We start from the raw sequence: 56,411 nt of genomic DNA on the forward strand, positions 1-56,411 counted from the left end.
CGCTTTCCAGGTCACCAACCCCGGCGCGGCGATCTTCTACCTGGACACGAAGACCGCCCAGGAGGCCCTGGTCGGCGAGCCGAACGTCTACACGAACGTCAATGTGACGGCCGCGCCCGGGGTGAGCGACGCGCAGCTGAAGAAGAACGTGACGGCCGCGATCGGCGCCGACTACAAGGTGCAGACCGCCAAGGAGACCGCCGACGCCAACCGCGACAGCGTCGGGGGCTTCCTGGACGTGATGAAGTACGCGATGCTCGGCTTCGCCGGGATCGCCTTCCTCGTCGGCATCTTCCTGATCATCAACACCTTCTCCATGCTGGTCGCGCAGCGCACCCGTGAGATCGGCCTGATGCGGGCCATCGGCTCCAGCCGCAAGCAGGTCAACCGGTCCGTGCTCGTGGAGGCCCTGCTGCTGGGCGTGGTCGGCTCGCTCCTAGGCGTCGGCGCGGGCGTCGGCATCGCGGTCGGCCTGATGAAGCTCATGGGCATGACGGGCATGAACCTGTCCACGGACGACCTGACGGTCGCCTGGACGACCCCGGTGGTCGGCATGGTCCTCGGCATCGTCGTCACGGTGCTGGCGGCCTACCTCCCGGCCCGCCGCGCCGGCAAGGTCTCCCCGATGGCCGCGCTGCGCGACGCCGGCGCCCCCGCCGACGCCAAGGCGGGCGCCGTACGGGCCGTCATCGGCCTGGTCCTCACCGGTGCCGGCGGCTTCGGCCTCTACCTCGCCTCCGTCGCCGACAAGGCCGCCGAGGGCTCCCTCTGGCTGGGCCTGGGCGTGGTGCTGAGCCTGATCGGCTTCGTGGTGATCGGCCCGCTGCTGGCCGGCGCGGTGGTCCGGGTGCTGGGCGCGGTCGTGCTGCGGGCCTTCGGCCCGGTCGGACGGATGGCGGAGCGCAACGCGCTGCGCAACCCGCGCCGCACCGGCGCCACGGGCGCGGCCCTGATGATCGGCCTCGCGCTGGTCGCCTGTCTGTCGGTGGTCGGCTCCTCCATGGTCGCCTCCGCCACGGAGGAGCTCGACAAGAGCGTCGGCACGGACTTCATCATCCAGAGCGACGGCGGTCAGCTGATGACCCCGCAGGCGGTGCAGGCCATCAAGTCGACGCCGGGCCTGGATCGGGTCACCGAGTACAAGTGGACCGAGGCCGACTTCACCACGCCCGACGGCAAGACGCTCGACAAGACGGCGATCACGGCGGCCGACCCGACCTACGCGACCGACCTGCGCGTCGAGACCGTCGCCGGCGACCTCACCGACGCCTACCGTCCCGACTCGATGTCCGTCCACGAGAAGTTCGCCAAGGACCACAGGATCACCCTCGGTTCCAAGATCTCCGTGGCCTTCAAGAACGGCTCCACGGCCCGGCTGACGGTCCGCGCGATCACCAGCAGTGACGTCGTCATCGACCAGGGCGCGATGTACACCTCCATCGCCACCCTCAAGAAGTACGTCCCGGCCGACAAGCTGCCGCTCGACGACCTGGTCTTCGCCACGGCGAAGGACGGGCAGCAGGACACCGCGTACACGTCCCTCAAGGCGGCGCTGCACGACTACCCGCAGTACACCGTCCGCGACCAGACCGACTACAAGCAGGAGCTGAAGGACCAGATCGGGCAGCTGCTGAACCTGATCTACGGTCTGCTCGCCCTCGCGATCATCGTCGCCGTCCTGGGCGTGGTGAACACCCTCGCCCTGTCGGTGGTGGAGCGCACGAGGGAGATCGGCCTGATGCGGGCGATCGGTCTCTCCCGCCGCCAGCTGCGCCGCATGATCCGCATGGAGTCGGTCGTCATCGCCCTCTTCGGCGCCCTGCTCGGCCTCGGCCTGGGCATGGGCTGGGGAGCCACCGCCCAGCAGCTCCTCGCGCTCCAGGGCCTCGACGTCCTCGAGATCCCGTGGCCGACGATCATCGGCGTGTTCATCGGATCCGCCTTCGTGGGCCTGTTCGCCGCACTGATCCCGGCGTTCCGCGCGGGCCGCATGAACGTCCTGAACGCGATCGCGACGGACTAGCCCCTCCCGGACCAGCCCTCCCGAACCAGCCCGGCACCGAGAAGAACGGGGGTCTTCTCGGTGCCGGGCTCATGCGCGCTTCCAGCCCGTCCGGGGCTCGAGGACGAGGCCCGTGAGGACGAGGCCCGTGAGGACGAGGCCCCCTCAGGGTCGAAGGGGCGAAGCGGGGGCCTGCGGGCGGCAGCTCCCGGGGAGGGGACGAGGAGGGGCGTGCGGGGGCCGAGGAACCCGAGGAAGCCGGGCACCGCCCCCACCGACCGCCCCCACCGACCCCGTGGTTGTCCACAGCCCCCGACGAACGACCCCGCCCCGACGTACGCTGGACACCCCCGGCCCGTGACACGCGTCGGGCCCTTCGCGTTGCCCACCCCGGACCCCGGTACGCCCGCATCCCCGAAGAACGCCACGTACCCGGGCCCCTCGGACGGAAAGCCCCCCATGAGCCTGCACGGTCTGCTCGACGCCGTCGTCAAGGACACCGCCCTCGCGGAAGCGATCTCCGCGGCCGCCGACGGCAACCGCATGCACGTCGACCTCGTCGGCCCCCCGGCGGCCCGCCCCTTCGCCATCGCCGCCCTCGCCCGCGAGACCGGCCGCACGGTCCTCGCGGTGACGGCCACCGGCCGCGAGGCCGAGGACCTGGCCGCCGCCCTGCGCTCGCTGCTCCCGCCGGACGGCGTGGTGGAGTACCCCTCCTGGGAGACGCTCCCGCACGAGCGCCTCAGCCCGCGCAGCGACACCGTCGGCCGCCGTCTCGCCGTGCTGCGCCGCCTGGCCCACCCGCGCCCCGACGACCCCGAGACCGGCCCGGTCTCGGTCGTCGTGGCGCCGGTCCGCTCGGTGCTCCAGCCGCAGGTCAAGGGCCTCGGCGACCTGGAACCGGTGGCCCTGCGCACCGGCCGGACGGCCGACCTGAACGAGATCGTCGAAGCCCTCGCCGCGGCCGCCTACGCGCGCGTGGAGCTCGTCGAGAAGCGCGGCGAGTTCGCCGTACGGGGCGGCATCCTGGACGTGTTCCCGCCCACCGAGGAACACCCCCTGCGCGTCGAGTTCTGGGGCGACGACGTGGAGGAGATCCGCTACTTCAAGGTCGCCGACCAGCGCTCACTGGAGGTTGCCGAACACGGCCTGTGGGCCCCGCCGTGCCGTGAACTCCTGTTGACGGAAGACGTCCGTGCGCGTGCGCGTGCCCTCGCCGAGGAGCACCCCGAGCTCGGCGAACTGCTCGGCAGGATCGCCGAGGGCATCGCCGTCGAGGGCATGGAGTCCCTGGCCCCGGTGCTGGTCGACGACATGGAGCTGTTGATCGACGTCCTGCCCGAGGGGGCGCTGGCCGTCGTCTGCGACCCGGAGCGGGTACGCACGCGTGCCACCGACCTCGTGGCGACGTCCCAGGAGTTCCTCCAGGCGTCCTGGGCGGCCACCGCCGGTGGCGGCGAGGCGCCCATCGACGTCGGCGCGGCCTCCCTGTGGGCCATCGCGGACGTCCGTGACCACGCGCGCGAGCTGGACATGATGTGGTGGTCGGTGTCGCCGTTCGCGGCCGACGAGTCGTTCACGTCCGCCGCCGATGCGGCGGGGTCCGCCGACACGCTGAAACTCGGCATGCACGCCCCCGAGACCTACCGCGGCGACACCGCCAAGGCGCTGGCCGACACCAAGGGCTGGCTGGCCGACGGCTGGAGCGTCGCCTTCGTCACCGAGGCGCACGGCCCGGCGGCCCGCACCGTCGAGGTGCTCGGCGGCGAGGGCGTCGCGGCCCGTCTGGACGCCGACCTGACCGAGCTCGGCCCGTCCGTGGTGCACGTCTCCTGCGGCTCGATCGACTACGGCTTCGTCGACCCGGCACTGCGCCTCGCCGTCCTCACGGAGACCGACCTGACCGGCCAGAAGGCGGCCGGCAAGGACGGCGCCCGCATGCCCGCGCGCCGCAGGAAGACCATCGACCCGCTCACCCTGGAGGCGGGCGACTACATCGTCCACGAGCAGCACGGCGTGGGCCGCTACATCGAGATGGTGCAGCGCACGGTCCAGAGCGCCACGCGCGAGTACCTGGTCGTCGAGTACGCCCCCGCCAAGCGCGGCCAGCCCGGCGACCGCCTCTACATCCCGACCGACCAGCTGGAGCAGATCACCAAGTACGTCGGTGGCGAGGCCCCCACGCTGCACCGGCTCGGCGGCGCCGACTGGACGAAGACCAAGGCGCGCGCGAAGAAGGCCGTCAAGGAGATCGCCGCCGACCTCATCAAGCTGTACAGCGCGCGGATGGCGGCCCCCGGGCACGCCTTCGGCGCGGACACCCCCTGGCAGCGCGAGCTGGAGGACGCCTTCCCCTACGTGGAGACGCCCGACCAGCTCACCACCATCGCCGAAGTCAAGGACGACATGGAGAAGACGGTCCCGATGGACCGCCTGATCTGCGGCGACGTCGGCTACGGCAAGACGGAGATCGCCGTCCGGGCCGCCTTCAAGGCCGTCCAGGACGGCAAGCAGGTCGCCGTCCTCGTGCCCACCACCCTCCTCGTGCAGCAGCACTTCGGCACGTTCAGCGAGCGGTACGCGCAGTTCCCGGTGAACGTCAGGGCGCTGTCCCGCTTCCAGACGGACACGGAGGCGAAGGCCACCCTGGAGGGGCTGCGCGAGGGCGCGGTGGACATCGTCATCGGCACCCACCGCCTGTTCTCCTCCGAGACGAAGTTCAAGGACCTCGGCCTGGTCATCGTCGACGAGGAGCAGCGCTTCGGCGTCGAGCACAAGGAGCAGCTGAAGAAGCTGCGCGCGAACGTGGACGTCCTGACGATGTCGGCGACCCCGATCCCCAGGACCCTGGAGATGGCGGTGACGGGCATCCGCGAGATGTCCACGATCACCACGCCCCCGGAGGAGCGCCACCCGGTGCTCACCTTCGTCGGTCCCTACGAGCAGAAGCAGATCGGCGCCGCCATCCGCCGCGAACTGCTGCGCGAGGGCCAGGTCTTCTACATCCACAACCGGGTCGAGTCGATCGACCGCGCGGCGGCGAAGCTGCGCGAGATCGTGCCCGAGGCGCGCATCGCCACCGCCCACGGCCAGATGTCGGAGACGGCGCTGGAGCAGGTCGTCGTCGACTTCTGGGAGAAGAAGTTCGACGTACTCGTCTCGACGACGATCGTCGAGTCCGGCATCGACATCTCCAACGCGAACACGCTGATCGTGGAGCGCGGAGACACCTTCGGCCTGTCCCAGCTGCACCAGCTGCGCGGCCGCGTCGGACGAGGGCGCGAGCGGGGTTACTCGTACTTCCTCTACCCGCCCGAGAAGCCCCTCACGGAGACCGCCCACGAGCGTCTCGCCACGATCGCCCAGCACACCGAGATGGGCGCGGGCATGTACGTGGCGATGAAGGACCTGGAGATCCGGGGCGCCGGAAACCTGCTCGGCGGCGAACAGTCCGGCCACATCGCGGGCGTCGGCTTCGACCTGTACGTCCGGATGGTCGGCGAGGCCGTCGCGGACTACCGGCGTCAGCTGGAGTCCGGCGGGGTCGAGGAGGAGCCGCCGCTCGAGGTCAAGGTCGAGCTGCCCGTCGACGCGCACGTCCCGCACGACTACGCGCCGGGTGAGCGGCTGCGCCTCCAGGCCTACCGGTCCATCGCCTCCGTCAACTCGGAGGAGGACGTCAAGGCGGTCCGCGAGGAACTCGTCGACCGCTACGGCAAGTTGCCGGAGCCGGTCGAGAACCTGCTGCTGGTGGCGGGGCTGCGGATGCTGGCACGCGCGTGTGGCGTCGGCGAGATCGTGCTCCAGGGCGCCAACATCCGTTTCGCGCCGGTGGAGTTGCGCGAGTCCCAGGAGCTGCGCCTCCAGCGGCTCTACCCCGGGACCGTCATCAAGCCGGCCGCGCACCAGATCCTGGTGCCCCGCCCGAAGACCGCGAAGGTCGGCGGCAAGCCGCTGGTCGGACGCGAACTGCTGGGCTGGGTGGGCGAGCTGCTGGCGACGGTGCTGGGGTCGTAGGTCGCGGTCGTCCTCGGGCCACCGGTCGGATCCGTCCGCCGGTGGCCCGCCGTCTGCCCGCGGGCTGCCCCCGGGCTTCGGGCTCAGGCCGGGGGGAACAGCGTCATCGGCAGCGCGCGGAACACCTCCTCAGGGTCCTCGTCGCCCAGGAGTCCGTCGAGGTTGTGGCCGAGCAGGAGGGTGGCGAAACCGTGGGCCAGGGACCAGACGGCGATACGGGCCGACCGGGCGTTCGTGCCGTCCCCGCCGGGTGCGGGCGCGGGTGCGGGTGCGGGTGCGGTGGCGATGGCGTCGGTGAGGGCGGCGGCGGACAGCGCGCGGGCCGTGGTCAGCTCCAGGTCGTCGGCGCGCAGCAGCTCGGGCGAGAACATCACCTGGAAGTGCGCCGGGTGCTCGCGCGCGAAGCGGACGTAGCGCGCGCCCGCCTCCCGTAGATCCGTCGTCCCCGCCAGCGCGGCGGCCAGCAGCCCGTGTCCCTCCGCCGCGATCGCCGTCAGCAGACCCGTGCGGTCCCGGAAGTGATGGGCCGGCGCCGCGTGCGAGACGCCGGCGCGGCGGGCCAGGTCGCGCAGGCTCAGCCCGGTGGGACCGTCGGTGGCGATGACGTCGAGGGCGGCGGTCAGGATGGCCCGCCGCAGGTCGCCGTGGTGGTAGGGGCGGTCGTTCATGGGCAGCAGCGTACGCGGTATCTAGTCATTGACAAGTTCGCGAGATTCGGGCAATCTTGTCATTGTCAAGTTATGGCCGATGTCCGTACGCGACGAGGGGGAGACGTCATGTCCGAGAATCGCGAGAACCAGGTGGCCGAACAGGCCGGGCGAGGCGAGCGGATCGAGCGGGGCGATCGGCTTGAGCCGGGCGAACAGGTCGCGCCGGGCCAGGCCCGCAGGCTCTGGCATCTGCTGGAGCCGCTGCACGCGGTGCTGTACTACGCGCCGGAGGTCTTCGAGGAGGCCGGCACGCTCGGCTACCCGACCGAGGACCGCTGGGGGAGCTACTTCCCGTTCCGTGCCGCCCCATTGGGCCCGGTGAGCGCCGAGGCGGTGGCCTCCGCCTTCTACAGTTTCCGGCCCGGCATGGTCGCCCGGCACGTCGAGGGCGCGTGGAAGGTCGCCGCCCCCGAAGCCGCTCTGGCGGCGAGACTGAGAGGCATCGACCGGCTGTACCGCAAGCTGTTCGGTGACCTGGTGGACAGTCCCGAGCTGGCCGAGGCCGCCGCCCTCGCCCGCCGCGCCGCCGAGGCGGCCGACACCGCGGGGCGCCCGCTCGCCGCGGCCAACGCCGCGCTGGAGTGGCCGAGCGAGCCCCACCTCCAGCTCTGGCAGGCGGCGACCGTCCTGCGTGAGCACCGCGGGGACGGTCACCTCGCCGCCCTGCTCCTCGCCGGTCTCGACCCGACCGAGGCGCTGGTGTCCTTCGCCGCGACAGGCGCCGCGTCCGTCGAGCGCTTCGAAAGCCGCGGCTGGACCCACGAGGAGTGGACGGCGGCGAGCGAACGGCTGACGGCCAGAGGTCTGCTGGAGACGGACGGCACGGCGACGGAGGCGGGCCGAGACCTGCGCCGCCGCGTCGAGCAGGACACCGACCGGCTGGCCCTCGGCCCCTGGCAGCACCTCGGCCCGCAGTCCACGGAACGCCTGGCCGCGCTCCTCGGCGACTACTGGGTCGCGGTGCTGGGATCCGGCCTGCTGCCCTCGGAGTCGACGCTCGGCATCGGGAGAGTGTGAGCGTCGCCGTCGTCGCGGGCGGCAGGGCGAAGCCGTCCGCAGCGGTGTAGCCCCGCGCGGACGGCCTCCTGTGCCGGGTGATGTCGGTGGCTCGGCCCCCAAGAGTCTTCGGGCCGGGCTACGGCCGAAACTGCGGCCGGGGTCCGGGTCGATTCCGCGGGCTGGGGCTAGGGCTGGTCGGGCCGTTCCTCGTCCATGCCGAGCCGCTCGTGCAGCTTCTGCTGCCCGGAGTCGACCTGGGACTCGTACTTGTTGCCCGTCTTCTCGTTCGCCTTCTGCTCCGCGGTGTCGGACATGTTCCTGGCCTTGTCCTGTGCCGCCTTGTTGCTCTTGAACCTGTCGAGGATGCCCATCCAGAGCTCCTTCCGGAGGTGACTCTCCATCGACGATATTCCCGACAAGTACGAGATGCCCACTTGGGTCGGTTGTGGTCTGGACCTCCCGACTGCCCCCGAGCGCCCCCTCGCTACCGTGTGTGCCAGTCCCCGTCAGGGGAAAGCGCCCCTGTGCGGGGTGGCGTCGGGCAGGCAGGGGAGGGGCGCGTGAAGCGTCTGAGGGGCGGGGCGGCGGTTGCCGCCGTGCTGATGTGTGCCGTTTCGGTGGCCGGATGCAAGGAGCAGGTGACCGGCTCGGACTCCGGTTCCGGCGCTGGTTCGGGTTCCGGTGATGCGGGAGCGACGGCGGGCGGTGGAGCGGGGAGCGGCGGAGCGGCTCTCGCGGCGGCCGAGTCGCTGACGGTGAAGGGGCGGGCGCCCAAGACGGGCTACGACCGGGAGAAGTTCGGCTCCGCCTGGGCGGACACCGACTCGAACTCCTGCGACACCCGCGACGACATACTCAAGCGCGATCTGGAAGAGGTGAAGTTCACCGGCGGCGCCTGCAAGGTGTCCTACGGCGTGCTGGAGTCGGACCCGTACTCCGGGAAGGACGTGACGTACCGGCGTGGCAGCAGCAAGGTCGACATCGACCATGTGGTCGCCCTGTCCGACGCCTGGCAGAAGGGCGCCAAGTACTGGGACGCCGGCAAGCGGATAGCTCTCGCCAACGATCCGCTCAACCTCCTGGCCGTCGACGCGAGCACCAACCGTTCCAAGGGGGACGGCGACACGGCGACCTGGCTGCCGCCCAACAAGGGCTACCGGTGCACCTACGTCGCGGCTCAGGTCGCCGTGAAGAAGAAGTACGAGCTGTGGGTCACCGCGGCGGAGAAGTCCGCGATGGAGAAGGTCCTGGAGACCTGCCCCGCCCAGAAACTCCCCACCGGGGGCAACCCCACGAAGGCACCGGAGCGTTTCCACGCGGGGTGAGCGGACCGGCAGAACGGCGGCGACCCCAGGGCGACCTCAGCGCCGCCCCAGGGAAGGGCGGTCCCACGGCGGCTCCCGGAATCGCCGGAGCCGCCGGAGCCGCTGAAATCCGGTGCCGGCTGTTCGTGTCCTCGCCTACCGTGACCGCATGGAACTGAAGGTGTCCAGCCTCGCCGATCGTCCCGACATGCTCGGCCCGGTCCAGGACATGCCCGATACCTGGCCGGAGTTCGCGGCCCAGGATCTGGTGGGCAACGCGTACTACGGCCGGATCCCCGTCGAGTTCCCGGAGTACGTGCTGTTCGCGCAGGACGAGCGGGGGCAGGTCGTCGCCCATGCCTACAGCGTGCCGTTCGCCCTGCACGCCGACGGTCGGGGCGCATTGCCCGCCCGGGGCTGGGACCAGGTGCTCGTCTGGGCCTTCGCCGATCGGCGCAGTGGGGCACGGCCCGACACGGTGAGCGCGATCTCGATCGTCGTCGCCCCGCACGCGCAGGGCCTCGGCCTGTCCGGGCGGATGCTCGCGGCGATGCGGGACCGTGCCCGGGCGAAGGGCTTCACCGAGGTCGTGGCCCCGGTCCGGCCGAACGCCAAGCATCTCGAGCCGCGCGCCCCGATCGAGGAGTACGCGCACCGGGTGCGGGAGGACGGGCTGCCGTACGACCCGTGGCTGCGGGTGCACGTCCGGGCGGGTGCGAGCATCGAGCGGGTCGCGCCGGCGTCGATGACGGTGGCGGGTTCGACGGCGGACTGGCGGCGCTGGACCGGGCTGCCCTTCGACACGCGGGGCGACATCGAGGTGCCCGGCGCGCTGGTTCCCGTGCGGTGCGAGCCGGAGCGGGACTACGCGGTGTACGTCGAGCCCAACGTGTGGATGCGGCACCGTCTTTGAGAGGGGCGCGGGGCGTCGGCGGTGGCGGCGCCCACGGCGTTCCCCCGTGCCGCGTTCCCCGTGCCGCGCCTGAAGTTCTTCGCTCGCAGGCCCTACCGGCCGTACGGGTACCCCTGCTGATACGGCTGGCCCTGAGGGGCCATGGCCGCCCCGTACGCAGGCTGGGCGGTCGGGATCTTCTTGTCGAACACCGCGCTCAGCAGCAGCACCGTCGCCGTCAGCAGGGTCACCAGGATGGCGATGCCGAAGAAGGCGTCCCCGTCGCCGTCGGGCGTGATCACCGCCCACGGCAGGATCACGCACTCGTACAGCGCGAACGAGGCGAAGGCCACCCAGTCCGAGGAGAGGCCGCGGCGGGTCGCCACGTACAGGAAGGGCACCCAGACCAGGAAGCCCAGCGAGCCCCAGACCAGGGCCACCCAGGCGAGCCGCTGGAACCAGCCGCCCGTCAGCCGTCTCTCCGCGCCCGCCGTCGTCGACGTCGTCGGCATTGTCATGTCGCCCCCCAAGTCACCTGGGGCAAGGGTAGGACACGGACAGGCCACCACAGGGCGTCGCTTCTTTACTGTGACATGAGTGAATCTTGTGGCTATGGGGACCCTGTGTTTCCCGATCGGTGAGATGCCGCGGGTTACCGTGCGTTCCGTTCAGGTGCTGGACGTCGAGCCGAGGCCGTATCGTCGCACCGAATCAGGGGACTTCAGCCAGAAACGACCGTACGCAGCGACAGCGCCGTACGCGAAGACGAACGATGGGGTGGGGATGGCCGAGCACCGGCAGTCCAGAAAGCGCAGATACATCACGTGGGGCGTGGCCGGCGCGGCCGTCCTCGCGGGGGCGGGGATAGCGGCGCAGACCTCGATGGCGGCCACCACCTGGCCCGCCCAGAAGACGTACACCGGCCGCGCCTTCGACGCCTGCACCGCGCCCTCGCTCGCAGCGATGAAGGCATGGAAGACCGACGGCTACTACGGGGGCGCCGCGGTCTACGTCGGCGGCAAGAACCGCGGCTGCGCGCAGCCCAACCTGACCGCCTCCTGGGTGAAGTCGGTCAACACGGCCGGCTGGAAGCTGATCCCGATCTACGTGGGCGCCCAGCCGTCCTGCCAGACCGGCTCCAGCCCCGAGAAGCTCACCGCCGCCACGGCCGCCTCCCTCGGCGCGACCGACGGCGCGGACGCGGTCGCCAAGGCCTCGGCGCTCGGCATGAAGGCCGGCAGCCCGATCTACCTCGACATGGAGCCCTACGACATCACCGACAAGGCGTGCAACGACGCCGTGTTGACGTATGTGCGCTCCTTCACCAAGACGCTGCGCGCCAAGGTCTACCGGGCCGGCTACTACGGCTTCAGCAGTTCCAGCGCCAAGGCCGTCGCCACCGCGACGAACAAGACGGACCTGCCGGGCAACCTCTGGTACGCGCTGTGGGACAAGAAGGACACCACGACCACCGACTGGCCGTGGGGCGCCACCCAGTACACCAACCACAGCCGCGGTCACCAGTACCTGGTGAACAGCAAGGAGACCCGCGGCGGCTACACGATCACCGTGGACCGCGACACGTGGGACGCCCCGGTCGCCATCGTCGGCTGAACCGGAACGGCCTCGCGAGGACCGCCCCGCGCGCGTGGGACTGAGCCCTCGCACCGAAGAGCGGGCGACGAGCGGGCGCGGCGGTGCCCGAAGTCCTGGTGAATCGTTGGTCGAATGGGTTGGCCCCAGCCGCCCCACTGCCTACCATCGATCACCGCAAGACTTTGTGCACCGTCGCACAATCTCCTCGGGAGGTTTCCTTGCACCGCCGTCGTCGCACCGCGCTCCTGCTGTCCGCCGCGATCGTGGCGGCCCCGCTCCTCGCCGCCTGTGGGAACGACGCGCATCCTGGCGCGGCGGCCGTCGTGGGCGACCAGCGGATCACCGTCGCCCAGCTGGAGAGCCGGGTGAACGAGGTGCGCACGGCCCAGCGGGCCGCGGTCACCGACGACGCCCAGTACGCGCAGGCCGTCGCGCAGACCGGTTCCCTCGCCCGCGACACCCTGCACGGCATGGTCCTCGACAAGGTGCTGCACCGCGCCGCGGACGACGCGGGCGTCAGCGTCAGCCGCCGGGAGGTCCAGGAGATGCGGGCCGGTCTGGAGCAGCAGGCGGGCGGGGCGAAGGGCCTGGAGGCGGCGTGGCTCCAGCAGTACGGCATTCCGCCGCAGCGCCTCGACGAGAACCTCCGCCTCCAGCTGGAGGCCCAGAAACTCGCCACCGAGCTCGGCACGAACACCAGCCAGCCCGCCTTCTGGAACGCGTTGTCCAAGGCGTCCAAGGCGCTCGACGTGGACCTCAACCCGCGCTACGGGAACTGGGACGCGCAGAAGGTCGCCCGCGTCGACGCGAAGACGCCCTGGGTACGGGAGATCTCGGCGGCGGGGACGCAGCAGACGACGTGACCGTGTGATCGTACGACCGGTCGGTCCTGCCTGTGGATAACTCGCGGGGGCGCTGACGGGTGTGGGTTACGTTCGGGGTGTGAACGCCAACAGCTCCGCCGCCGCCCCCACCGAGGTCGACGCCCCCGGTCGCGTCGTCCTGCTCACCACCAGCCACCGGGTCGCCCCCGGCCTGCTGTCCTGGCCCGCCTGGCAGGTACTGCGCACGGCGGACCGGGTGCTGTGCGCGGACGGCGCGCATCCGCAGCTGCCCTATCTGCGGGATGCGGGCGTCACCGTCGAGGAGACCTCCCCGACGGCAGAGGAGCTGCTCGCCGCCTGCGCCGGCGGCCGCACGGTCGTGGTCGTGGCCACCGGCGAGGGCGAACCGGCCCTCACCGACGGCCTGGCCCGCCTGGCCGGCTCCGGCCGGGTGTCGATGCCCGAGCTGGAACTGCTCCCCGCCTCCTACGACCTCCCCGGCGCCCGGCTTCTCGACCTCGTCCAGGTCATGGACCGGATCCGCGTCGAGTGCCCGTGGTCCTCCCGGCAGACCCACAAGGGCCTGGCGAAGTACGCGGTCGAGGAGTCGTACGAACTGGTCGAGGCGATCGAGGACGGCGACCACGACGAACTCCGCGAGGAGCTGGGCGACGTGCTGCTCCAGGTCGTCTTCCACGCCCGCATCGCCGAGGAGGACGAGGAGTCCCCGTTCTCCGTCGACGATGTCGCGGGCACGATCGTCGCCAAGCTCATCCACCGCCACCCCCATGTCTTCGGCGACGCCACGGCCACCACCCCGGAGGAAGTGAAGGAGCACTGGCTGCGCACGAAGGCGACGGAGAAGCGGCGGGAGTCGGTGACGGACGGCGTCCCCCTGCATCAGCCCGGACTGGCCCTCGCGGCGAAGCTCGTGTCCCGGGCCCGCACGGCACGCCTCGAGGTACCGCTGCCGGCGGCCGAGGGCATCGGCTACGAACTGCTCGCCCTGGCGGCACGAGCCGAATCGGAGGGCGTCGACCCGGAGGCGGCACTGCGCGCCGCGGCCAGGGCGTACCGGGACGCGATCCGCGGTGTCGAGGGGGTCGATGGTTAATACGGTGAGTTCCTGATCCGCCGAGCCACGAGGACGAAGCCGCCGAGGTATGCCGGCCCGCGCCGCCGCAGCCGACGGCGACGAGGGGGCCGCAAGGCCGCCGACAGGGGGCACCCCGGCGCGGGCAAGGCCCTCGCGGAGCGCGGCGAGGACACCGCTACGGTCAAGGGGTGACCGAGCAGCCCGAGCCAGACAGCACCGCTCCCGAACTCTTCACCTGGGAGTTCGCGACCGACCCGTACCCCGCCTACGCCTGGCTGCGCGAGAACGCGCCCGTGCACCGCACCGTGTTGCCCAGCGGTGTCGAGGCCTGGCTGGTCACCCGGTACGCCGACGCGAAACAGGCCCTCGCCGACCAGCGGCTCTCCAAGAACCCGGCGCATCATGACGAACCGGCGCATGCCAAGGGCAAGACCGGCATCCCCGGTGAGCGCAAGGCCGAGCTGATGACGCATCTGCTCAACATCGACCCGCCGGACCACACCCGGCTGCGACGGCTCGTCAGCAAGGCCTTCACGCCCCGCCGGGTCGCCGAGTTCGCGCCCCGCGTCCAGGAGCTGACGGATCAGCTCATCGACCGGTTCGCCGCCGAGGGCACGGCCGACCTCATCCACGACTTCGCCTTTCCTCTCCCCATCTACGCGATCTGCGACCTCCTGGGCGTGCCCCGCGAGGACCAGGACGACTTCCGCGACTGGGCGGGGATGATGATCCGGCACGGCGGGGGTCCGAGGGGCGGGGTCGCGCGGTCGGTGAAGAAGATGCGCGGCTACCTGCTGGAGCTCATCCACCGCAAGCGCGCGGAGCTCCCCGCGGACCCGGCTCCCGGCGAGGACCTCATCTCCGGTCTGATCCGCGCCTCGGACCACGGCGAGCACCTCACCGAGAACGAGGCCGCCGCCATGGCCTTCATCCTGCTGTTCGCCGGCTTCGAGACGACCGTCAATCTCATCGGCAACGGCACCTACGCCCTCCTCACCCACCCTGAGCAGCGCGGACGCCTCCAGCGGTCGCTCACCGAGGAGGACGGCGACCGCGGCCTGCTGGAAACCGGCGTCGAGGAACTCCTGCGCTACGACGGCCCCGTGGAACTCGCCACCTGGCGGTTCGCGACCGAGCCGCTGAGCGTCGGCGGGCAGGACATCGCGCCGGGCGACCCCGTCCTCGTGGTGCTGGCGGCCGCCGACCGTGACCCGGCGCGCTTCTCGGACCCCGACACCCTCGACCTGTCCCGCCGTGACAATCAGCACCTCGGCTACGGACATGGCATCCACTACTGCCTGGGCGCCCCGCTGGCCCGGCTGGAGGGCCAGACCGCGCTCGCCACCCTCCTGACCCGGCTGCCCGACCTTCGACTGGCCGCGGATCCGGCCGAGTTGAGGTGGCGCGGCGGGCTCATCATGCGCGGACTGCGGACGTTGCCGGTCGAGTTCACTCCGGTGCATTCCGGCTCATAAGCGGTCCATGTCTGACCGGACGTCAGCCGGAGTGTGACCGTTCGGCGGAGCAAAGGTGACCAACACTCAAGTCTGTGATCTTCACGTGATCTGCGCGGCATTAACTTGTGACAAGTGATCGTCTGCCGATACGTTCACTCGTCAGCGCGGAGCATCGGTCTCACCCGCCGCGCCGGTCAGTGCTGTCCAGAGAAAGGCCCCTCGCATGCTCTCCGGGAACGGTCGTCACCGTCGCCCCCGCCAGGCCCCGGCCCTCCTTGTCGCGGCCGGAGTGACGGGCTCCGCCATCGCCATTCCGCTGCTCGCCGCCTCCGGCGCGAGCGCGGCCGACGGCACGGTGTGGGACAAGGTGGCGCAGTGCGAGACCGGCGGCTCATGGAGCGCCGACGAGGGCGGCGGGGAGTACGGCGGCCTGAGCCTCACCCAGAAGGACTGGGAGGCGTACGGCGGCCTCGACTACGCGACGAGCCCCGACCTGGCCAGCCGCAGCCAGCAGATCGCCGTGGCGCAGAAGGTGCTCGCGGCCGACGGGATCGGCGCGTGGGGCACCTGTGGGCTGACCTCCGGGCTCACCCAGGAGAACGGCGCGCTGAACGTGGACACCGGCGTGGCGGACGACTCGTCCGACTCGTCCGACTCCTCTGGATCTTCCGGATTGTCCGACCTGTCCCGGGGCTTGTCCGGATCCTCGGGTTCCTCGACGAGCGGCGACTCCTCGACCGGATCGTCCGACTCATCCGGCTCGTCCGCTGATTCTTCCGGTTCGCCCTCGGCGTCCGCTTCCTCCCCTTCGTCCTCTTCCTCCGCTGCCACGGATGGCTCCGGCTCGACCGGCGGTTCCGGCGGCCGGGGTGAGGGATCGGCGGGCGACGGCTCGCCCACGGCGACCCCAGAAGCGGATGACTCAGACAATTCCGGCCAGGATGAGGGCTCTTGGAGCCTCGTCGACACCGGCTCCCTCGGCTCCGGCCGCCACCGTGGCACCACCGCCGACGAGGCGACGGCCAAGAGCGCGACCGACGCCGGCGTGGACGGCACCACCACCGCCTCCGCCGGCCGGCACGCCGCGGCCACCTATGTCGTCCAGGAGGGCGACTCCCTTGCGTCCATCGCCGACTCCCTTGGCCTCGACGGCGGATGGCGCGCCCTCTATGCCGAGAACAGGGGCCTCATCGGCGCCGACCCGAGCGACATCGCCGCCGGTCAGACCCTCGACACAGGGGTGGAATAGGGCGCAAAGCCCAAGAAAAACAGCGGGAGTTCACGTCACACTTCACACCGAATGTCCCTTTTGGTGAAAGTGTGGGATGAGTCTCAGAAGCCCTGATCGTCTTTGAAATTCAGCCGATCGCGTGTCTACGGTCGAGGCCACTCGGCAACCCGAGCCCCGGCCGTCGCAACGCCGAATCCTGCCAGCGACGAACCGGGAACAGTCGTCGCGCAAGCGCCGTAGGCAGGAGCGGGGGACCCAAGGTAAGTGCCGCGCCGGTCGGTTGACCGGAACGGCTCGGGGTGAAGCCACACCTCCCACGGAGCAGCGCTCCGGCGGGCGAGGACGTGGCCGGGCAACTCACACGGCCCGAACCCGACAGCTCACCTCGCAGGCGTCGGTGAGGGGATCCACCATGCTGTTTTCCGCCAAGGGCAAGCACCGCCGCCCGTCCAAGGCGACCCGCGTCGCCGCGCTCGCCGGCGTCACCGGTGTCGCCATCGCCGCCCCGCTCATGGCGGCCGGCAGTGCCTCCGCCGCCACCGCCTCCGAGTGGGACGCGGTCGCCCAGTGCGAGGCCGGCGGCAACTGGTCCATCAACACCGGCAACGGCTACTACGGCGGCCTCCAGTTCTCGGCGTCCACCTGGGCCGCGTACGGCGGCACCGCCTACGCCTCCACCGCCGACCAGGCCTCCAAGTCCCAGCAGATAGCCATCGGCGAGAAGGTCCTCGCGGGCCAGGGCAAGGGTGCCTGGCCGGTCTGCGGCACCGGCCTGTCCGGCGCCGCCTACAACGGCAGCAGCGCCGGCTCCTCGAGCTCCGGCTCGTCCAGCTCCTCCGGTTCCTCCAGCTCGTCGAACAGCGGCAGCACCAGCAGCCGCTCCACCGAGGAGCAGAGCGCCTCCCGCTCGACCGACCGCCCTGCCGCCTCCAAGACGGTCACCACCCCGACCGGCAAGAAGGTCAAGAAGGGTGACGGCGAGTACAAGGTCGTCAAGGGCGACACCCTCAGCTCCATCGCCGAGAAGCACAAGGTCAAGGGCGGCTGGGCGAAGCTGTTCGAGCTGAACAAGGACATCGTCGTCGACGCGGACCTCATCTACCCGGGCCAGCAGCTGCACCTGAAGTGACACCTGGCCCCAAGAGAAGCCACAGCGCCCTCACATCCGAGGTCGGCACACTGAAGACCTCGTGAGGGTCACCCCCCGTCCCCACGGGCTCCCCGCTCCGGTGCGTGTTCCCCCGTACGCACCGGAGCGGGGTTTCTCTTTGCCCGTTCGTCACTTCCTGTCGACCTTTCTCGGCCACCCCCTTTGTTCCGGGCGGAAACAATAGGTACGGTCTGTCTGTCCACGGGACGGTCGGTCGGCTGCCGACGGCCCCGGGGCGGTTAGGCTCTAGTCGCAAGGCCCAGCCAGGGCTCATCAAGGCCCCTGGGCCCCGCACAACCAGCGTCACATCCCAAGAAGGAGATGCTCGTGCCGTCCATCGACGTCGTCGTAGCCCGGGAAATCCTGGACTCCCGAGGCAACCCCACGGTCGAGGTCGAGGTCGGCCTCGACGACGGCAGCACGGGTCGTGCCGCCGTTCCGTCCGGCGCCTCCACCGGTGCCTTCGAGGCCATCGAGCTCCGCGACGGTGACCCGAACCGCTACCACGGCAAGGGTGTCGAGAAGGCCGTCCTCGCCGTCATCGAGCAGATCGGCCCGGAGCTCGTCGGCTACGACGCCACCGAGCAGCGCCTGATCGACCAGGCCATGTTCGACCTGGACGCCACCGACAACAAGGGCTCGCTCGGCGCCAACGCCATCCTCGGCGTCTCGCTCGCCGTCGCGCACGCCGCCTCCGAGGCCAGCGACCTGCCGCTGTTCCGCTACCTGGGCGGCCCCAACGCGCACCTGCTGCCGGTGCCGATGATGAACATCCTGAACGGCGGCTCGCACGCCGACTCCAACGTGGACATCCAGGAGTTCATGATCGCCCCGATCGGCGCGGAGTCCTTCTCCGAGGCCCTGCGCTGGGGCGCCGAGGTCTACCACACTCTCAAGAAGGTGCTGAAGACCAAGGGTCTGTCCACCGGCCTCGGCGACGAGGGCGGCTTCGCCCCGAACCTGGAGTCCAACCGCGCCGCCCTCGACCTCATCATCGAGGCCATCAAGCAGGCCGGCTACATCCCCGGCGAGCAGATCGCGCTCGCGCTCGACGTCGCCGCGTCCGAGTTCTACAAGGACGGCAAGTACGAGTTCGAGGGCAAGTCCCGCTCGGCCGCCGAGATGACCGAGTACTACGAGGAGCTCGTCTCCGCGTACCCGCTCGTCTCCATCGAGGACCCGCTGTACGAGGACGACTGGGCCGGCTGGAAGGTCATCACCGACAAACTGGGCGACAAGGTCCAGATCGTCGGCGACGACCTCTTCGTCACCAACCCCGAGCGTCTGGCCCGCGGCATCGAGGAGGGCTCCGCCAACGCCCTGCTCGTCAAGGTCAACCAGATCGGTTCGCTGACCGAGACCCTGGACGCCGTCGAGATGGCCCAGCGCAACGGCTTCAAGTGCATGATGTCCCACCGCTCCGGCGAGACCGAGGACGTCACCATCGCCGACCTCGCGGTCGCGGTGAACTGCGGTCAGATCAAGACCGGCGCCCCGGCCCGCTCGGACCGCGTCGCCAAGTACAACCAGCTGCTGCGCATCGAGGAGATCCTCGACGACGCCGCGGTGTACGCCGGCCGCAGCGCCTTCCCGCGCTTCAAGGGCTGAGCACAGGCCGACGCCGCTGACCCGAACCGGGTCAAGGCTCCGCCAGTCGTACGTACGTCCCCGTACCCGGTCCCGTACCGTGTGCGGGGACGTACGCACGTGTGAGACGGGAGGCGGGAAGCAGTGGCCGTGAAGGACCGGGACCGTTTCTCCACCGCGACCAGGATCAAGCTGCTCGGCGAGCAGACCGCGGCCCGGGTCTACCGCTCCCAGACCAAGCGCCAGGCCCGCCGCTCCCGGCTCACCGGCCGCGCCGCGCTCCTCGCGCTCGTCCTGTGCACGCTGATCGTGGCCCTGGCCTATCCGATGCGTCAGTACGTCTCCCAGCGTGCCGAGATCGCCGATCTGGAACGGGAGAAGCAGCAGGCAGCAGAACGCGTCGAGCAGTTGCGCGACCTCAAGGCGCGCTGGCAGGACGACGCCTACGCCGAGCAGCAGATCCGGCAGCGGCTGCACTACGTGCTGCCGGGGGAGACCGGGTTCGTCGTGATCGATCCGGACGCGGCCAAGCAGTCCCGCGCCGACCTCGGGGCGACCGACCGCCCCTGGTACTCGAACGTCTGGGACGGCGTCGACAAGTCCGACGCCTCCGACCAGTGAACTGACCGATAGAAAGACAGGCATGGAAACGCCCCCGCCGACCACCCCGCGCACCGAGCCCACCGACGCGGACGTCGAGGCCTTCAAGCAGCAGCTCGGACGGCCGCCGCGCGGTCTGCGCGCGATCGCGCACCGCTGCCCGTGCGGCGAGCCGGACGTCGTGGAGACGGCCCCCCGCCTGCCCGACGGCACCCCCTTCCCGACGCTGTACTACCTGACGTGCCCGAAGGCCAACTCGGCCATCGGCACGCTCGAGGCGAACGGCGTGATGAAGGAGATGACGGAGCGGCTGCGGACCGACCCGGAACTGGCCGCCGCCTACCGTGCCGCGCACGAGGACTACATCCGGCGCCGGGACGAGATCGAGGAACTGAAGAACTTCCCCAGCGCGGGCGGCATGCCGGACCGTGTGAAGTGCCTGCACGTGCTCGTCGCGCACTCCCTGGCCGCCGGCCCGGGCGTGAACCCGCTCGGCGACGAGGCCCTGGAGATGCTTCCGCAGTGGTGGCGCAAGGGCACGTGCGTGACGCGGTCCCAGCCGCCGTCCGGCGAAGGGTGGCAGGTGGAGACGTCGCAGGACGGCTCGGGACACTTCGCCTTCAAGCCGGTCGGGGGGGATGCCCGGTGACCCGCGTCGCCGCCGTCGACTGCGGTACGAACTCGATCCGCCTGCTCGTCGCCGACGCCGACCCGGAGACCGGTGAGCTGGTCGACCTGGACCGCCGGATGACGATCGTCCGCCTCGGGCAGGGCGTCGACCGCACCGGACGGCTCGCCCCCGAGGCGCTGGAGCGGACCTTCGCGGCCTGCCGGGAGTACGCGGCCGCCATCAAGGAGTACGGCGCGCAGCGGCTGCGCTTCGTCGCCACCTCCGCCTCCCGGGACGCGGAGAACCGGGACGAGTTCGTGCGCGGGGTGCTGGACATCCTCGGCGTCGAGCCCGAGGTCATCACCGGCGACCAGGAGGCCGAGTTCTCCTTCAACGGCGCCACGAAGGAACTGAAGGGGCGTGCCGACCTGGCCAAGCCCTTCCTGGTGGTGGACATCGGCGGCGGCTCGACCGAGTTCGTGGTCGGCGACGACCGGGTCCGCGCCGCGCGCTCCGTCGACGTGGGCTGCGTACGGATGACGGAGCGCCACCTGGTCGTGGACGGGAAGGTCACCGACCCGCCCACCGCCGGGCAGATCGCGGCGATGCGCGCCGACATCGAGGCCGCTCTCGACCTCGCCGAGCGGACGGTCCCGCTGCGCGAGGCGCACACCCTGGTCGGCCTGGCCGGCTCGGTGACGACGGTCGCGGCGATCGCCCTGGGCCTGGACGCGTACGACTCCACGAAGATCCACCACGCGCGGATCGGCGTCGACCGGGTCAGGAGCATCAGCGGCGACCTCCTCGAGGCCACCCACGCACAGCGCGCCGCGTATCCGGCGATGCACCCGGGCCGGGTGGACGTGATCGCGGCCGGCGCGCTCGTCCTGCTGGCGATCATGGAGCGGATCGGCGCGCAGGAGGTCGTCGTGAGCGAGCACGACATCCTCGACGGCATCGCCTGGTCGATCGCGTGACCCCGACCGACCCGCTACTTGCACTCTGCTGAGCAGGCAGGATGCCCGTATGAGCAGTCCCGAGGGGCCCTTCGTGGCCCCTCGGACGCGTTCCGGAGGCACCCCCTCGGGAAAGTTCGTGAAGTTCTTCACAAGGAATTCGGCCCTGTCGGAGGACAGAGGCGTCCCGGTTGACCCTTCCGGGGGCCCAACATCCCTGTGAACGTGTTCAAAAGAGGCGCGCACGGACGTATCGCGGAGGTCGGGGGAAGGGGCCCCGGACGGCCCTCACGGAGCCCTTCCGAACCCGGAGAGGCAGCTCACGCGGCATTGACAACGCCATGCCCTACACGCTGGTTCCCGCTCCGCGCCATGACGTGGATCACGCGAGCGGCGGAGGATAGCACACACCCCCGGGAAGCTTGTGAAGGGGCGCACGAGCGACCCCCCTCGAGCGGGTGGATACTCGATGGCATGAGCACCACGGAGCGTCCCAGGATCCTCGTAGTAGGCGGTGGGTACGTAGGCCTGTACGCAGCTCGGCGCATCATGAAGAAGATGCGCTACGGCGAGGCGACCGTCACGGTCGTCGACCCCCGGTCGTACATGACCTACCAGCCCTTCCTCCCCGAAACCGCCGCCGGCAACATCTCCCCGCGCCACGTCGTCGTCCCGCTGCGACGCGTGCTGCCCAAGGCGGAGGTCCTCACCGGCCGGGTCACCACCATCGACCAGGACCGCAAGGTCGCCACGATCGCCCCACTGGTCGGCGAGGCGTACGAGCTGCCCTTCGACTACCTGGTGATCGCGCTCGGCGCGGTCTCCCGCACCTTCCCGATCCCCGGCCTCGCCGAACAGGGCATCGGTATGAAGGGTGTCGAGGAGGCCATCGGCCTGCGCAACCACGTCCTCGAGCAGCTCGACAAGGCCGACTCCACGACCGACGAGGAGATCCGCCGCAAGGCGCTCACCTTCGTCTTCATCGGCGGCGGTTTCGCCGGTGCGGAGACCATCGGTGAGGTCGAGGACCTGGCCCGGGACGCGGCCAAGTACTACAAGACGGTGTCCCGCGAGGACATGCGCTTCATCCTCGTCGACGCCGCCGACAAGATCCTTCCCGAGGTCGGCCCCAAGCTGGGCCAGTACGGCAAGGAGCACCTCGAGGGCCGCGGTGTGGAGATCTACCTCTCCACCTCCATGGACTCCTGCGTCGACGGCCACGTGGTGCTGAAGAACGGCCTCGAGGTCGACTCGAACACCATCGTGTGGACGGCGGGCGTCAAGCCCAACCCGGTGCTGGCCCGCTACGGCCTGCCGCTGGGCCCCCGCGGTCACGTCGACACGGCCCCCACCCTCCAGGTCCAGGGCACCGACTACATCTGGGCCGCCGGCGACAACGCCCAGGTCCCGGACGTCGCCGCCCGCAAGGCCGGCGTCGAGAACGCCTGGTGCCCGCCGAACGCGCAGCACGCGCTGCGGCAGGCCAAGGTCCTCGGCGACAACGTGATCTCCGGTATGCGGGGCTTCCCGCAGAAGGAGTACTCGCACTCCAACAAGGGTGCCGTGGCGGGCCTCGGCCTCCACAAGGGCGTCGCGATGATCGTCATGGGCAAGGTGAAGATCAAGCTCAAGGGCCGTCTCGCCTGGTACATGCACCGCGGCTACCACGGCCTGGCGATGCCGACGTGGAACCGTAAGATCCGCGTCTTCGCCGACTGGACGCTCGGCATGTTCCTCAAGCGCGAGGTCGTGGCGCTGGGCGCGCTGGAGTCCCCGCGCGAGGAGTTCTACGAGGCCGCGAAGCCGGCGCCGGTCGCCGCGAAGCCGGCCGCCGAGAAGACCGAGAACGAGAAGGCCAAGGCCTCCTGACCTCCGGTCACCGAAACACCCCCGAAGGGGCCGTCCGCCATCCGTGGTGCGGACGGCCCCTTCGCCGTCCGCCCGGCCTGCCCGGCCTGCTTCGCCCGGCCCGGCCTGCCCGGCCTGCTCCGCCCGGCCTGGCCTCCTCGCCCGGCTCGCCTGCCTAACCCGGCCGCCCCGCCTGACCCGCCCGGCTCGCCCCGTCCGCCCCCGCCCGAGGCGGGCGGCTCCGGCGATGGTCGATACGCATGCTGTGTACATGTATTTTGCCGAGTCGTGACGGCCGTGCGGGACTGGACCGCGCGCTCTTCCGTGTTTACGTGGTGTCAGGACATTGCGGGATCACCCGTCACGGAGGTGTGCATCATGGCTGACGCCGCGCCGCGGCTCCATGCCCTCGTCGAACAGTTGCTGGGAGCCCCCTTGCCGGTGCGCGTCCGCGCCTGGGACGGTTCGCAGGCGGGTCCGCCCGATGCGCCCACCCTGGTCGTACGCAATCGCCGAGCCCTGCGCCGGCTCCTCTTCAAGCCCGGCGAACTCGGCCTCGCCCGCGCCTGGGTGGCCGGCGACCTGGAGATCGAGGGGGACCTGTACACCGCTCTCGATCTGCTCTCCGGCCTGATCTGGGAGCGCGGCGAGGACGCCCGTACGCTCGCGCAGGCACTGCGCGACCCCGCGTTCCGTTCGGCGGTGCGCGGCCTGCTGAAACTCGCCGGACCGCCGTTGCCGCCCGCCCCGCCGCGTGAAGAGGTCCGCCGGACCGGCCACCTCCACACCCGCGGCTCCGACCGACGCGCCATCAGCCACCACTACGACGTCGGCAACGACTTCTACGCGCTCGTCCTCGGCCCGTCCATGGTCTACTCGTGCGCCTACTGGGAGTCCGGGGACGGCACCCTCGAACTCGCCCAGCGTGACAAGCTCGAACTCGTCTGCCGCAAGCTGGAGTTGAGACCCGGGTCGCGGCTGCTGGACGTCGGCTGCGGCTGGGGCTCCCTCGCCGTCCACGCGGCCCGCGAGCACGGTGCGACCGTCGTCGGGATCACCCTCTCCCAGGAGCAGGCGGCGTTCGCCCGCAAGCGCGTCGCCGACGCCGGGCTGACCGACAGGGTCGAGATCCGCGTCCAGGACTACCGGGACGTCACCGACGGCCCGTTCGACGCGGTCTCCTCCATCGGCATGGCGGAACACGTCGGCTCCGAGAAGTACCTGGAGTACGCGCACGTCCTGTTCGCGCTGCTGCGGCCCGGCGGCCGGCTGCTCAACCACCAGATCGCCCGCCGTCCGCACCGCGACGAGTCGGCGTACGGCGTGGACTCGTTCATCGACGCCTATGTCTTCCCGGACGGTGAACTCGCCCCCGTCGGCACCACGGTCACCCAGCTCGAACGCGCGGGCTTCGAGGTCCGTGACGTCGAGTCGATCCGTGAGCACTACGCCCTCACCCTGCGCCGCTGGGTCGCCCGCCTGGAGGCCGACTGGGAGCGGGCCGTCCACCTCACCAGCCCCGGTCGCGCCCGGGTCTGGCGGCTCTACATGGCCGCCTCCGCCGTCGCCTTCGAACGCAACCAGATCGGCGTCAACCAGGTCCTGGCCGTCCGGACCCCCGGCTCGGGCGACTCCGGGATGCCGCTGCGCGCCCGCACCTGGAACTGACGGCCGCGCGACGCGCGAGGGGCCCCGCCGCATCGCGCGACGGGGCCCGACCGGGCTTGTTCTGCTCGGACCTGCCCTGCTCGCTACTCGGACTTGATCGCGGCCAGCATGTTCAGGCGCGACGCCCGCCGGGCCGGCCACAGCGCGGCCAGGATGCCCACCCCGGCGGCCAGCAGCAGGAAGACGGCCATCCGGGCCCACGGCACGACCAGTTCGTACGTCGGCATGCGGGTGCCGAGCAGCTCGCCGGCCGCCCAGCCGAAGAACACGCCCAGGCCGATGCCGAGCACGCCGCCGAAGAGCGCGATCACCAGGGACTCCAGCCGGACCATCCGCTTGACCGAGCGCCGGTCCAGGCCGATGGCCCGCAGCATGCCGATCTCCTGGGACCGCTCGAAGACCGACATCGCCAGGGTGTTGATGACACCGAGCACCGCGACGATCACGGCCATCGCGAGCAGCCCGTAGAGCATGTTCAGCATCAGCGTGAACATCTTCGCGACCTCGTCGGAGAGGTCCTGCTTGCTCTGGACCTTGATGGCCGGGTTGGAGCCGAGGGCCTTCTCCAGCCGGTCCTTCGTGGCGTCCGAGGCGCCGCCGGACGTCTTGACCATGACCCGCATGTCGGTCGGGTCCGCCAGATGCGGGGTGAGGGCGGCGTTGTCCAGCAGGATGCCCTCGATCAGCTCGTTGCCCTCGTAGACCCCGGAGACCGTCAGCTGCTGCTTCTTGCCGTCCTCGTAGTTCACCGTGAAGGACGAACCGGCCTTCCAGCCATGGGACTCGGCGGTGGTGTCGTCGACGACGACCTGGCCGCCGTCCACCTCGAAGGAGCCGTCGTCGACCTCGAGGTCGGTCAGCGCGCCGATGGTGGAGCCGGTGACGCCGGTGAGGTACTCGGTCGTGCCGTCGATCCGGCCGGGGGCGTTGCGCATCGGGCTGGTGGCGGTCACGCCGTCGGTGGCCCGCAGCTTCTCGTCGATGCCGGCGGAGAGCTCGTTGCCGTTCGCCATCGACACGACGTAGTCGGCCCTGATCGCGGAGGACGCCATCTTGTCGATGGACTTCTGGAGGCTGCCCGCCATCACCGTCATGCCGGTGATCAGGGTCAGGCCGATCATCAGCGCGGAGGCCGTGGCCGCCGTACGGCGCGGGTTGCGCACCGAGTTCTGCCGGGCCAGCTTGCCGGACACCCCGAAGATCCGCAGGACGGGCGCGGCGGCCGCGATCAGCGGGCGGGACAGCAGCGGGGTCAGGATGAAGACGCCGATGATCAGCAGGACCGCGCCGATGCCCATGGGGGCCTGGCCGTCGGAACCGCTCATCGACGTCGCGGCCAGGACCACGGCGACGCCCGCCGCCGAGAACAGCGCGCCCAGCGTGTTGCGCAGCACCAGCGACTTGGTGCTCGCGGGGGCGTGCACGCTGCTCATCGCGGCGACCGGCGGGATCTTCGCGGCCCGACGGCCGGGCAGCCAGGCCGCCAGCATGGTGATGACGACGCCGACGACGAGGGCGGCGGCGACCGTGCCGCCCGAGACGACGAGCGGTCCGTCGGGGACGGTCGCCCCCAGCGTCCCCAGCAGCGAGCGCAGCCCGGCCCCGATGCCGATGCCCGCGACCAGACCGGTCACCCCGGCGACCGCGCCGACGACGAACGCCTCGATCAGCACCGACCGCGTGACCTGCCGGCGGGAGGCGCCGACGGCCCGCATCAGGGCGAGTTCCTTGGTGCGCTGGGCGACCAGCATGGTGAAGGTGTTGGCGATGATGAAGGTGCCGACGAACAGCGCGATCCCGGCGAAGACGAGCAGTCCCTGCTTCATCCCGCTCATCGAGGCGGAGATCGTCTCCGCCTGGTCGTCGGCGAGTTGCTTCCCGGTGACGGTCTCGACCTCGCCCTTCGGCAGGGCGGTGTCCAGCGCGGACTTCAGCGCGCTCTGCGAGGTCCCGGCGGCGGCCCGGACGTCGATCTCGTCGTAGGTGCCGGTCTTGCCGAAGAGCGTCTGCGCGGTCGCCGTGTCGAACAGGGCGAGGCTGCCGCCGGCCGCGACATTGCCGTCGTCGGTGGTGAAGACGCCGGTGATCTTCGGGGTGAGGACGGGGCCGTCGACGGAGAGCCGTACGGTGTCGCCGACCTCGTACCCGGCCCGCTCGGCGGTCTTCGAGTCGATGACGACCTCGCCCGCGCCGCTCGGGGCGTGCCCCGAGGCGAGCGGGTACCGGGCGTCCTCGTCGCCCCAGTAGTTGCCGCCCTGCGACTGGAAGCCGCCGCCGATGAGCTTGCCGTCCCGGTCGGCTATGGCGGTGAAGCCGTTGACGACGCCGATGGCGGACGCGGCGCCCGGCACCTTCGCGCTCCGCTCCAGCAGCGCCTGGGTCAGCTCGGGCGTCTTGACGATGCGGTCGCCGACGTCCTCCTGGACCTCGGCGGTGACGGCGACGTCGACCTGGTCGAAGCCCTTGGCGGAGCTCTTCTGGAGGGCGCCGGAGAGGGTGTTGGTGAAGACCAGGGTCCCCGACACGAAGGCCACGCCGAGCATCACGGCGAGCACGGTCATCAGGAGCCGGGCCTTGTGCGCGAGTACGTTGCGCAAGGCGGTTCGGAACATGGGTGTCGTCTTCTCAGTCCTGCTCGTCGCCGAGCGGTCGGTCCCGGTCGGGGATCAGCTGGTGCGGCCCTTGGCGTCGGACTCGGGGGTCTGGGGGTTTCCCCCGGAAAGGCGCAGCATCCGGTCGAGCACCGAGTCGGCCGTCGGGTCGTACACCTCGTCGACGATCCGCCCGTCCGCGAGGAAGATCACCCGGTCCGCGTAGGCCGCCGCCACCGGGTCGTGGGTCACCATCACCACCGTCTGCCCCAGCTCCCGCACCGAGTTGCGCAGGAAGCCCAGCACCTCGGCGCCCGAGCGCGAGTCGAGGTTTCCGGTCGGCTCGTCGCCGAAGATGATGTCGGGCCGGGAGGCGAGGGCGCGGGCGACGGCGACCCGCTGCTGCTGGCCGCCGGAGAGCTGCGAGGGCCGGTGGCTCAGCCGGTCGGCGAGCCCCACCATCCGGATGACCTTTTCCAGCCACTCCTTGTCCGGCTTGCGGCCCGCGATGTCCATCGGGAGCGTGATGTTCTCGATCGCCGTCAGCGTCGGCAGCAGGTTGAACGCCTGGAAGATGAACCCGATCTTGTCCCGGCGCAACTTGGTGAGCTGCTTGTCCTTCAGCGTGCCGAGCTCGGTGTCGCCGATGCGCACGGAGCCGGAGGAGAAGCTGTCGAGGCCCGCCACGCAGTGCATCAGGGTGGACTTGCCGGAGCCGGACGGCCCCATGATCGCGGTGAACTCGGCCTGCCGGAAGTCGACCGAGACCCGGTCCAGAGCGACCACCTGGGTCTCGCCCTGTCCGTAGATCTTCGACAGGTCCGTGGCGCGTGCGGCCACGGCGGTGGTCCGCTCTGCGAGGGGGCTGGTGGTCACGGGCATGGCTCCTGACGGGACGACGGCATGTCTGGGGACTTGGATCCATCGTCCCGGCCGCCGACGGCCGTGTAGTCAACCGCTGTTCCGGTTCCGAAGGCAGCCTCGGGTCGGACGGTGGGCCGCCCCGTCATACCTGGGGATGACGTCGGTCCCTGAGAGCCGGGTCGTCAAGAACCGGTGGAGCAACCTCGTTCGGACGGTGAAATTCCGTCATTCCGTGTACGCAAGCGGTTGCCACGCGCGAGGCTACTGGCAAGTGCAGATGGCTAGTTCCAGGTGCTGATGCACCCTCAGACGTCAATAAAATAAGACAACATCGGTCCGCTGCTCCGCTGTTCGAGGGACGGATCCCGATAGGGTCGGAAGCTCAAACGGAGCCCTCAGGCCTGCCCAGATGGTGGAATGCAGACACGGCGAGCTTAAACCTCGCTGCCCCTTCGCGGGCGTGCCGGTTCAAGTCCGGCTCTGGGCACTTCCGACGTCTCGGCGATCGCTGCATCCTCCATCGAGGCATTGACCGCCGCGACGGCCGGCTCCCGCCTCGTCTCCACCCGTCCCCTCCGCTCCGCCCCTCCATCCGATCCGCCGATCCGGCCGTTGACACCCGGTGGGCGGGGGCGCAGACTCACGTGCCAATACAGTGAAGAAAACTTCACTTTGCGAACAGTGAAGGGAGCGCCCGATGCGCACCACCGTCGGCATCGTCGGCGCCGGCCCCGCCGGCCTCCTCCTCGTCCGGCTGCTCCACGACGCGGGCATCGCCTCCGTCGTGCTGGAGAGCCGCGACCGCGCCTACGTCGAGCAGCGCCAGCGCGCCGGGATCCTGGAGCAGGGGACGGTGGACGTGCTGCGCGCGGCCGGCGCCGGGGAGCGCATGGACCGCGAGGGGCTGCCCCACGACGGCATAGAGCTGCGGTTCGCCGGGCAGCGTCACCGCGTCGACTTCCCCGCCCTCACCGGCGGCCGGTCGGTGATGGTCTACGCGCAGACCGAGGTGTGCAAGGACCTCATAGCGCTCCAGCTCGCGGACGGCGGCCCGCTGCTGTTCGAGGCGGAGGCGCTCGCCGTCGAGGACGCCGGCACCGACCACCCGCGGATCCGCTTCCGCCACGAGGGCGTCGAGGACGTCCTCGAGTGCGACTACGTCGTCGGCTGCGACGGCTTCTGGGGCGTCGCCCGGCAGGCGATCCCGGCCGCGTCGACCCGCGTCTTCGAGCGGACGTACCCCTTCGGCTGGCTCGGCATCCTCGCCGACGTGCCGCCCTCGCACGACGAGCTCGTCTACGCCCGCCACGACCGCGGCTTCGCACTGCTGTCCATGCGCTCCCCGTCCGTCTCCCGCCTCTACCTCCAGGTGCCCGAGGGCACGGACGCGCAGCGATGGGCCGACGAGGAGATCTGGGACGAGCTGGAGCGCCGCTTCGAGACCGACGACGACTGGAAGCTGGAGCGCGGGGCGATCACCCAGAAGTCGGTCACCCCCATGCGCTCCTACGTGCACGAGCCCATGCGGCACGGCCGGCTCTTCCTCGCCGGGGACGCGGCCCACATCGTGCCGCCGACCGGGGCGAAGGGCCTGAACCTCGCCGTCGGCGACGTCGTCACCTTCGCGCGGGCGCTGACGCACCAGCGGGAGACGGGGTCCGCCGCTCTCCTGGACGCCTACTCCGCGACCTGTCTGCGGCGCGTGTGGCAGGCCGAGCGGTTCTCGTACGACATGACCACCCTCCTGCACCGCGCCCCCGACGCCACCCCCTTCGAGGACCGGCTCCAGCTGGCCCGTCTGGAGCGGATCGCCTCCTCCCGGGCCGCCGAGACCGACCTGGCCGAGGCGTACACCGGCTTCCCGTTCGGGTGATCGGACGGCGGGTCCCGTCAAGGGCCCGGACGGGCCCGTCCGGGCCCGTCCGGTCTCCGCGGGGTACCGGACATGTCGCGGATCGGTCATGAATACGGCCCTCCTGTGCCGGGAATCACGACGCCACGTAGCGTGTTGGGCAGCAGCAACAGGGAAAGATCCTCCCCAAGCACTAGGGTCAATCCTTTGCCTACCTATTACCCTTGAGCTCAAGGCCGCGCAGTGTGGCCACGGAGGAGTGCAATGAGGAGCAGAAACCCGGTCTTCTCGCGACGGGGGTTCAGCCGCGACAACGGCTACGCGGGCTTCAACGCCGCGCCGCAGGCCGGGGGACCCGCAGTCGGCACGCAGCAGGGCAATCCCTACGCCCAGCAGGCCGGCAACCCGTACGCGCAGAACCCTTACGCCCAGCAGGACCTTCAGTACGGCGCCCCGCCGCAGGCCCCGGCCGCCGCCGGCCGGATGACCATGGACGACGTCGTCGCGCGCACCGCGACCACGCTCGGCCTCGTCGTCCTCACCGCGGTGCTGTCCTGGGTGCTGCTGCCCGTCGACGAGGCCAACATCGGCAAGTCGTACGGCATCGCCATCGGCGCCGGCCTGGTCGCCATGGTGCTGGCCCTGGTCCAGTCGTTCAAGCGTCGCGCGGCCCCCGCGCTGATCCTGTCGTACGCCGCCCTCGAGGGCGTCTTTCTCGGCGTGATCTCCAGCGCGGTCTCCACGTACATCGCGGACGGCGTCGTCGCCCAGGCCGTGATGGGCACGATGGCGGTCTTCGCCGGTGTGCTCGTGGCGTACAAGGCGGGCTGGATCCGCGTCAACCGCCGCTTCTACGGCTTCGTGATGGCCGCCGCGCTCGGCTTCGTCCTGCTGATGGCCGTGAACCTGCTGTTCACCGTCTTCGGCGGCGGCGACGGCCTCGGCTTCCGCAGCGGGCCGCTCGGCATCGTGTTCGGCGTCATCGGCATCCTGCTCGGCGCCTGCTTCCTGGCCCTGGACTTCAAGCAGGTCGAGGACGGCATCGCGTACGGCGCCCCGCGCGAGGAGGCCTGGCTCGCCGCCTTCGGCCTCACGCTGACGCTGGTGTGGATCTACATGGAGTTCCTGCGACTCCTCTCGATCCTCAACAGCGACTGAGCGACCGGGCGGCCAACCGCCCGGACAGCGAGAAGGGCCCCGGGACTTGATCCCGGGGCCCTTCTCCGTGTCCGTAGGGTGGTGTGTCGCGTGCGCGCTAGAGGAGTTTGCGCGCGGCCCTCCTCAGGTCGTACTCGTGGATGATCGCCTTGGCGTGGCCGTACGCGAGGTTGTGCTCGGCGCGCAGCCAGCTGACCTTCTCCTCGAAGCGGAGAGCGGGGCCTTCGTCGACGGTGCGCAGCCAGTCGGCGACTTCACGACCGGTGCAATGGGGGATGCGGGCCAGTATGTTGCGGTGGGTCTCCTCGGAGAGGACATGGGACATCGGCGCCTCCGGTAGCAAAGGGGATGTAAGCCGGTCCTTCAGGTCACCGTGCCTGAGTGTTCGCCCGTTGGCAACAGTGCCGGTGCGACGCGTAGTCTCGCGGCGTGGCTGATACGACGTCCCTGACCCGTGCGGTGGACCACTTCGCCGATCGTCTGCGCGCCGCCTCGCAGAGCCGACTCCAACGAGGCGCGGCCACGGAGGCGCTGGCGCTGGCCAGGGAGCTGGTCCGGCGCGCGCAGCTCATCGAGGAGCCCGGAGCGCTGCCGCGCGAGATGCCGGACGCCGGGATGTTCGCCGCCGCCGATCAAATCACCGTCGCGGTGCACGACTTGGCCCTCGTACTCACGGACGAGGGCCAGGTCGAGGAAGCTCTGGAGTTGGTGGCGCAGGCGCAGAAGCGGGCGGGCGTGTGAGCCTCACAGGCTCGCTATGACCCGGTCGGCCAGGATGTAGACGTTCTCCGCGCCGCACTGGAACGTCAGGGTGTACGCGCCCGAGATGCCCGACCCGCCCAGCAGGAACGGGGTCTCGCCCGCGGTGAGGGCCGAGGCGAGGCGTTCCGCCGTCTCGCGGTGGCCCGGGGTCATGCACAGGGTGGTGCCGTCGGCGAACACGTAGACGTCGAGGGTGCCGAGCGGCCCCGGGCGGACGTCGGTCAGCTCGATCCGGGACGCGGCCAGTTCCTCGAGCGTCGCCACCGTGCGCTCGTGGTCGTTCACGATCGGTGACTGGACCGGTACGAAGTCGGGGTGGGACGGATGACGGCGGCGGGCCGCGGCCAGTTCGGCGGAGTCCCCGGCGAACTCGTCGGCGTCCGCGCCCGGCTCGGACACGGACTCCAGCGGCTCCAGGCCCACGAAGTCGCTCTGGCGGGGCAGGAACAGCTCACTGTCCGGGAGACCCAGCAGGGAGGGCGCGTCGGAGGCGTCACGAGCCTCCTGGGCGGCCCAGAACGCGCGCGCCTCGGCCAGCTCCCGCTCCCGCTCCTCAGCGAGCGCCTCGGCCACGGCGGCGCGTATCTCGGCCGCGTCGGCCGTGGTGCGGGCGGCCGGGACGAAGCCGCGCAGTTCCGCGGCGGTCTCCTCGGCGTTCCTGGCGTCCTTGGCGAGCTGGGCGTGCAGGGCGGCGACCTGTCGGCGCAACTGCAAGAGGGTGCGCAGGACGGCGACGCCCACGGCGCCCGTGGCGGCCGTGGTGACCAGCAACGCGATCGGCATGGCGCTCACTGACGTACTCCCGGTTCAAAGTCGACCCCCGACTTCCTACATCAGCTTGAAGGGTGGACTATCCACCTGTCAGTGCGTAACGTCACGAAACGGGCAGGAGTTTGGGCCTGGAGTTTGATGGCGAACCGCGCTGAGCTGGGTAAATCCCTCCGGCGAGGGAGATAGGTCACATCCTGGGGGAGATTGGATCACAAAACGGCCCGGAGTCCAGGGGCTTTCCGGACTCCGGGCCGATCCGTCACCGCAGGTGCTGAACCGGTTACGCAGGGACCCTGTTGGGGGCCTGCGCCCGGGTGATCAGCTCAGGCGCTCGATGACCATGGCCATGCCCTGGCCGCCGCCGACGCACATCGTCTCCAGACCGAACTGCTTGTCGTGGAACTGGAGGGAGTTGATGAGCGTGCCGGTGATGCGGGCGCCCGTCATGCCGAAGGGGTGGCCGACCGCGATCGCGCCGCCGTTGACGTTCAGCTTCTCCAGCGGGATGTTCAGGTCGCGGTAGGACGGGATCACCTGCGCGGCGAACGCCTCGTTGATCTCGACCAGGTCGATGTCGTCGATGGTGAGACCGGCCCGGCGCAGGGCCTGGTTCGATGCGTCGACCGGGCCGAGGCCCATGATCTCCGGGGACAGGCCGGAGACGCCGGTCGACACGATGCGGGCGAGCGGGGTGAGGCCGAGCTCGCGGGCCTTCGTGTCGCTCATGACGACGACCGCGGCGGCGCCGTCGTTCAGCGGGCAGCAGTTGGCGGCGGTGACCATGCCGTCGGGACGGAAGACCGGCTTCAGGCCCTGGACGCCGTCCAGCGTGACGCCGGCGCGCGGACCGTCGTCCTTGCTGACGACCGTGCCGTCGGGCAGCGTCACCGGGGTGATCTCCCGCTCCCAGAAGCCGTTCTTGATGGCTTCCTCGGCGAGGTTCTGCGAGCGGACGCCGAACTCGTCCATGTCCTGGCGGGTGACGCCCTTGAGGCGGGCCAGGTTCTCGGCGGTCTGGCCCATCGCGATGTACGCGTCCGGCACGAGGCCGTCCTCGCGCGGGTCGTGCCAGGTGGTGCCCTCCTGCGCGGCGACGGCCGCGGTGCGGGCCTCGGCGTCGGCGAAGAACGGGTTGCGGGTGTCCGGCAGGCTGTCGGAGTTGCCCTTGGTGAACCGGGAGACCAGCTCGACGCCGGCCGAGATGAAGACGTCGCCCTCGCCGGCCTTGATGGCGTGCAGGGCCATCCGGCTGGTCTGGAGGGACGAGGAACAGTAGCGGGTGATCGTGCAGCCGGGGAGGTGGTCCATCCCCATCTGCACCGCCACGATGCGGCCGAGGTTGTTGCCCTGCTCGCCGCCGGGCAGGCCGCAGCCGAGCATCAGGTCGTCGATGTCCCGCGGGTCCAGCTCGGGAACCTTGGCGAGGGCCGCCTGGATGATCGTGGCGGTGAGGTCGTCCGGGCGCAGGTCCTTCAGGGAGCCCTTGAAAGCGCGGCCGATGGGTGAGCGGGCGGTCGAGACGATGACTGCTTCGGGCATCACGGCTCCATTGGCGAGGGGTTCGTACGGGCGGGGCTGTCTGGGAAGTTACCTGTACGTATGGGCTGGGTCACGGGGGTGGCGGTGTGACCCTGACCGCAATTTACTAAGCGCTTGCTTTGGCCTCCGGCGGTTGGCGGGGGATGTACGGGTGGGTGCACGTGTCGGCGGCCCTGGGGGGCTGTGCCCCCCAGACCCCCCATCGGCCCTGAAGGGGCCTCGTCCTCAAACGCCGGACGGGCTGGAAGGGCAGGGCCCGCCTGGAGGGGCTGGAAGGCGGACCTCCGGAGGAGCGCGGGCCGGAAGGCCGGACCCCGGACGGGCAGAGACCGGAAGGCCGGACTCCGCCCGCACGGGCTGGAGGGGCGGCCCCCGGACAGGCGCGGGGCTGGGAGGCCGGATCCCGCCCGGACGGGCACAGGGGGGAACGCCGGACCCCGCCCGGATGGGCTGCAAGCCGGACCCCGGACGGGCTGGAAGGGCAGGCCCGGCCGGTGGCCGGGCCCCGAACAGGCCGGTGGGCCGGGCCCCGGGTGGGTGGGAGGTTGGGGGGCGCCCGGGGGTGGGGGGATCAGACTCCTGATGTGCTGGTGGGGGTCGTCGGCTCCGCTTCTGATACCCGCCGCCTCCGGCGGCGCTTCAGCAGGGCCCAGGGGCCCCGGGGGCCCGTCGGCATCGCCGCGGCCACCTCGGTGCCGGCCTCGGACGCCGCTTCCGCCGCTGCTCGGGCCACCGGCAGGAAACCCTCGCGCCGGGAGACGTCCGGGCGTTCCTCCTCCGCCGGCCAGAGGCCGAGGGCCGCGCAGACCGTGGGGAGTATCGCCATCGCCGCCGTCGCGTACCCCTCCGCCGAGGGGTGGTAGTGGTCGGGACCGAACAGCTCGCGCGGGTTGGCCTCGAACTCGGGGCCCAGCAGGTCGCCCAGGGAGACCGTGCGGCCGCCCTGCTCGACGGCGCCGATCGTCTGGGCGGCCGCCAGCTGGCGGGAGGCCCGGCGGGCCAGCCAGCGCAGCGGCTGCTGGACCGGCTCGATCGTGCCCAGGTCGGGGCAGGTGCCGACGACGACCTCGGCGCCGGCCGTGCGCAGCCGTCGTACCGCCGAGGACAGGTGGCGGACCGAGCGGGTGGCCGGCATCCGGTGGGTCACGTCGTTCGCGCCGATCATGATCACGCAGACGTCGGGCGCCTGATCGGAGTCGCCGAGGACCAGCGCGACCTGGCGGTCGAGATCGTCGGACTGGGCGCCCGGGAGCGCCACGTTGCGCAGTTCCACGGGCCGTTCGGCGACCGCCGCCAGGCCCGCGGCCAGCAGTGCTCCCGGGGTCTGCCCGGAGCGGTGGACGCCCTGACCGGCGGCCGTGGAGTCGCCCAGCATCGTCAGACGCAGGGGTTCCTTGCCGGGCCCGGGTGCGTCGTAGGCGAGGCCGTAGCGGCCGTCCGCCTGGGGGACGTGCGGATGCGCCCCGTTGTTCACCTGCCGCCGCGCCAGGTGCACCTCCGCCAGCACCAGCCCGACCGCCGCCGCCCCGGCCAGTCCGATGCCGCCGCCGCCGTAGGCCGCGCCGGCCGCGATGCGCCGGGCCACTCTCGCCCTCGACATGCTCGTCATGCCTCGACGCCACCTCCTCGTGTCCGTACACCCACTCCTTGCCCCGTACGGACCGTCGCCCAATCTCAACCAGGAGTGAACCTGCCGACCCGGCCGTCGCCCGGGCCGTACCCTGGCGTCACCACTACGACCACTGTTTTTGCAAGCAACCGGAGACAACGGTGCAATTCCACGACTCGATGATCAGCCTCGTCGGCAACACCCCGCTGGTGAAGCTCAACAGCGTGACCAAGGGCATCCACGCGACCGTCCTGGCCAAGGTGGAGTACTTCAACCCGGGCGGTTCCGTGAAGGACCGCATCGCCCTGCGCATGATCGAGGCGGCGGAGAAGAGCGGGGAGCTCCTGCCCGGCGGCACGATCGTCGAGCCGACCAGCGGAAACACCGGGGTCGGGCTGGCCATCGTGGCGCAGCAGAAGGGGTACAAGTGCATTTTCGTGTGCCCCGACAAGGTGAGCACCGACAAGATCAACGTGCTGCGGGCGTACGGCGCCGAGGTCGTCGTGTGCCCCACCGCCGTGGACCCCGAGCACCCGGACTCGTACTACAACGTCTCCGACCGGCTGGTGCGGGAGACGCCGGGCGCGTGGAAGCCGGACCAGTACTCCAACGCGAACAACCCGCTCTCCCACTACCACTCCACCGGCCCTGAGCTGTGGGAGCAGACGGAGGGGCGGATCACCCACTTCGTCGCCGGCGTCGGCACCGGTGGCACCATCTCCGGGACCGGGCGCTATCTGAAGGACGCCAGCGAGGGCCGGGTCCAGGTGGTCGGCGCCGACCCCGAGGGCTCCGTGTACTCCGGCGGGTCCGGGCGGCCCTACCTCGTCGAGGGCGTCGGCGAGGACTTCTGGCCGACCGCCTACGACCGGACCGTCGCCGACGAGATCGTCGCGGTGTCCGACAAGGACTCCTTCCAGATGACCCGGCGGCTGGCGAAGGAGGAGGGCCTGCTGGTCGGCGGCTCCTGCGGGATGGCCGTGGTGGCCGCCCTGCGCGTCGCCGAGCGGCTCGGCCCGGACGACGTCGTGGTCGTCCTGCTGCCCGACAGCGGTCGCGGATACCTGAGCAAGATCTTCAACGACGAGTGGATGGCCGACTACGGCTTCCTCGAGGACGAGGGTCCCAGCGCCCGCGTCGCCGACGTCCTCAACGACAAGGTGCACGGCGCCATCCCGTCCCTCGTCCACATGCACCCGGACGAGACCGTCGGCCAGGCCATCGAGGTGCTGCGCGAGTACGGCGTCTCCCAGATGCCGATCGTGAAGCCCGGCGCCGGTCACCCGGACGTCATGGCCGCCGAGGTCGTCGGGTCGGTCGTGGAGCGGGAGCTGCTGGACGCGCTGTTCACCCAGCGGGCCTCCCTCGACGACCCGCTGGAGAAGCACATGTCCGCCCCGCTGCCGCAGGTCGGCTCCGGTGAGCCGGTCGGCGACCTGATGTCCGTGCTCGGCACCGCGGACGCGGCGATCGTCCTCGTCGAGGGCAAGCCGACCGGGGTCGTCAGCCGCCAGGACCTGCTGGCCTTCCTGGCCAAGGGCGGGAAGTGACTTCCTAGGAGCGACTTCCTGGAAGTGACTTCCTGGGGGCAGGGGTCGAAACCTCGGGGAAACCTCCGGTGAACGGCCCCTGCGGGCGCTGAACTTCCGTTTGCCTACCGAAGTGGTGGACTTCGCGGAAGTGGTACGAGGGTGTCACGTCGACGCAGCACTCGGTTAACACGCGTCCGGCATATTTGTGGGTGTCGGAAGGGCGGGAGCGGCTCCCCGCCCCACCGGCACCCAAACGGCGTCACGGACCTCCGGAGCGGCTCCCGGACCTCCACCGACGCCATGGACGCGCAAGCCCGGCCTGACCCGGCCCGCGTCCCTCGCGGGGACCGCCGTCGTCCCGCCCCCCGGCAACGGGGGTGCGGCGGTCCTCGCGCAAGCTTCCTCCCTCAGGGCCTGTCCATCGGACAGGCCCTAAGGCGTTGTCCGCACCGGGGTCGCTTTCCAGCTGCCCAGCAGCCGCAGCCGCTCCTCCGTCTCGGAGCCTGCCTCCGGGGTGTAGACCAGCAGCGACTGGTCCGGGTTCGCCGAGACCGCCAGCGTCTCGTAGGGGAAGGTCAGCAGGCCCGCGACCGGGTGCTGGATCCGCTTCACCCCGTACGCGCACTCCCGGACCGGATGATCGGCCCACAGCCGGCGGAAGTCCTCGCTCTTCAGGGAGAGTTCCCCGACCAGAGCGGTCAGCCGCCGGTCGTCCTGGTGATGGCCCGCCAGCATCCGCAGATGCGCGACGCACTGGACGGCCACCGCGGACCACTCCGGGTAGAAGTCGTGGGAGCCGGGGTCGAGGAAGACGTGCCGCGGGATGCTGCGGTCCTCGGGTCCGGTGCGGCTGTAGCCGAAGACCGCGTCGGCGAGCGCGTTCCACGCCAGCACGTCCATCCGCTGGTCCAGCACGAAGGCCGGGGTGCGTTCCATGCTGTCGAGCAGCGCCTGGACGCCCGCGCGGACGCGGAGCGCGGCCGGTCGCCCGACCTGCTTGCGGGGGCGGGCGACGGCGTGCAGATAGGCGTGCTCCGTGTCGTCCAGGCGCAGTACGCGCGCCACGGCGTCCAGGACCGCGTCGCTGACTCCCCCGGACTTCGTCCGGGAGGGGTCTCCGGGGCCCCTGCCCTGCTCCAGGCGGATGTAGTAGTCGACGCTCACTCCGGCCAGCTGCGCCACCTCCTCGCGACGCAGACCGGGTACGCGCCGGCGCCCGTGCGAGGGCAGTCCGACCTCCTCCGGCTGGATGCGGGCGCGGCGCGAGCGCAGAAAATCTCCAAGGTCCCCGTCCATGCGTTCGATGGTAGGGGAGCGGCGGGCTGTGAACCTGGTACTGGCAGACCCAGGAAAAGCGCATCCCTGGGTAGCGGGGACGCGGACGGCGAGGGTGGTGCGTGCCGCCGGGGAACCGCCCCGGCCCGCCTTTCCAGGAGCAACGGATGTCGCACGAGGGCCAGAACCAGAACCAGGGCCAGGGCCAGGAGCAGAACCAGTACGGGAATCACTACGCGAGCCTGGCCGGGCGTACCGCCGTCGTCACCGGTGCCGCCAGCGGTATCGGTGAGGCCGCCGCCGCCCTGCTCGCCGCCTCGGGTGCCCGGGTCGCGCTGCTCGCCCGGCGCGGGGACCGGCTGGAGGCGGCCGTCGAGAAGATCCGCGCCGACGGGGGCGAGGCCCTGGCCGTCGTCGCCGACGTCACCGACGACGCGTCGGTGGACGCGGCCGCGGCCACGATCCGCGCTGCCTACGGGAACGTCGACCTGGTCGTCAACAACGCCGGCGTGATGCTGCCGAACCCCGTCGACGACGGCCGGATCGACGAGTGGCGGCGGATGCTCGACACCAACGTCACCGGGGTGCTGCGGGTGATCCGGGCCTTCACCGGGGACCTGGTGGGCGCCGCCGCCGAGGGACGGCCCGCGGACCTGGTGAACGTCTCGTCCATCGCCGCGCACATCGCGTTCCCGAACTACGGGGTGTACGGCGCCACCAAGGCGGCCGTCACCTATCTCTCCCAGGCCCTGCGCATCGAGTTCGGGCCGCGTGACGTGCGGGTCACCAACGTGGAGCCGGGGCTGACGGAGACCGAGCTGGCGACCCACCTGGACAACGCCGAGCTGGCCGGGCAGCTGGACGGCATGTTCGACGCCATCGGCGGGCTGTCCCCGGCCGAGATCGCCGACGTCGTCGCCTACGCGACCAGCCGTCCGCGGCACGTCAACCTGCGGCAGATCATGGTGCTGCCGACCCGGCAGGCGTGACCCCCGGCCCCGGCCGGGCCCGGGTCACTCCGCCCAGTCGCCGTCCTTCGAGGAGCGGCGACGCATGCCGAAGAGACCGGGGTGGGAGCGGGCGGCCTGGACCACGTTGACGCCGACGATGCCCACCCAGGAGACGATCAGGCCGGGCAGGTGCGCGGTGCCCGCGCCGATCGCGGACAGCGGGATCGCCAGCACCAGCGAGACGATGCCGAAGCCGAAGCGCTCGCCCCACGAGTCCGTCGCCCCGGGCGAGCGGGCGTCCCGGGCCGCCACCATCTGCTGCTCCGCGAACTGCCGCCGCACCCGGCGCTCCACCGCGCCGTCGATGCGCTGGTCGACCTTCTCCAGGAACGAGTCCACCAGCGCGGACTCGTACTCCTCGCCCAGCTCCCTGCGGGTCTGAAGGGTGGCGTCGAGGTCCTTCTTGAGGTCCGTGTCCCGCGCTTCCATGGTGGTCTCCCGTCCCGTCGTGCGACCAGGCTAGGGAGCGGGGACGGTCGCCGCACTGGGGATAGCCCCCCTGTCCGCGGTGGGGCGGGCCCACCGGGCGGGGCCTACTTCGTCAGCCCGTGCTGCTTCGCGTACGCGTTCGCCACGTCCTCGGGGTCCTTCTTGTCCTTGTCCACCTGGCGGTTGAGCTCGGTGAGCTGGGTGGTGGTGAGGACGTTGCCCAGCTTCGCGAGGGCCTTGCGGACGGTGGAGTCGGCCCTGCGGTCGGCGATGAGCGGGACGATGTGCTGGCCGGGGATGAGGTTCTTCGGGTCGGTGAGCACCACCCAGCCGTTGTCCAGGATGTCGGTGTCGGTGGTGAAGAGGTTCGCCACGTCGACATCGCCCTTCTTCAGGGCGCCCTTGACCAGCGGACCGGAGGAGTCCAGCGACTTGAACTCCTTGAACTCGACGCCGTACACCTCTTTGAGGCCGACCGCGCCGACGCGGCGGGTCTTCACCTCGGGGGCGGCGCCGATGACGAGCTTGCCGTTCAGCTTCGCCAGGTCGGCGAGGGAGGTCAGGCCGTACTTCTTCGCCGTCTCCCGGGTGACCGCGAAGGCGTCCGCGTCCTCGGCGACGCCGTACGGCAGGACCTGGAGGCCGGCGGGCAGGGCGATGGTGATGTCGTTCTGCATCGCGCCCTCCTCCGTCTCCGACGCCTTCGGGTCGAGGTAGGTGAGGAGGGCGCCCTGGTACTCGGGCAGGAGGTCGATGTCGCCGCTCTTCAGGGCGGGGAAGACGATCTCGCGGGTGCCGAGGTTGGGGCGCACCTTCACCTTCACGCCGGCCGCCGCCAGGACGGCCGCGTAGAGGTAGCCCAGCACCTGGTTCTCGGTGAAGTTGGCGGTGCCGATGGTGACCCCGTCCTTGCTGGAGCCGCCGCCACCGGAGGTGGCGCCCTCGTTGTCGAGGGAGGTGATGCCGCTCGCGCAGGAGGTCAGGGCGGGGACGGTCGCGGCCGCGAACAGGCCGCCGAGGATCGTGCGTCGGTTCATTTCGCTGACTTCCTAGGCGGTCTGTGCGGGGCGGGTGGGGGTCCCCCCGCTCGAGCGGAGCCGAGAGTGGGGGAGGAAGAGGAGGCGCTGGAGGCCGGAGAGCGCCAGGTCCAGGACGATGGCGACGGCGGCGACCAGGACCGCGCCGCCGAGCACCTGGACGAGGTCGCGCTGGGCGAGGCCGTCGAAGACGTAGCGGCCGAGCCCGCCGAAGGAGACGTACGCGGCGATCGTGGCCGTGGCGACGACCTGGATGAGCGCGAGGCGCAGGCCCGTCATGATCAGCGGGAGGGCCAGCGGCAGCTCCACCTGGAACAGGACCTGGTGGCCGCGCATGCCCTGGCCGCGGGCCGCGTCCTTCACGTCCGGGTCGACGGCCGTCATCCCGGCGTAGGTGTTGGTGACGATCGACGGCACCGCGAGGGCGACCAGCGCGACGTAGACCGGCAGCATCGACAGTCCGCCGGCCAGGAAGACGAGGACGACCAGGCCGACGGTCGGCAGCGCGCGGCCGAAGGAGGCCAGGTTGATCGCGACGAACGCGCCCCGGCCGGTGTGGCCGATCAGCAGGCCGAGGGGGAGGCCGATCGCGGCCGCGATGAGGGTGGCCAGCAGCGAGTACTGGAGGTGTTCGGCGAGGCGGTGCGCGATGCCGTCCGAGCCGGACCACTGGGTGCCGCTGGTCAGCCAGCCGCCGAGGTTCTTGATCAGTTCGTACATCAGGCTCGCCGCCTCTTCCACGGGGTGAGGAGGTACTGGACGCCCACCAGGGCCGCGTCGGCGACGACCGCGAGGAGGATCGTGAGGACCACTCCCGCGATCACCGGCGTCGGGAAGTTGCGCTGGAAGCCGTCGGTGAAGAGCTGGCCGAGACCGCCGTCACCGATGTAGGTGGCGACGGAGACCAGGGAGATCGACATGACCGTGGCGATGCGGACGCCCGCCATGATCACGGGGAGCGCGAGCGGGAACTCGACGGTGAGGAGCGTGCGCAGGGGGCGCGTGCCCATCGCCTTGGCCGCCTCCTTGGTCTTCGCGGGCACCGAGTCGAGGCCCTCGACCGTGTTCCGCAGCAGCACGACCAGGGTGTACACGGTCAGGCCGATGACGGTGGTGGTGCGGGTCAGGCCGCTGATCGGCAGCAGCAGAACGAAGATCGCGATCGACGGGATCGTGAACAGCACGTTGGAGAGGCCGAGCAGGAAGCCGCGCAGGGGGCGGACCCGGTGGGCGAGCACCGCGAGCGGGAGGCTGATCAGCAGGCCGAGGAGGACGGCGGTCAGGGCGGCCTGGAGGTGGGAGATCGTGAGGGTGGTCAGGTCGTCGGTGTGGCTCGATATCCAGGACCAGTCGATGGTCATGCGGCCACCACCCGTGCCTCGGTGTGGGCCTGGCCCGCGTGGGTGTGGATGTCGTCGCGGGAGGTGACGCCGGTGAGGACGCCGGCCGCGTCGACGCGGGCGACGAGCCCGGCGGGGGAGGCGACCGACTCGTTGAGCGCCGACAGCAGGGAGTCGCCGTCCCTGAGGGGGCGTACGGGCACGGCGGGTCCGGCGGAGTCCTTGGCCGTGGGCGTCCAGTGCAGCGGCTTGCGGGCCTCGTCGAGTACGAGGGTCCAGGCGCCGCCCTCGGGGGCCGGGCCCTGCGGGACGTCCGCGAGGGTCTTCAGCGAGAGCAGCTTCAGACCGCGCTCGGCGCCGAGGAAGTCGGCCACGAAGTCGTCGGCCGGGCGGGCGAGCAGCTCGGCGGGCGAGGCGCACTGGACCAGGTGGCCGCCGGTGCGGAACACGGCGATCTGGTCGCCGAGGCGGACGGCCTCGTCGATGTCGTGCGTGACGAAGACGATGGTCTTGCTCAACTCCTTCTGGAGCCTGAGCAGTTCGTCCTGGAGTTGGGCGCGGACCACCGGGTCGACGGCGCCGAACGGCTCGTCCATGAGGAGTACCGGCGGGTCGGCGGCGAGCGCGCGGGCCACTCCGACGCGCTGCTGCTGGCCGCCGGAGAGCTGGTGCGGGTAGCGCTTGCCGGAGTCGGCGGAGAGGCCGACGGTCTCCAGCAGTTCGGCCGCGCGGGCGCGGGCCCGGCGGCGGCCGTGGCCCAGCAGCAGCGGCACGGTGGCGATGTTGTCGAGCACCGTGCGGTGCGGGAAGAGCCCCGACTGCTGGATGACGTACCCGATGGAGCGGCGCAGTTCGGCCGCGTCCTGGCGGGTGACGTCCTTGCCGTTGACCTCGATCGTCCCGGAGGTCGGGTCGACCATGCGGTTGATCATCCGCAGGGTGGTCGTCTTGCCGCAACCGGAGGAACCGACCAGCACGGTCACGCCGCCCTCCGGCATGTGGAGGGAGAGATCGTGGACTGCTGTCGTGCCGTTGGGGAAGCGCTTGTGGACCGCGTCGAACTGGATCATGAGTTGTCCCTTGCCCGGCTGTATAACGTCATGCAGAGTTCTCGGTAGATGAATAGCTTGTCAACGGTTCGGTGTTAATCCGAGGTAACGGATGACCGCCAGGCAAGATCGAATGTCCGATTGAGGGGAGTTCGTAGCCTTATGTCGTCTCGGATGGTGGACACCTCTTCTGGAGTGGGCTCCGGTCTCGTCGTTCTCGACGGGATAGCCCTCGGCGTCGCGGACGTCGCGCGCCTCGCCGACCGGGCCGCCCGCCCGGTCCCCGGCACCGAGGCGACGAAGCGGATGGCCGAGTCCTGGGACGCCGCCCGCCGGATCGCCGCCACCGGCCGCGTCTACGGCCGCTCCACCGGGGTCGGCGCCAACCGGAACGAGGACGTGCCCACCGAGGCGGCCGCCGAACACGGCCTGCGGCTGCTGCGCAGCCACGCCGGCGCCATCGGCGAGGAACTGCCCGCCCGGCAGGTCCGGGCCATGCTCGCCGTCCGCGCCAACCAACTGCTCGCCGGCGGCGCCGGCCTGCGGCCGGGCGTCGTCACGGCGCTGTGCGAGGCGCTGGAGAACGGGGCGTATCCGGTCGTCAACGAGTTCGGCTCGGTGGGGACCGGCGACCTGGCCGCGCTGGCACAGGTCGGGCTCGCGCTGGTGGGGGAGCACCCGTGGCGCGGCACCGGGGCCCCCGAACCGCAGCAGCTCGACAACAACGACGCCCTCGCGCTCATCAGCAGCAACGCCCTCACCCTCGGCCAGTCCGCCCTCGCCCTGCACGAACTGCGCGGACTCCTGGAGGCCACCCAGGTCGTCGCCGCGCTCTCCCTGCTCGCCGTCGACGGCTCGCACGAGGCGTACGCCGCTCCCGTGCACGCCGCCCGCCCGCACCGCGGCTCCATCGAGGTCGCCCGCCGTATGCGGGAGTTGATCGGCGCGCAGGACCGGCCCACACCACCCCTCGGCAGGATCCAGGACCCCTACGGCTTCCGCTGCCTGCCCCAGATCCACGGGCCCGCGCACGACGCCGCCGACGCCCTGGAGGAAGTGGTCGGCATCGAGATCAACGCCGCCGCCGAGAACCCGCTCATCTCCCCCGAGGACATGACCGCCTACCACCACGGCGGCTTCTACCAGGCCCAACTCGCCCTCGCCCTGGACCACTTCAGGCTGGCGCTGACCCAGGTGGCCCGGCTGTCCACCTCCCGCCTCTCGACCCTGAACGAACCGGCCTACACCCGGCTGCGCCCCTTCCTCGCCGACCCCGAACCCGCCTCCTCGGGCGTGATGATCCTGGAGTACGCCGCCGCGGCCGCCCTCGGTGACCTGCGGGCCTTCTCGGCCCCCGCCTCCCTCGGCCACGCTGTACTCTCCCGGGGCGTCGAGGAACAGGCCAGTTTCGCCTCGCTCGCCGCCCGGCAGACACTGCGCGCCTGTGCCGCGTACCGTCTCGTCGTCGGCTGTGAACTCGTCGCCGCCGTACGGGCGCTGCGCCAGCGCGAGCTGCGGCCCGAACCGGGGCTTTTGGCCGGGCGGGCGCTGGAGCTGGCCGAAGCGGTGCTCGACGCGGAACAGGCCGACCGGCCGCTCACGGACGACGTGCGGGCGGCGGCCGGGCTGCTGGACCGGTTCACGGACATCTGGAGGGGGAGCGGGGCATGAGCGCGGAGACGGAGATCGGTGAGGGAGCGGCCGGTCCGGGGATTCCGGATGCAGGGACGTCGGATGCAGGGACGTCGGGTACAGGGACGTCGGGTACAGGGACGTCGGGTCCAGGGGTGGCGGATCCCGTGACGTCGGGTGCCGGTGTGCCGGACAGTCCCGCCGCTCGGTTGCAGGCGCTCTTCGAGGGGCACCGGCTGACACCCACCCAGCGGCGCATCGCGCACAGCATGGTGCGGCGCGCCTCCGACGTGCCGTTCCTGTCCAGCGTGGAGCTGGCCGAGCTCGCGGGCGTCAGCCAGCCGTCGGTGACCCGCTTCGCGGTCGCGCTCGGCTTCGACGGCTATCCCGCCCTGCGCAAGCACCTGCGCGAGGTCGCCCCCGCCGAACAGACGGCCGGGCCGGCCTCGTACAACGAGTACCAGCAGGCCGTCGAGGCCGAGATCGAGAACCTGAAGCACCTCGCCGAACTGCTCGCCGATCCCCGGCCGGTGCAGCGGGCGGGCCGGCTGCTGGCGGCCTCCCGCCCGCTTCCCGTGCTCGGACTGCGCGCCGCCGCCTCCCAGGCGTACGGGTTCGCCTACTTCGCCGCCAAGGTCCATCCGGACGTACGGCTGCTGAACGAGGGCGGCACGATGATCCACGACCGGATCGACGCCGCCGTGCGGGCCGGCGCCTCGGCCCTGCTCTGCTTCGCGCTGCCCCGGCATCCGCGCGAGGTCGTCGACACCCTCGCCTACGCCCGGGAGGCCGGGCTGAGCGTGGTGACGGTCGCCGACTCCGCGTTCGCGCCGGTCGCCAAGGTCTCCGACCTGCTGCTGCCGGCCGCCGTCGGCACCGGCCTCGCCTTCGACACGGCGTGCGCGCCGATGCTGCTCGGGCGGGTGCTGCTGGAGGCGATGTGCGACCACCTGCCCGACGCGCAGGCCCGGCTGGAGGAGTTCGACGCGCGGGCGGCGGCACGGGGGCTCTTCGTGGAGTAGGTCCCGCCCGTCTTCTCCGCCTCGTTCTCTCAGACTCGTCTCACGTTCGCTCACTAGTCTGAGCGGTCACGAGACTGAGCCGGAGAGACCAGGAGGCGGACGTGGCGCGCGGAGGGCAGGGGCTGGCTCGGGTGGCCGTCGTCGTACGGGCCGGAGCCGCGCCGTTGTGGTGGTGCGGGGTGTTCGCGGCGGGGGTCGGGGTCCTGGTGCCCGGCCTCACCGGACGGCGGATCGGGGTGCTGGCCGGGGCCGCGCTCTTCATCGTCGCCGTCGCCGTGGTGGGGTGGCGCGGCCGCAGGCGGATCACCGCGCTCGGCCGCGGCGCCGCCCGGGCCGGCAAGCAGGACGTGCTCCAGGACCGGGCGGTGACCGTCCGCACCTGGCGACGCGGTCACCGCTGGTGGCTGCTGCTCGCCTTCGTGGCCGCGCTCGGCAGCTCCTTCGTGGTGCCCGCCGCCGCCGGCCTGCTGCTCGCCGGCTGGGGGACGGGGCTGCGGCTCAAGGCCGCCTGGCTCGGGCGGCGCGAGCGTGCCGACGACGCGCTGCTGTGGGTGCGCGTCGACTGGCTGGACCGGCGCGGCGGACGCCCCGCGGGCAAGGCCGTCAAGGCGTACCGCAGCACCGGCATCGCGGCGGGCGACGCGGCCCCGGGCGGGTCCCGCCGCCGCACCGCGGCGCTGGTCTAGCCACGGGCCGGACCAGCCGGGCCGGCCGGACCGGCTACACCTCGAGGTCCTCCTCGATCTTCTTCAACTGGTGGCGGGCCATCGCCAGGTTGGCCCGCTTGGCGTCCAGGACCAGGTACATGAAGAGCCCGTTGCCGCCGCGGCCGCTGATCAGCCGGATCAGGTGGTACTGGTCGTTCAGCGTGATCAGGATGTCCTCGATCTGGCCCTTGAGGCCGAGGTGCTCCATGGTGCGCATCTTGGCGCGCACCACGTCGGTGTTGCCGGCGGCGGCGACGTTCAGGTCGAAGGTCTTGCTGCCGCCCATCGTGCCCAGCGCCATGCCGCTGGTGTAGTCGACGAGCGCCACTCCGGTCGCGCCCTCGATCGAGGCGAGACACTCTTTCAGTGTGGTTTCGGTGTTGGCCATGACAGTGCTCCTCGGTTCCTTCTCAACTTTCCGTGGTGGTGCGCGCGTTGGTGGTGGCCGATCCGCGCGCCGATCTGGTCCGTACGATGGGTGGCTTGGCGGGCGTCCGTACGGGCGCCTTCGCGGGGGTCTTCGCCGGCGTTGCGGCCGGAGCCGGGGCGGCTGCCTTCGCCTCCTGCGCCTTCGCCTCCTGCGCCTTCGCCTCCCACGCGTCGACGAGCTCTCCGATGCGGGCCCCGGCCCGGCGGCCCTCCAGATGCAGCCGGCCGACGTTGACGCGGTCCTGCGCGAGCAGGGTCAACACGGCGCTCTCACCGGCCGCATAGGTCGCGACGTAGCCGTAGACCCCGCGCACGAGCAGCTCGCGGAAGTCGCCCTGGCCGGTCGTGTCCGCCATCCGCACCGCGACGCCGAGGGCGGCGGCGGTCAGCGCGGCCACCACCTCCGGCTCCACACCGGGCGTGTCGTGGGCGAGGACGAGACCGTCCACGCCGGCCGTCAGGGCGCCGGTCAACTGGGGCACCCGGGCCCGCAGCCGCCGGAGTTCGTCGAGTATTTCCGGCTCGGACACCATCAGCTCGCTCCTCTCGGCGCGCGGTCGCTGCCGTTCAAAGGGCCTCCAGCGCATCCCTGAGCCTCTTCAGCAAGGTGATGTCGGGGTCGTTGACACGGGGCAGGGTGATGCCCGGTGGCGGGGCGGGGTCGGGGGCGACAGGACCTGCGGCGGGAGTCGCGGCCGCCGACCTGGATCGGAGCGGGGGCGCGGCCGGCGGCGCGCGGTGCGGCCGGGGTGGCGGGAAGAGGGCGGTCAGCAGGCCCGCCGCCGCCAGCCGCCGGACGTCCACCAGGGTGTGGAAGGCCTGCCGGCCCAGCTCCCGGGCTATGTCCGACGCGGTGCGCACCCCGTCCACCGAGGCGAGCACCGCGCGCTGCCGGGCGGTCGGCGCCGGCGCCGCGACGGTCTCGGCCCGCCGCAGCGGCGCCCCGTCGGTCAACGGGTCCGGCCACAGCCGGTGCAGCAGCTCGCGCCGGCGCAGCGTCTCGCGCTCGACCGCCTCGACCGGGACCGGCCGGAGCGTGCCCAGCCGGTGCCCGGCGCCGTACCGGAAGTGGCCCGGGGTGCTGCTGGGGGTGAGCGCGAAGTACGCCGCGTCGTACACCGCCTCCAGGTGGCACAGTTCCAGCGCGCCGCGCGGGACGCGGCCGGCGTCGAGCAGCAGCCGGGTGACGCCGTACTCCTCGTCGGCCCGGTCCACCGCGTCCTGCCAGACGGCGGGGGCCAGGGTGCCGTGGGCCAGGAGGAGCACGTCGAGGCCCGGGGCGAGGGGGCTCTCGGCGTGCACCACACGGCCCTCGGCGAGGTAGAGCGAGCCGCGCTCGCGCTCCAGGACGCCGGTCGCCCGTTCGGCCGCGAGCCGGGTCAGCATCGGCGACAGCCCGCTGCCGCGCTCCCGGGCCGCGGTCTTCTCCCGCACGGGCAGCCTGGGCGGCGGGGTCGTCCCCTGCGGGGGCGTTCTCACCGCGGTCACCCCAGCACCAGCCGTCCGGCCATCTCGCCCAGCCGGATCCGGGCCAGCGCGAGGTTGCCGTCCGGCCGGGCCAGCCACACGTGCAGGAACACGCTGCTGTCGAAGGACGTCGGTACGAAGCGGAGCACGTGGTAGCTGTCCCGATTGCTGATGATCAGGTCCTCGACCGGGGGATCGGCGGCCCCGCCGCCGCCCCCCTGGCCGTCATGGCCGTCGTTTCGGTCGTAGCCGTCGGGTGCGAACGCCCGCTGCTCCGCGGTGAGTCGGGCCACCTCGGCGGCCTCGGCCGCCGCCGCCTCGTGGTCGCCGCCGGGGAACTCCCCGACCGCGCCCAGGGCCAGCCCGCTCGTCCAGTCGACCAGCGCGGCGCCCCGGGCACCGGGCAGCCGCATGGCCTCCAGTAGACACTCGTCGATTCCGGGCACCGTTGGGCTCCCCTCCCGCCTTCGGTTCGGCTGAGTGATGAAGAAGCTACGCAACGTAGGCGTCGAAGGGTGAGTCTTCTGGCATTTTCCAGCGGAACATGCGGCGGGACGGCTAACGTGGGTCGACTGACCCCGTTTCGGGCCGAATCTGCGCCCCATGCGTCCCTTCTCCACCGTTCAACACCGGCCCACCGGCGCGCGTCAACGGCGTGCGCGTCCGTGCGCAGTGGTGAACGCGAAGACGCGCGCCCCCTCACTCCCGTCCTGGCTTCCGTCATCACTCCCGTCCTCGCTCCCGTCCTCACGGCTTTCGCCGCGCGGAGGCATGCTGTGGCCCCGATGTATTGACTAGTCCTATTCATCGAGTCAGGATGTGAATAACAACAGCAACACCCGCCGGGATCACCCATCCGCAAGGAGGCAGACCATGTCAGGACCCCGCCCCGTACGAGCGCCACGCGGTACGGAACTGAGCGCCCTGGGATGGCAGCAGGAAGCCGCCCTGCGGATGCTCCAGAACAACCTCGATCCCGAGGTCGCCGAGCACCCCGACAAGCTCGTCGTCTACGGCGGCACGGGCAAGGCGGCCCGCGACTGGCGCTCCTTCGACGCGATGGTCCGCACGCTGCGGACCCTCAAGCAGGACGAGACCATGCTCGTGCAGTCCGGCCGCCCGGTCGGCGTCATGCAGACCCACGAGTGGGCCCCGCGCGTCCTCATCGCCAACTCCAACCTCGTCGGAGACTGGGCCAACTGGGAGGAGTTCCGCCGGCTGGAGCACCTGGGTCTGACCATGTACGGCCAGATGACCGCCGGTTCCTGGATCTACATCGGCACCCAGGGCATCCTCCAGGGCACCTACGAGACCTTCGCCGCCGTCGCCGCGAAGAAGTTCGGCGGCACCCTCGCCGGCACGATCACCCTCACCGCCGGCCTCGGCGGCATGGGCGGCGCCCAGCCGCTCGCCGTGACGATGAACGACGGCGTCGCGATCTGCGTCGACGTCGACCCGCGCGCCATCGAGCGCCGCATCGAGCACCGGTACCTCGACGTCCGGGCCGACTCCCTGGAGCACGCCCTCCGGCTCGCGGTGGAGGCACGGGACGCCCGTCGCCCGCTCTCCATCGGCCTGCTGGGCAACGCGGCCGAGCTGCTCCCGCGCATGCTGGCCGAGGGCGCCCCCATCGACATCGTGACCGACCAGACCTCGGCCCACGACCCGCTCGCCTACCTGCCCGTCGGCGTCGACTTCGACGACATGGCCGACGCCGCCGCGAAGGACCCGGCCGGCTTCACCACCCGGGCCCGCGAGTCGATGGCCAGGCACGTCGAGGCGATGGTCGGCTTCATGGACGCCGGCGCCGAGGTCTTCGACTACGGCAACTCCATCCGGGGCGAGGCGCAACTCGCCGGATACGACCGGGCGTTCGCCTTCCCCGGTTTCGTCCCCGCCTACATCCGCCCGCTCTTCTCCGAGGGCAAGGGCCCCTTCCGCTGGGCGGCCCTGTCCGGCGAGGCCTCCGACATCCACAAGACGGACAAGGCGATCCTCGACCTCTTCCCGGAGAACGAGTCCCTGCACCGCTGGATCAAGCTGGCCGGCGAGCGCGTCCACTTCCAGGGCCTGCCCGCCCGGATCTGCTGGCTCGGCTACGGCGAGCGCGACAAGGCCGGCGAGCGCTTCAACGACATGGTGGCGTCCGGCGAACTGGCCGCCCCCCTCGCCATCGGCCGCGACCACCTGGACTCCGGCTCCGTCGCCTCCCCGTACCGCGAGACCGAGGCCATGCTCGACGGCTCCGACGCGATCGCCGACTGGCCCCTGCTGAACGCCATGGTCAACGTGGCCTCGGGCGCCTCCTGGGTCTCCATCCACCACGGCGGCGGCGTCGGCATGGGCCGCTCCATCCACGCCGGGCAGGTCTCCGTCGCCGACGGCACCAAGCTCGCCGGCGAGAAGCTGCGCCGCGTGCTCACCAACGACCCCGGCATGGGCGTCATCCGGCACGTCGACGCCGGCTACGAGATCGCCGAGACCGCCGCCGAAGAGCGCGGCGTGCGGGTGCCCATGCGCGAAGGTGACGACGCGTGAGTTTCCACAGCATGTGGACGGAGCTGCTGCCGGTCGGCCGCAGCTCCGCCTCCGGCGGCTACCGCCGCTACGCCTGGACCGCCGCCGACACCGACTGCCGGGCCTGGTTCAGGGACCAGGCCGAGACACGCGGCCTGACGTACGAGGTCGACCGCAACGGCAACCAGTGGGCGTGGCTCGGGGACCCGACGGCCGGCGACGCCGTCGTCACCGGATCGCATCTCGACTCGGTACCGGACGGCGGCGCCTTCGACGGGCCCCTGGGCGTGGTGTCCTCCTTCGCCGCCCTCGACGAACTCCGCGCGCGGGACGTCACGTTCACCAGGCCGCTCGCCCTCGTCAACTTCGGCGACGAGGAGGGCGCACGCTTCGGACTCGCCTGTGTCGGCTCCCGGCTCACCGCGGGCCGGCTCACCCTCGAGCAGGCCCACCGGCTCACCGACGGCGACGGGATCACCCTTCCCCGGGCCATGGAGGCCGCCGGCCACGACCCCGACGCCATCGGCGCGGACCCGGAGCGGCTCGCCCGTATCGGCGCCTTCGTGGAGCTGCACGTGGAGCAGGGACGCGCCCTCGACCTGAGCGGGGAGCGGGTCGGCCTGGCCAGCGCCATCTGGCCGCACGGACGCTGGCGGTTCGACTTCCGGGGCGAGGCCAACCACGCCGGCACCACCCGCCTCGTGGACCGGCGCGACCCGATGCTGCCGTACGCCGAGACGGTCCTCGCCGCCCGCCGCGAGGCCGAACTCGCGGGCGCCGTCGCCACGTTCGGCAAGATCTCCGTCGAGCCGAACGGCGTCAACGCCATCCCCTCCCTGGTGCGCGGCTGGCTCGACTCCCGGGCCGCCGACCAGAGCACCCTCGACACCGTGGTCGGCGGGGTGGAGAAGGCCGCCCGCGAGTACGCCGAGGGCCACGGCATCGACCTGGACGTCGTCCGTGAGTCGTTCACGCCCGTCGTCGAGTTCGACCACGCCCTGCGCGACGAACTCGCCCGCATCCTCGGCAGCGACACGGACCTCAAGGTCCCCGTCCTGGGCACCGGCGCCGGACACGACGCCGGAATCCTCTCCGGGACCATCCCGACCGCCATGCTGTTCGTGCGCAACCCCACGGGCGTCTCGCACTCCCCGGCCGAGTTCGCCGCCGAGGACGACTGTGTGGCCGGGGTGCACGCCCTCGCCGACGTACTGGAAGGACTGGCCTGCCGGTGACCCCCACGCAGCGGACACGGACGTACTGGCTGGAGCACGCCTGGCTCGACACCAACGTCGAGCCGGGCGTCGCCCTCACGGTGTCGACGAGCGGCTCCGCCGCGGGTCCGGACGGCCGGATCACCGCCGTCCGCACGGGCGTCGACACCCCGCCGCCCGGCGCCGAGATCCTGCGCGGCCTCACCCTCCCCGGCCTGGCGAACGCCCACAGCCACGCCTTCCACCGTGCCCTGCGCGGCACCGTCCAGGTCGGCTCCGGCACCTTCTGGACCTGGCGCGAGGTCATGTACGCGGTCGCCGACCGGCTCACCCCGGAGACCTACCACCAGCTGGCCCGCGCCGTGTACGCCGAGATGGCGTTGGCCGGCATCACGGCCGTCGGCGAGTTCCACTATCTGCACCACGCCCCCGGCGGCACCCCCTACGCCGACCCCAACGCCATGGGCGAGGCCCTGATCGAGGCCGCCGCCGACGCCGGGGTCCGGATCACCCTCCTCGACACCGCCTATCTGTCCGCCGGCTTCGGACAGCCCCCCAACGCCCACCAGCTGCGCTTCTCCGACGGCGACGCGGACGCCTGGGCCGAACGCTGTGCACTTCTCAAGGAACGGGATCACGCGAGGATCGGGGCGGCGATCCACTCCGTACGGGCCGTGCCCGCCGACCAGTTGGCGACCGTGGCGCGCTGGGCCGAGGAGCGCCGGGCGCCGCTGCATGTGCACCTGTCCGAGCAGACCGCCGAGAACGACGCCTGCCGCGCGGCCCACGGCCGCACGCCCACCCAGCTCCTCGCCGAGCACGGCGTCCTCGGGCCGCGCACCACCGGCGTCCACAACACCCATCTCACCGACGAGGACATCGCCCTCCTCGGCCGCTCCTCCACCGGCACCTGCATGTGCCCGACGACCGAACGGGACCTCGCCGACGGCATCGGCCCGGCCGTCGTCCTCCAGGCCGCGGGCTCGCCGCTCTCCCTCGGCTCCGACAGCCACGCCGTCATCGACCTGCTCGAGGAAGCCCGCGCGATGGAGCTGAACGAGCGGCTGCGCACCCGCACCCGGGGTCACTGGACGGCCGCCGCCCTGCTGCGCGCCGCCTCCGCCGACGGCCACGCGGCCCTCGGCAACCCGGACGCGGGCACCCTGGAGACCGGCGCGGTCGCCGACTTCACGACGATCGCGCTCGACTCGGTCAGGACAGCGGGCCCCGTGCCCAGGCTCGGCGCCGAGACGGCCGTATTCGCGGCGACCGCGGCGGACGTACGGCACACGGTCGTCGCCGGGCGGCACGTCGTACGCGACGGGGCCCACACGCTCGTCCCCGATGTGCCGCAGGCCCTCGCGCGGGCCGTGGCAGCCCTGCACTCCTAGCCACCACCATCGGCTCCCGCCCCCACGAGGACACGACGATGAGCAGCAGCACCGGCACGAACGGCACGACCACCGTCATCACGAACATCGCCACGCTGGTCACCAACGATCCCTCCCTCGGATGGGGAGACTCCCCGCTCGGGCTGGTCCGGGACGCGGCCGTCGTCATCGAGGGCGACCGCGTCGTGTGGACCGGTGAATCAAGCAAAGCACCCGCCACTGACAACCGGGTCGACGCCGGCGGCCGGGCGGTCCTCCCGGGCTTCGTCGACTCCCACTCCCACCTGGTCTTCGCGGGCGACCGCACCGAGGAGTTCAACGCCCGGATGTCCGGCCGCGGTTACACGGCGGGCGGCATCCGCACGACGGTGGCGGCCACCCGGGCGGCCACCGACGCGGAACTGGAGGCGAACCTCGTCCGTTTCCTCTCCGAGGCCCTCCGTCAGGGCACCACGACCTTCGAGACCAAGTCGGGCTACGGCCTGACGGTCGCCGACGAGGCCCGCGCCCTGCGCCTCGCCGCCGCCCACACCGACGAGGTCACCTACCTCGGCGCGCACATCGTCTCCCCCGACTACGCCGACGACCCGGCCGGTTACGTGGCCCTGGTCACCGGCGAGATGCTCGACGCCTGCGCCCCGCACGCCCGCTGGATCGACGTCTTCTGCGAGAAGGGCGCCTTCGACGGCGACCAGGCCCGCGCCATCCTCACCGCCGGCAAGGCGAAGGGGCTGCACCCCCGCATCCACGCCAACCAGCTCTCCTACGGGCCCGGCGTACAGCTGGCGGTCGAACTGGACGCGGCCAGCGCCGACCACTGCACCCACCTCACGGACGCGGACGTGGACGCCCTCGCGAGCGGCGACACCGTCGCCACGCTGCTGCCCGGCGCCGAGTTCTCCACCCGGGCCGAGTGGCCCGACGCCCGCCGGCTGCTGGACGCGGGCGTCACCGTCGCCCTCTCCACGGACTGCAACCCCGGCTCGTCCTTCACCTCGTCCGTGCCGTTCTGCATCGCGCTCGCGGTGCGGGACATGCGGATGACGCCGGACGAGGCGGTGTGGTCGGCGACGGCGGGCGGGGCCGCGGCCCTGCGCCGCACGGACGTGGGACGCGTGGCCCCCGGCGCGTACGCCGACCTCACGCTCCTGGACGCCCCGAGCCACGTCCACCTGGCCTACCGGCCCGGCGTGCCGCTCGTCTCGGGGGTCTGGCGGCGCGGCGTACGGGTCGTCTGAGCGTCCGCCGACGACTCGGCGGGCTCCCGTCCCCGGTCCGCCGCCGACCGCCCCCACCCGGTGCCGACGAGCACGAGCACCGCGCCCACGAAGCCGAGCCACCCCGGCCGGTCCCCGGCCAGCGCGATCCCGACGGCCGCCGCCCACACCGGCTCGGTGCCCAGCAGCAGACTGACCCGGGACGGCGACGTACGGCGGACCGCCCACATCTGCACGAAGAACGCGAACAGCGTGCAGAACACGGCGAGGTACACCAGCCCCAGCCAGTCCCCGCCGTCGAAGTCCGCCGCGGCCGCCCACGGCGACGCGCCCGTCCCCGGCAGCGCCACCAGCACCGCGAACACGGCCACGGCGGAACCCAGTTGGACCGTGGTCAGCGACAGCGCGTCCGCGCCGCGCACCGAGTCCATCCGCGCCATGGCCAGCACGTGCACTGTCCGGGCGACGGCCGCCCCCAGCATCAGCAGATCGCCCCCGGACGGAGCGGTGAACCCGGCGCCCTGCGTCAGCAGCGCCACGCCGAGCACCGAGAGCCCCGCCGCCGCCAGGAACGCCCCCGGCAGCCGCACCCCGCGCACGGCGCTCTCCGCGAGCGGCGTGAACACCATGGTCAGGCTGATGATCAACCCGGCGTTGGTCGCCGAGGTGTGGACGACGCCGTATGTCTCCAGCAGGAAGATCACGGCCAGGATCAGCCCCAGCACCCCGGCCCCGCGCAGCTGCGCCCCGCTCAGCGCCCGCAGCCGCCGCCATCCCGCGACGACCAGCACCGGCAGCACCACGGCGAACCGCAGCACCAGCACCGCCAACACGGTGTCGGCGGTCGTGACCCCCTTGGCGGCGAGATAGCTCGACCCCCACACGACGGCGACGAGCAGCACCGGAACATCGGCGAGCCGCCCGAGACGCGAGGGACCGGCGGCGGGGCCGGAGGAGGAGCCGGGGGAGGCGGGCATGGGTCTCCTCATGAGCAGAGGACGGGGCTGGCCCAGCGGCTCTGCTGGTCAGAGGGCTGGGCCAGAGTAGTCACCCGGAGGAATCCGGCCAATGGGTTTCCACGATGAGGACGAACAGGGTTCTCGCGGCGCCCTGTCACCGGGCGGGTGACTCGCAGGAGCGGGCCGGGTTCCGGTCCGGCGGATCAGGCCGCCCCCGCCCGCCACGATTGGTCCGCGTCCTCGTCCAGTGGTTCCAGCGACACCCCGCCGCCCGCGTCCGCCGTCAAGGCCGTCAGGATCGCGATCGCCGGGCGGACGGTTCCGTCGCCGTCCACGGTGAACCGCAGGTTCGCCCCGTGGTCGCCCTCCACCGAGGCGCACTCCCACACCCCCACGCCCTTCTCCACGGACCCCCTGCTGTCCAGGCAGAAGTCCTGGTCGGCGTACGACTGGAGCACCCCGCGCGCCGTGTCCACCCGCCACCGCTGGCT

The 56,411-nt window shown here is 71.5% G+C and carries 50 protein-coding genes, 1 tRNA gene and 1 riboswitch (2 of these 52 running past the window's edge); of the genes, 30 read left to right on the forward strand and 21 right to left on the reverse strand.

What is annotated here, in order from left to right; all coding sequences use genetic code 11:
• Together ACIRPU_RS27675 and mfd are read left to right on the forward strand one after the other, a co-directional pair.
• A protein-coding gene (locus tag ACIRPU_RS27675) for an ABC transporter permease (RefSeq protein ID WP_403871969.1) crosses the window boundary here: on the forward strand, nt 1–2,023 show its 3' portion. 557 nt of this gene lie to the left of the window's left edge; the window shows 2,023 of its 2,580 coding nt (coding positions 558–2,580); its start codon lies off the left edge, out of view; its stop codon occupies nt 2,021–2,023.
• A gap of 438 nt (nt 2,024–2,461) precedes the next feature.
• Nucleotides 2,462–6,019: a transcription-repair coupling factor gene (gene mfd, locus ACIRPU_RS27680; RefSeq protein WP_403871971.1), complete on the forward strand. Its 3,558-nt coding sequence runs from the start codon at nt 2,462–2,464 to the stop codon at nt 6,017–6,019.
• A gap of 83 nt (nt 6,020–6,102) precedes the next feature.
• Here the strand turns inward: mfd and ACIRPU_RS27685 are convergent, their stop codons facing one another.
• Nucleotides 6,103–6,687, reverse strand: coding sequence for a TetR/AcrR family transcriptional regulator (locus ACIRPU_RS27685; RefSeq protein ID WP_403871973.1), 585 nt, complete (start codon nt 6,685–6,687; stop codon nt 6,103–6,105).
• Between the two features lie 108 nt (nt 6,688–6,795).
• Here ACIRPU_RS27685 and ACIRPU_RS27690 point away from each other — a divergent pair, with 108 nt between their 5' ends.
• A complete protein-coding gene (locus ACIRPU_RS27690) occupies nt 6,796–7,746 on the forward strand; it encodes a hypothetical protein (protein ID WP_403871975.1) in 951 nt (316 codons plus the stop codon).
• 167 nt (nt 7,747–7,913) lie between these two features.
• Here the strand turns inward: ACIRPU_RS27690 and ACIRPU_RS27695 are convergent, their stop codons facing one another.
• On the reverse strand, nt 7,914–8,099 hold the full coding sequence (locus ACIRPU_RS27695) for an antitoxin (protein ID WP_384117002.1): 186 nt from the start codon (nt 8,097–8,099) through the stop codon (nt 7,914–7,916).
• 189 nt (nt 8,100–8,288) lie between these two features.
• Between ACIRPU_RS27695 and ACIRPU_RS27700 the strand changes: the two genes are divergently transcribed.
• Together ACIRPU_RS27700 and ACIRPU_RS27705 are read left to right on the forward strand one after the other, a co-directional pair.
• Entirely contained in the window at nt 8,289–9,053 is a 765-nt protein-coding gene (locus ACIRPU_RS27700; protein WP_403871977.1) for an HNH endonuclease family protein, read from the forward strand.
• 148 nt (nt 9,054–9,201) lie between these two features.
• A complete protein-coding gene (locus ACIRPU_RS27705) occupies nt 9,202–9,945 on the forward strand; it encodes a GNAT family N-acetyltransferase (RefSeq protein ID WP_403871979.1) in 744 nt (247 codons plus the stop codon).
• Nucleotides 9,946–10,037: 92 nt separating this feature from the next.
• Here the strand turns inward: ACIRPU_RS27705 and ACIRPU_RS27710 are convergent, their stop codons facing one another.
• Complete coding sequence (locus ACIRPU_RS27710; RefSeq protein ID WP_384117011.1) at nt 10,038–10,442, reverse strand: hypothetical protein; 405 nt, start codon at nt 10,440–10,442, stop codon at nt 10,038–10,040.
• A gap of 265 nt (nt 10,443–10,707) precedes the next feature.
• Between ACIRPU_RS27710 and ACIRPU_RS27715 the strand changes: the two genes are divergently transcribed.
• From ACIRPU_RS27715 to ACIRPU_RS27770, 12 genes are all read left to right on the forward strand, one after another.
• Complete coding sequence (locus ACIRPU_RS27715; RefSeq protein ID WP_403871982.1) at nt 10,708–11,538, forward strand: glycoside hydrolase domain-containing protein; 831 nt, start codon at nt 10,708–10,710, stop codon at nt 11,536–11,538.
• 200 nt (nt 11,539–11,738) lie between these two features.
• Nucleotides 11,739–12,383 carry a SurA N-terminal domain-containing protein gene (locus tag ACIRPU_RS27720; protein ID WP_403871984.1) on the forward strand — a complete coding sequence of 215 codons (645 nt, stop codon included), beginning with the start codon at nt 11,739–11,741 and terminating at the stop codon, nt 12,381–12,383.
• 79 nt (nt 12,384–12,462) lie between these two features.
• Nucleotides 12,463–13,458: a nucleoside triphosphate pyrophosphohydrolase gene (locus ACIRPU_RS27725; RefSeq protein ID WP_403871986.1), complete on the forward strand. Its 996-nt coding sequence runs from the start codon at nt 12,463–12,465 to the stop codon at nt 13,456–13,458.
• Between the two features lie 170 nt (nt 13,459–13,628).
• On the forward strand, nt 13,629–14,915 hold the full coding sequence (locus ACIRPU_RS27730) for a cytochrome P450 (protein WP_403871988.1): 1,287 nt from the start codon (nt 13,629–13,631) through the stop codon (nt 14,913–14,915).
• A 205-nt stretch (nt 14,916–15,120) separates the two neighbouring features.
• Nucleotides 15,121–16,146 (forward strand): transglycosylase family protein, encoded by a 1,026-nt coding sequence (locus ACIRPU_RS27735; protein WP_403871990.1) that lies wholly within the window; start codon nt 15,121–15,123, stop codon nt 16,144–16,146.
• A 204-nt stretch (nt 16,147–16,350) separates the two neighbouring features.
• A riboswitch (cyclic di-AMP (ydaO/yuaA leader) is annotated at nt 16,351–16,537 on the forward strand.
• A gap of 3 nt (nt 16,538–16,540) precedes the next feature.
• Nucleotides 16,541–17,257, forward strand: a complete 717-nt coding sequence (locus tag ACIRPU_RS27740; protein ID WP_385566045.1) for a transglycosylase family protein — start codon at nt 16,541–16,543, stop codon at nt 17,255–17,257.
• A gap of 342 nt (nt 17,258–17,599) precedes the next feature.
• Nucleotides 17,600–18,886: a phosphopyruvate hydratase gene (gene eno, locus ACIRPU_RS27745; RefSeq protein WP_403871992.1), complete on the forward strand. Its 1,287-nt coding sequence runs from the start codon at nt 17,600–17,602 to the stop codon at nt 18,884–18,886.
• 123 nt (nt 18,887–19,009) lie between these two features.
• The gene (locus ACIRPU_RS27750) at nt 19,010–19,486 is read left to right on the forward strand and encodes a septum formation initiator family protein (protein ID WP_403871994.1); all 477 of its coding nucleotides are present in this window, start codon (nt 19,010–19,012) and stop codon (nt 19,484–19,486) included.
• A 22-nt stretch (nt 19,487–19,508) separates the two neighbouring features.
• The gene (locus tag ACIRPU_RS27755) at nt 19,509–20,114 is read left to right on the forward strand and encodes a DUF501 domain-containing protein (RefSeq protein ID WP_403871996.1); all 606 of its coding nucleotides are present in this window, start codon (nt 19,509–19,511) and stop codon (nt 20,112–20,114) included.
• Entirely contained in the window at nt 20,111–21,052 is a 942-nt protein-coding gene (locus ACIRPU_RS27760; protein WP_403871998.1) for an exopolyphosphatase, read from the forward strand. Before ACIRPU_RS27755 ends, ACIRPU_RS27760 begins: the two co-directional genes overlap by 4 nt.
• Before the next feature lie 453 nt (nt 21,053–21,505).
• On the forward strand, nt 21,506–22,900 hold the full coding sequence (locus tag ACIRPU_RS27765; protein ID WP_355704481.1) for an NAD(P)/FAD-dependent oxidoreductase: 1,395 nt from the start codon (nt 21,506–21,508) through the stop codon (nt 22,898–22,900).
• 357 nt (nt 22,901–23,257) lie between these two features.
• Entirely contained in the window at nt 23,258–24,547 is a 1,290-nt protein-coding gene (locus tag ACIRPU_RS27770) for a class I SAM-dependent methyltransferase (RefSeq protein ID WP_403872001.1), read from the forward strand.
• Nucleotides 24,548–24,630: 83 nt separating this feature from the next.
• Here ACIRPU_RS27770 and ACIRPU_RS27775 read toward each other — a convergent pair whose 3' ends face one another.
• Both ACIRPU_RS27775 and ACIRPU_RS27780 read right to left on the reverse strand, forming a co-directional pair.
• The gene (locus ACIRPU_RS27775) at nt 24,631–27,159 is read right to left on the reverse strand and encodes an ABC transporter permease (RefSeq protein WP_403872003.1); all 2,529 of its coding nucleotides are present in this window, start codon (nt 27,157–27,159) and stop codon (nt 24,631–24,633) included.
• Nucleotides 27,160–27,213: 54 nt separating this feature from the next.
• Entirely contained in the window at nt 27,214–28,014 is an 801-nt protein-coding gene (locus tag ACIRPU_RS27780) for an ATP-binding cassette domain-containing protein (RefSeq protein WP_403872005.1), read from the reverse strand.
• A 391-nt stretch (nt 28,015–28,405) separates the two neighbouring features.
• Here ACIRPU_RS27780 and ACIRPU_RS27785 point away from each other — a divergent pair.
• The 3 genes from ACIRPU_RS27785 to ACIRPU_RS27795 all read left to right on the forward strand — a co-directional run bounded on the left by ACIRPU_RS27785 (nt 28,406) and on the right by ACIRPU_RS27795 (nt 31,012).
• Nucleotides 28,406–28,489: transfer RNA gene (locus ACIRPU_RS27785), tRNA-Leu, on the forward strand.
• A gap of 210 nt (nt 28,490–28,699) precedes the next feature.
• Nucleotides 28,700–29,875 carry a 4-hydroxybenzoate 3-monooxygenase gene (locus ACIRPU_RS27790; protein ID WP_403872007.1) on the forward strand — a complete coding sequence of 392 codons (1,176 nt, stop codon included), beginning with the start codon at nt 28,700–28,702 and terminating at the stop codon, nt 29,873–29,875.
• Nucleotides 29,876–30,118: 243 nt separating this feature from the next.
• Nucleotides 30,119–31,012, forward strand: a complete 894-nt coding sequence (locus tag ACIRPU_RS27795) for a Bax inhibitor-1/YccA family protein (protein WP_062645217.1) — start codon at nt 30,119–30,121, stop codon at nt 31,010–31,012.
• Between the two features lie 97 nt (nt 31,013–31,109).
• On the opposite strand, the gene ACIRPU_RS27800 is transcribed toward ACIRPU_RS27795, so the two are convergent.
• Entirely contained in the window at nt 31,110–31,337 is a 228-nt protein-coding gene (locus tag ACIRPU_RS27800; protein WP_020128488.1) for a DUF4287 domain-containing protein, read from the reverse strand.
• Nucleotides 31,338–31,471: 134 nt separating this feature from the next.
• Here ACIRPU_RS27800 and ACIRPU_RS27805 point away from each other — a divergent pair, with 134 nt between their 5' ends.
• Nucleotides 31,472–31,753, forward strand: coding sequence for a hypothetical protein (locus ACIRPU_RS27805; RefSeq protein ID WP_384117057.1), 282 nt, complete (start codon nt 31,472–31,474; stop codon nt 31,751–31,753).
• 3 nt (nt 31,754–31,756) lie between these two features.
• On the opposite strand, the gene ACIRPU_RS27810 is transcribed toward ACIRPU_RS27805, so the two are convergent.
• From ACIRPU_RS27810 to ACIRPU_RS27820, 3 genes are all read right to left on the reverse strand, one after another.
• Entirely contained in the window at nt 31,757–32,566 is an 810-nt protein-coding gene (locus ACIRPU_RS27810) for a hypothetical protein (protein ID WP_403872010.1), read from the reverse strand.
• A 297-nt stretch (nt 32,567–32,863) separates the two neighbouring features.
• Nucleotides 32,864–34,084 (reverse strand): acetyl-CoA C-acetyltransferase, encoded by a 1,221-nt coding sequence (locus tag ACIRPU_RS27815; protein ID WP_403872012.1) that lies wholly within the window; start codon nt 34,082–34,084, stop codon nt 32,864–32,866.
• A 571-nt stretch (nt 34,085–34,655) separates the two neighbouring features.
• Entirely contained in the window at nt 34,656–35,693 is a 1,038-nt protein-coding gene (locus tag ACIRPU_RS27820) for an SGNH/GDSL hydrolase family protein (RefSeq protein ID WP_355704489.1), read from the reverse strand.
• Between the two features lie 161 nt (nt 35,694–35,854).
• Here ACIRPU_RS27820 and ACIRPU_RS27825 point away from each other — a divergent pair, with 161 nt between their 5' ends.
• The gene (locus ACIRPU_RS27825; protein WP_385566020.1) at nt 35,855–37,243 is read left to right on the forward strand and encodes a cystathionine beta-synthase; all 1,389 of its coding nucleotides are present in this window, start codon (nt 35,855–35,857) and stop codon (nt 37,241–37,243) included.
• A 414-nt stretch (nt 37,244–37,657) separates the two neighbouring features.
• On the opposite strand, the gene ACIRPU_RS27830 is transcribed toward ACIRPU_RS27825, so the two are convergent.
• A complete protein-coding gene (locus ACIRPU_RS27830; RefSeq protein ID WP_403872014.1) occupies nt 37,658–38,521 on the reverse strand; it encodes a helix-turn-helix transcriptional regulator in 864 nt (287 codons plus the stop codon).
• Nucleotides 38,522–38,667: 146 nt separating this feature from the next.
• On the opposite strand from ACIRPU_RS27830, the gene ACIRPU_RS27835 reads away from it, so the two are divergent.
• Nucleotides 38,668–39,489 carry an SDR family oxidoreductase gene (locus ACIRPU_RS27835; protein WP_403872016.1) on the forward strand — a complete coding sequence of 274 codons (822 nt, stop codon included), beginning with the start codon at nt 38,668–38,670 and terminating at the stop codon, nt 39,487–39,489.
• A 24-nt stretch (nt 39,490–39,513) separates the two neighbouring features.
• Here ACIRPU_RS27835 and ACIRPU_RS27840 read toward each other — a convergent pair whose 3' ends face one another.
• From ACIRPU_RS27840 to ACIRPU_RS27860, 5 genes are all read right to left on the reverse strand, one after another.
• Nucleotides 39,514–39,939: a hypothetical protein gene (locus tag ACIRPU_RS27840; RefSeq protein ID WP_403872018.1), complete on the reverse strand. Its 426-nt coding sequence runs from the start codon at nt 39,937–39,939 to the stop codon at nt 39,514–39,516.
• Nucleotides 39,940–40,043: 104 nt separating this feature from the next.
• The gene (locus tag ACIRPU_RS27845; protein WP_403872020.1) at nt 40,044–40,976 is read right to left on the reverse strand and encodes an ABC transporter substrate-binding protein; all 933 of its coding nucleotides are present in this window, start codon (nt 40,974–40,976) and stop codon (nt 40,044–40,046) included.
• Nucleotides 40,977–40,988: 12 nt separating this feature from the next.
• Complete coding sequence (locus tag ACIRPU_RS27850) at nt 40,989–41,696, reverse strand: ABC transporter permease (RefSeq protein WP_403872022.1); 708 nt, start codon at nt 41,694–41,696, stop codon at nt 40,989–40,991.
• Nucleotides 41,696–42,337 carry an ABC transporter permease gene (locus ACIRPU_RS27855; RefSeq protein ID WP_355704496.1) on the reverse strand — a complete coding sequence of 214 codons (642 nt, stop codon included), beginning with the start codon at nt 42,335–42,337 and terminating at the stop codon, nt 41,696–41,698. Before ACIRPU_RS27855 ends, ACIRPU_RS27850 begins: the two co-directional genes overlap by 1 nt.
• Nucleotides 42,334–43,386, reverse strand: coding sequence for an ABC transporter ATP-binding protein (locus tag ACIRPU_RS27860; protein ID WP_355704497.1), 1,053 nt, complete (start codon nt 43,384–43,386; stop codon nt 42,334–42,336). Before ACIRPU_RS27860 ends, ACIRPU_RS27855 begins: the two co-directional genes overlap by 4 nt.
• Nucleotides 43,387–43,527: 141 nt before the next feature.
• On the opposite strand from ACIRPU_RS27860, the gene ACIRPU_RS27865 reads away from it, so the two are divergent.
• The 3 genes from ACIRPU_RS27865 (at nt 43,528) to ACIRPU_RS27875 (ending at nt 46,705) form a co-directional block, all read left to right on the forward strand.
• Complete coding sequence (locus tag ACIRPU_RS27865) at nt 43,528–45,036, forward strand: aromatic amino acid ammonia-lyase (RefSeq protein ID WP_403872025.1); 1,509 nt, start codon at nt 43,528–43,530, stop codon at nt 45,034–45,036.
• Entirely contained in the window at nt 45,033–46,019 is a 987-nt protein-coding gene (locus tag ACIRPU_RS27870; RefSeq protein WP_403872027.1) for a MurR/RpiR family transcriptional regulator, read from the forward strand. The genes ACIRPU_RS27865 and ACIRPU_RS27870 overlap by 4 nt, the downstream gene beginning before the upstream one ends.
• Before the next feature lie 101 nt (nt 46,020–46,120).
• Nucleotides 46,121–46,705, forward strand: coding sequence for a hypothetical protein (locus tag ACIRPU_RS27875; protein WP_355704500.1), 585 nt, complete (start codon nt 46,121–46,123; stop codon nt 46,703–46,705).
• A gap of 34 nt (nt 46,706–46,739) precedes the next feature.
• On the opposite strand, the gene ACIRPU_RS27880 is transcribed toward ACIRPU_RS27875, so the two are convergent.
• Genes ACIRPU_RS27880 through ACIRPU_RS27895 form a run of 4 tightly spaced genes read right to left on the reverse strand, consistent with a single transcriptional unit; the run spans nt 46,740 to nt 49,068 of the window.
• The gene (locus ACIRPU_RS27880; protein WP_020128504.1) at nt 46,740–47,114 is read right to left on the reverse strand and encodes a hypothetical protein; all 375 of its coding nucleotides are present in this window, start codon (nt 47,112–47,114) and stop codon (nt 46,740–46,742) included.
• Nucleotides 47,115–47,136: 22 nt separating this feature from the next.
• Complete coding sequence (locus tag ACIRPU_RS27885; RefSeq protein ID WP_403872030.1) at nt 47,137–47,688, reverse strand: roadblock/LC7 domain-containing protein; 552 nt, start codon at nt 47,686–47,688, stop codon at nt 47,137–47,139.
• A gap of 34 nt (nt 47,689–47,722) precedes the next feature.
• Nucleotides 47,723–48,643, reverse strand: a complete 921-nt coding sequence (locus tag ACIRPU_RS27890) for a transcriptional regulator (protein ID WP_403872032.1) — start codon at nt 48,641–48,643, stop codon at nt 47,723–47,725.
• A complete protein-coding gene (locus ACIRPU_RS27895; RefSeq protein WP_403872034.1) occupies nt 48,640–49,068 on the reverse strand; it encodes a hypothetical protein in 429 nt (142 codons plus the stop codon). The genes ACIRPU_RS27890 and ACIRPU_RS27895 overlap by 4 nt, the downstream gene beginning before the upstream one ends.
• A 427-nt stretch (nt 49,069–49,495) precedes the next feature.
• Here ACIRPU_RS27895 and hutU point away from each other — a divergent pair, with 427 nt between their 5' ends.
• From hutU to hutI, 4 genes are read left to right on the forward strand one after another with little or no spacing between them, the layout of a single operon-like run.
• The gene (hutU, locus tag ACIRPU_RS27900) at nt 49,496–51,160 is read left to right on the forward strand and encodes a urocanate hydratase (protein WP_384121428.1); all 1,665 of its coding nucleotides are present in this window, start codon (nt 49,496–49,498) and stop codon (nt 51,158–51,160) included.
• A complete protein-coding gene (locus tag ACIRPU_RS27905) occupies nt 51,157–52,374 on the forward strand; it encodes an allantoate amidohydrolase (protein ID WP_403872036.1) in 1,218 nt (405 codons plus the stop codon). The genes hutU and ACIRPU_RS27905 overlap by 4 nt, the downstream gene beginning before the upstream one ends.
• On the forward strand, nt 52,371–53,744 hold the full coding sequence (locus ACIRPU_RS27910; RefSeq protein WP_403872038.1) for a formimidoylglutamate deiminase: 1,374 nt from the start codon (nt 52,371–52,373) through the stop codon (nt 53,742–53,744). The genes ACIRPU_RS27905 and ACIRPU_RS27910 overlap by 4 nt, the downstream gene beginning before the upstream one ends.
• A 38-nt stretch (nt 53,745–53,782) precedes the next feature.
• Nucleotides 53,783–54,982, forward strand: coding sequence for an imidazolonepropionase (gene hutI / locus ACIRPU_RS27915; protein WP_403872040.1), 1,200 nt, complete (start codon nt 53,783–53,785; stop codon nt 54,980–54,982).
• Here the strand turns inward: hutI and ACIRPU_RS27920 are convergent.
• Together ACIRPU_RS27920 and ACIRPU_RS27925 are read right to left on the reverse strand one after the other, a co-directional pair.
• A complete protein-coding gene (locus tag ACIRPU_RS27920; protein ID WP_403872042.1) occupies nt 54,922–55,938 on the reverse strand; it encodes a DMT family transporter in 1,017 nt (338 codons plus the stop codon). The genes hutI and ACIRPU_RS27920 overlap by 61 nt on opposite strands.
• A 185-nt stretch (nt 55,939–56,123) precedes the next feature.
• Nucleotides 56,124–56,411: the 3' portion of a ricin-type beta-trefoil lectin domain protein gene (locus ACIRPU_RS27925; protein WP_403872044.1), read on the reverse strand. 1,227 nt of this gene lie beyond the right edge of the window; 288 of the gene's 1,515 nt are visible here — the last part of the coding sequence; its start codon lies off the right edge, out of view — the gene reads right to left on this strand; its stop codon occupies nt 56,124–56,126.

Source organism: Streptomyces sp. NPDC102259 (genome assembly GCF_044766465.1).
Classification (GTDB): Bacteria; Actinomycetota; Actinomycetes; order Streptomycetales; family Streptomycetaceae; genus Streptomyces.

What these genes read in the sequence shown, in the direction of transcription:
- ACIRPU_RS27735 (WP_403871990.1), top strand. Translation starts at nt 15,121, where the DNA reads ATGCTCTCCGGGAACGGTCGTCACCGTCGCCCCCGCCAGGCCCCGGCC.
- ACIRPU_RS27695 (WP_384117002.1), bottom strand. Translation starts at nt 8,099, where the DNA reads ATGGGCATCCTCGACAGGTTCAAGAGCAACAAGGCGGCACAGGACAAG.
- ACIRPU_RS27840 (WP_403872018.1), bottom strand. Translation starts at nt 39,939, where the DNA reads ATGGAAGCGCGGGACACGGACCTCAAGAAGGACCTCGACGCCACCCTT.
- ACIRPU_RS27845 (WP_403872020.1), bottom strand. Translation starts at nt 40,976, where the DNA reads ATGAACCGACGCACGATCCTCGGCGGCCTGTTCGCGGCCGCGACCGTC.
- ACIRPU_RS27790 (WP_403872007.1), top strand. Translation starts at nt 28,700, where the DNA reads ATGCGCACCACCGTCGGCATCGTCGGCGCCGGCCCCGCCGGCCTCCTC.
- hutU (WP_384121428.1), top strand. Translation starts at nt 49,496, where the DNA reads ATGTCAGGACCCCGCCCCGTACGAGCGCCACGCGGTACGGAACTGAGC.
- hutI (WP_403872040.1), top strand. Translation starts at nt 53,783, where the DNA reads ATGAGCAGCAGCACCGGCACGAACGGCACGACCACCGTCATCACGAAC.
- ACIRPU_RS27800 (WP_020128488.1), bottom strand. Translation starts at nt 31,337, where the DNA reads ATGTCCCATGTCCTCTCCGAGGAGACCCACCGCAACATACTGGCCCGC.
- ACIRPU_RS27705 (WP_403871979.1), top strand. Translation starts at nt 9,202, where the DNA reads ATGGAACTGAAGGTGTCCAGCCTCGCCGATCGTCCCGACATGCTCGGC.
- eno (WP_403871992.1), top strand. Translation starts at nt 17,600, where the DNA reads ATGCTCGTGCCGTCCATCGACGTCGTCGTAGCCCGGGAAATCCTGGAC.
- ACIRPU_RS27740 (WP_385566045.1), top strand. Translation starts at nt 16,541, where the DNA reads ATGCTGTTTTCCGCCAAGGGCAAGCACCGCCGCCCGTCCAAGGCGACC.
- ACIRPU_RS27830 (WP_403872014.1), bottom strand. Translation starts at nt 38,521, where the DNA reads ATGGACGGGGACCTTGGAGATTTTCTGCGCTCGCGCCGCGCCCGCATC.
- ACIRPU_RS27685 (WP_403871973.1), bottom strand. Translation starts at nt 6,687, where the DNA reads ATGAACGACCGCCCCTACCACCACGGCGACCTGCGGCGGGCCATCCTG.
- ACIRPU_RS27920 (WP_403872042.1), bottom strand. Translation starts at nt 55,938, where the DNA reads ATGCCCGCCTCCCCCGGCTCCTCCTCCGGCCCCGCCGCCGGTCCCTCG.
- ACIRPU_RS27690 (WP_403871975.1), top strand. Translation starts at nt 6,796, where the DNA reads ATGTCCGAGAATCGCGAGAACCAGGTGGCCGAACAGGCCGGGCGAGGC.
- ACIRPU_RS27885 (WP_403872030.1), bottom strand. Translation starts at nt 47,688, where the DNA reads ATGGTGTCCGAGCCGGAAATACTCGACGAACTCCGGCGGCTGCGGGCC.
- ACIRPU_RS27775 (WP_403872003.1), bottom strand. Translation starts at nt 27,159, where the DNA reads ATGTTCCGAACCGCCTTGCGCAACGTACTCGCGCACAAGGCCCGGCTC.
- ACIRPU_RS27765 (WP_355704481.1), top strand. Translation starts at nt 21,506, where the DNA reads ATGAGCACCACGGAGCGTCCCAGGATCCTCGTAGTAGGCGGTGGGTAC.
- ACIRPU_RS27770 (WP_403872001.1), top strand. Translation starts at nt 23,258, where the DNA reads ATGGCTGACGCCGCGCCGCGGCTCCATGCCCTCGTCGAACAGTTGCTG.
- ACIRPU_RS27820 (WP_355704489.1), bottom strand. Translation starts at nt 35,693, where the DNA reads ATGACGAGCATGTCGAGGGCGAGAGTGGCCCGGCGCATCGCGGCCGGC.
- ACIRPU_RS27860 (WP_355704497.1), bottom strand. Translation starts at nt 43,386, where the DNA reads ATGATCCAGTTCGACGCGGTCCACAAGCGCTTCCCCAACGGCACGACA.
- ACIRPU_RS27835 (WP_403872016.1), top strand. Translation starts at nt 38,668, where the DNA reads ATGTCGCACGAGGGCCAGAACCAGAACCAGGGCCAGGGCCAGGAGCAG.
- ACIRPU_RS27755 (WP_403871996.1), top strand. Translation starts at nt 19,509, where the DNA reads ATGGAAACGCCCCCGCCGACCACCCCGCGCACCGAGCCCACCGACGCG.
- ACIRPU_RS27815 (WP_403872012.1), bottom strand. Translation starts at nt 34,084, where the DNA reads ATGCCCGAAGCAGTCATCGTCTCGACCGCCCGCTCACCCATCGGCCGC.
- ACIRPU_RS27710 (WP_384117011.1), bottom strand. Translation starts at nt 10,442, where the DNA reads ATGACAATGCCGACGACGTCGACGACGGCGGGCGCGGAGAGACGGCTG.
- ACIRPU_RS27880 (WP_020128504.1), bottom strand. Translation starts at nt 47,114, where the DNA reads ATGGCCAACACCGAAACCACACTGAAAGAGTGTCTCGCCTCGATCGAG.
- mfd (WP_403871971.1), top strand. Translation starts at nt 2,462, where the DNA reads ATGAGCCTGCACGGTCTGCTCGACGCCGTCGTCAAGGACACCGCCCTC.
- ACIRPU_RS27795 (WP_062645217.1), top strand. Translation starts at nt 30,119, where the DNA reads ATGAGGAGCAGAAACCCGGTCTTCTCGCGACGGGGGTTCAGCCGCGAC.
- ACIRPU_RS27855 (WP_355704496.1), bottom strand. Translation starts at nt 42,337, where the DNA reads ATGACCATCGACTGGTCCTGGATATCGAGCCACACCGACGACCTGACC.
- ACIRPU_RS27870 (WP_403872027.1), top strand. Translation starts at nt 45,033, where the DNA reads ATGAGCGCGGAGACGGAGATCGGTGAGGGAGCGGCCGGTCCGGGGATT.
- ACIRPU_RS27850 (WP_403872022.1), bottom strand. Translation starts at nt 41,696, where the DNA reads ATGTACGAACTGATCAAGAACCTCGGCGGCTGGCTGACCAGCGGCACC.
- ACIRPU_RS27715 (WP_403871982.1), top strand. Translation starts at nt 10,708, where the DNA reads ATGGCCGAGCACCGGCAGTCCAGAAAGCGCAGATACATCACGTGGGGC.
- ACIRPU_RS27865 (WP_403872025.1), top strand. Translation starts at nt 43,528, where the DNA reads ATGTCGTCTCGGATGGTGGACACCTCTTCTGGAGTGGGCTCCGGTCTC.